Source organism: Actinophytocola sp. (genome assembly GCF_035634895.1).
Lineage (GTDB): Bacteria > Actinomycetota > Actinomycetes > Mycobacteriales > Pseudonocardiaceae > Actinophytocola.
On sequence record NZ_DASQCC010000102.1, the window covers coordinates 1 to 56,286 of the forward strand.

43 protein-coding genes are annotated in these 56,286 nt (G+C 70.3%); 22 read left to right on the forward strand and 21 right to left on the reverse strand.

What is annotated here, in order from left to right; all coding sequences use genetic code 11:
- From ptsP to VET29_RS14140, 4 genes are all read left to right on the forward strand, one after another.
- Nucleotides 1-1,422 (forward strand): phosphoenolpyruvate--protein phosphotransferase (gene ptsP / locus VET29_RS14125; RefSeq protein ID WP_324919996.1); only part of this gene is annotated, 1,422 nt, incomplete at its 5' end.
- Nucleotides 1,423-2,052: 630 nt separating this feature from the next.
- Nucleotides 2,053-3,186 carry a multicopper oxidase domain-containing protein gene (locus VET29_RS14130; RefSeq protein WP_324919998.1) on the forward strand — a complete coding sequence of 378 codons (1,134 nt, stop codon included), beginning with the start codon at nucleotides 2,053-2,055 and terminating at the stop codon, nucleotides 3,184-3,186.
- Between the two features lie 40 nt (nucleotides 3,187-3,226).
- Nucleotides 3,227-7,240: a ThuA domain-containing protein gene (locus VET29_RS14135; protein ID WP_414636498.1), complete on the forward strand. Its 4,014-nt coding sequence runs from the start codon at nucleotides 3,227-3,229 to the stop codon at nucleotides 7,238-7,240.
- A gap of 55 nt (nucleotides 7,241-7,295) precedes the next feature.
- Nucleotides 7,296-9,413, forward strand: a complete 2,118-nt coding sequence (locus VET29_RS14140) for an OmpL47-type beta-barrel domain-containing protein (RefSeq protein ID WP_324920003.1) — start codon at nucleotides 7,296-7,298, stop codon at nucleotides 9,411-9,413.
- Between the two features lie 67 nt (nucleotides 9,414-9,480).
- On the opposite strand, the gene VET29_RS14145 is transcribed toward VET29_RS14140, so the two are convergent.
- From VET29_RS14145 to VET29_RS14165, 5 genes are read right to left on the reverse strand one after another with little or no spacing between them, the layout of a single operon-like run.
- Nucleotides 9,481-10,686 carry a cytochrome P450 gene (locus VET29_RS14145; RefSeq protein WP_324920004.1) on the reverse strand — a complete coding sequence of 402 codons (1,206 nt, stop codon included), beginning with the start codon at nucleotides 10,684-10,686 and terminating at the stop codon, nucleotides 9,481-9,483.
- A gap of 44 nt (nucleotides 10,687-10,730) precedes the next feature.
- The gene (locus VET29_RS14150) at nucleotides 10,731-11,324 is read right to left on the reverse strand and encodes a GTP-binding protein (RefSeq protein WP_324920006.1); all 594 of its coding nucleotides are present in this window, start codon (nucleotides 11,322-11,324) and stop codon (nucleotides 10,731-10,733) included.
- Entirely contained in the window at nucleotides 11,305-11,649 is a 345-nt protein-coding gene (locus VET29_RS14155; RefSeq protein ID WP_324920007.1) for a DUF742 domain-containing protein, read from the reverse strand. Before VET29_RS14155 ends, VET29_RS14150 begins: the two co-directional genes overlap by 20 nt.
- Nucleotides 11,650-11,656: 7 nt before the next feature.
- Nucleotides 11,657-12,064, reverse strand: a complete 408-nt coding sequence (locus VET29_RS14160; RefSeq protein ID WP_324920009.1) for a roadblock/LC7 domain-containing protein — start codon at nucleotides 12,062-12,064, stop codon at nucleotides 11,657-11,659.
- Nucleotides 12,061-13,554 carry an ATP-binding protein gene (locus VET29_RS14165; RefSeq protein ID WP_324920011.1) on the reverse strand — a complete coding sequence of 498 codons (1,494 nt, stop codon included), beginning with the start codon at nucleotides 13,552-13,554 and terminating at the stop codon, nucleotides 12,061-12,063. Before VET29_RS14165 ends, VET29_RS14160 begins: the two co-directional genes overlap by 4 nt.
- A gap of 700 nt (nucleotides 13,555-14,254) precedes the next feature.
- Between VET29_RS14165 and VET29_RS14170 the strand changes: the two genes are divergently transcribed.
- The 3 genes from VET29_RS14170 to VET29_RS14180 all read left to right on the forward strand — a co-directional run bounded on the left by VET29_RS14170 (nucleotide 14,255) and on the right by VET29_RS14180 (nucleotide 17,520).
- Nucleotides 14,255-14,536 (forward strand): DUF3311 domain-containing protein, encoded by a 282-nt coding sequence (locus VET29_RS14170; protein WP_324920013.1) that lies wholly within the window; start codon nucleotides 14,255-14,257, stop codon nucleotides 14,534-14,536.
- The gene (mctP, locus tag VET29_RS14175; protein ID WP_324920015.1) at nucleotides 14,536-16,179 is read left to right on the forward strand and encodes a monocarboxylate uptake permease MctP; all 1,644 of its coding nucleotides are present in this window, start codon (nucleotides 14,536-14,538) and stop codon (nucleotides 16,177-16,179) included. Before VET29_RS14170 ends, mctP begins: the two co-directional genes overlap by 1 nt.
- A gap of 249 nt (nucleotides 16,180-16,428) precedes the next feature.
- On the forward strand, nucleotides 16,429-17,520 hold the full coding sequence (locus VET29_RS14180) for an L-histidine N(alpha)-methyltransferase (protein ID WP_324920017.1): 1,092 nt from the start codon (nucleotides 16,429-16,431) through the stop codon (nucleotides 17,518-17,520).
- Here the strand turns inward: VET29_RS14180 and VET29_RS14185 are convergent.
- On the reverse strand, nucleotides 17,517-18,131 hold the full coding sequence (locus VET29_RS14185; protein ID WP_324920019.1) for a TetR/AcrR family transcriptional regulator: 615 nt from the start codon (nucleotides 18,129-18,131) through the stop codon (nucleotides 17,517-17,519). The genes VET29_RS14180 and VET29_RS14185 overlap by 4 nt on opposite strands.
- Nucleotides 18,132-18,239: 108 nt before the next feature.
- On the opposite strand from VET29_RS14185, the gene VET29_RS14190 reads away from it, so the two are divergent.
- Both VET29_RS14190 and VET29_RS14195 read left to right on the forward strand, forming a co-directional pair.
- A complete protein-coding gene (locus tag VET29_RS14190) occupies nucleotides 18,240-19,970 on the forward strand; it encodes an ABC transporter ATP-binding protein (protein ID WP_324920021.1) in 1,731 nt (576 codons plus the stop codon).
- A gap of 234 nt (nucleotides 19,971-20,204) precedes the next feature.
- On the forward strand, nucleotides 20,205-22,070 hold the full coding sequence (locus tag VET29_RS14195; protein WP_414636499.1) for an ABC transporter ATP-binding protein: 1,866 nt from the start codon (nucleotides 20,205-20,207) through the stop codon (nucleotides 22,068-22,070).
- A gap of 341 nt (nucleotides 22,071-22,411) precedes the next feature.
- Here VET29_RS14195 and VET29_RS14200 read toward each other — a convergent pair whose 3' ends face one another.
- Nucleotides 22,412-23,467 (reverse strand): saccharopine dehydrogenase NADP-binding domain-containing protein, encoded by a 1,056-nt coding sequence (locus VET29_RS14200; protein ID WP_324920023.1) that lies wholly within the window; start codon nucleotides 23,465-23,467, stop codon nucleotides 22,412-22,414.
- Between the two features lie 82 nt (nucleotides 23,468-23,549).
- Here VET29_RS14200 and VET29_RS14205 point away from each other — a divergent pair, with 82 nt between their 5' ends.
- The 3 genes from VET29_RS14205 to VET29_RS14215 all read left to right on the forward strand — a co-directional run bounded on the left by VET29_RS14205 (nucleotide 23,550) and on the right by VET29_RS14215 (nucleotide 27,262).
- Nucleotides 23,550-24,128 (forward strand): helix-turn-helix domain-containing protein, encoded by a 579-nt coding sequence (locus VET29_RS14205; protein WP_324920026.1) that lies wholly within the window; start codon nucleotides 23,550-23,552, stop codon nucleotides 24,126-24,128.
- A gap of 144 nt (nucleotides 24,129-24,272) precedes the next feature.
- Nucleotides 24,273-25,856 carry an ATP-binding cassette domain-containing protein gene (locus VET29_RS14210; RefSeq protein ID WP_324920028.1) on the forward strand — a complete coding sequence of 528 codons (1,584 nt, stop codon included), beginning with the start codon at nucleotides 24,273-24,275 and terminating at the stop codon, nucleotides 25,854-25,856.
- Nucleotides 25,853-27,262, forward strand: coding sequence for an aminotransferase class V-fold PLP-dependent enzyme (locus tag VET29_RS14215; RefSeq protein ID WP_324920030.1), 1,410 nt, complete (start codon nucleotides 25,853-25,855; stop codon nucleotides 27,260-27,262). The genes VET29_RS14210 and VET29_RS14215 overlap by 4 nt, the downstream gene beginning before the upstream one ends.
- A gap of 357 nt (nucleotides 27,263-27,619) precedes the next feature.
- On the opposite strand, the gene VET29_RS14220 is transcribed toward VET29_RS14215, so the two are convergent.
- The 4 genes from VET29_RS14220 to VET29_RS14235 all read right to left on the reverse strand — a co-directional run bounded on the left by VET29_RS14220 (nucleotide 27,620) and on the right by VET29_RS14235 (nucleotide 33,932).
- Entirely contained in the window at nucleotides 27,620-29,791 is a 2,172-nt protein-coding gene (locus tag VET29_RS14220) for an MMPL family transporter (protein ID WP_324920031.1), read from the reverse strand.
- Between the two features lie 89 nt (nucleotides 29,792-29,880).
- On the reverse strand, nucleotides 29,881-31,632 hold the full coding sequence (locus tag VET29_RS14225; RefSeq protein WP_324920033.1) for an EAL domain-containing protein: 1,752 nt from the start codon (nucleotides 31,630-31,632) through the stop codon (nucleotides 29,881-29,883).
- A complete protein-coding gene (locus VET29_RS14230) occupies nucleotides 31,629-32,612 on the reverse strand; it encodes an alpha/beta hydrolase (RefSeq protein ID WP_324920035.1) in 984 nt (327 codons plus the stop codon). Before VET29_RS14230 ends, VET29_RS14225 begins: the two co-directional genes overlap by 4 nt.
- A 9-nt stretch (nucleotides 32,613-32,621) precedes the next feature.
- Complete coding sequence (locus VET29_RS14235) at nucleotides 32,622-33,932, reverse strand: cytochrome P450 (protein WP_324920037.1); 1,311 nt, start codon at nucleotides 33,930-33,932, stop codon at nucleotides 32,622-32,624.
- A gap of 110 nt (nucleotides 33,933-34,042) precedes the next feature.
- Here VET29_RS14235 and VET29_RS14240 point away from each other — a divergent pair, with 110 nt between their 5' ends.
- Entirely contained in the window at nucleotides 34,043-34,846 is an 804-nt protein-coding gene (locus VET29_RS14240; protein ID WP_324920039.1) for an SAM-dependent methyltransferase, read from the forward strand.
- Nucleotides 34,847-34,893: 47 nt separating this feature from the next.
- Nucleotides 34,894-35,559, forward strand: a complete 666-nt coding sequence (locus VET29_RS14245; protein ID WP_324920042.1) for an HNH endonuclease family protein — start codon at nucleotides 34,894-34,896, stop codon at nucleotides 35,557-35,559.
- 70 nt (nucleotides 35,560-35,629) lie between these two features.
- Here VET29_RS14245 and VET29_RS14250 read toward each other — a convergent pair whose 3' ends face one another.
- Nucleotides 35,630-37,090, reverse strand: coding sequence for a hypothetical protein (locus VET29_RS14250; protein WP_324920044.1), 1,461 nt, complete (start codon nucleotides 37,088-37,090; stop codon nucleotides 35,630-35,632).
- 997 nt (nucleotides 37,091-38,087) lie between these two features.
- On the opposite strand from VET29_RS14250, the gene VET29_RS14255 reads away from it, so the two are divergent.
- Both VET29_RS14255 and VET29_RS14260 read left to right on the forward strand, forming a co-directional pair.
- The gene (locus tag VET29_RS14255; RefSeq protein ID WP_324920045.1) at nucleotides 38,088-38,510 is read left to right on the forward strand and encodes a hypothetical protein; all 423 of its coding nucleotides are present in this window, start codon (nucleotides 38,088-38,090) and stop codon (nucleotides 38,508-38,510) included.
- Between the two features lie 3 nt (nucleotides 38,511-38,513).
- Nucleotides 38,514-38,933 (forward strand): SRPBCC family protein, encoded by a 420-nt coding sequence (locus tag VET29_RS14260; RefSeq protein ID WP_324920048.1) that lies wholly within the window; start codon nucleotides 38,514-38,516, stop codon nucleotides 38,931-38,933.
- On the opposite strand, the gene VET29_RS14265 is transcribed toward VET29_RS14260, so the two are convergent.
- The 4 genes from VET29_RS14265 to VET29_RS14280 all read right to left on the reverse strand — a co-directional run bounded on the left by VET29_RS14265 (nucleotide 38,928) and on the right by VET29_RS14280 (nucleotide 43,137).
- Nucleotides 38,928-40,037 carry a serine hydrolase domain-containing protein gene (locus tag VET29_RS14265; protein WP_324920050.1) on the reverse strand — a complete coding sequence of 370 codons (1,110 nt, stop codon included), beginning with the start codon at nucleotides 40,035-40,037 and terminating at the stop codon, nucleotides 38,928-38,930. The genes VET29_RS14260 and VET29_RS14265 overlap by 6 nt on opposite strands.
- A gap of 11 nt (nucleotides 40,038-40,048) precedes the next feature.
- Nucleotides 40,049-41,164, reverse strand: a complete 1,116-nt coding sequence (locus VET29_RS14270) for a serine hydrolase domain-containing protein (protein ID WP_324920052.1) — start codon at nucleotides 41,162-41,164, stop codon at nucleotides 40,049-40,051.
- A gap of 99 nt (nucleotides 41,165-41,263) precedes the next feature.
- Nucleotides 41,264-41,914 (reverse strand): response regulator transcription factor, encoded by a 651-nt coding sequence (locus tag VET29_RS14275; RefSeq protein WP_324920053.1) that lies wholly within the window; start codon nucleotides 41,912-41,914, stop codon nucleotides 41,264-41,266.
- Nucleotides 41,902-43,137, reverse strand: coding sequence for a sensor histidine kinase (locus tag VET29_RS14280; RefSeq protein ID WP_324920055.1), 1,236 nt, complete (start codon nucleotides 43,135-43,137; stop codon nucleotides 41,902-41,904). Before VET29_RS14280 ends, VET29_RS14275 begins: the two co-directional genes overlap by 13 nt.
- Nucleotides 43,138-43,265: 128 nt before the next feature.
- Between VET29_RS14280 and VET29_RS14285 the strand changes: the two genes are divergently transcribed.
- The 3 genes from VET29_RS14285 (at nucleotide 43,266) to VET29_RS14295 (ending at nucleotide 44,852) form a co-directional block, all read left to right on the forward strand.
- Nucleotides 43,266-43,454: a hypothetical protein gene (locus VET29_RS14285; RefSeq protein ID WP_324920057.1), complete on the forward strand. Its 189-nt coding sequence runs from the start codon at nucleotides 43,266-43,268 to the stop codon at nucleotides 43,452-43,454.
- Between the two features lie 64 nt (nucleotides 43,455-43,518).
- Nucleotides 43,519-44,010: a SigE family RNA polymerase sigma factor gene (locus tag VET29_RS14290; RefSeq protein WP_324920059.1), complete on the forward strand. Its 492-nt coding sequence runs from the start codon at nucleotides 43,519-43,521 to the stop codon at nucleotides 44,008-44,010.
- Nucleotides 44,011-44,024: 14 nt separating this feature from the next.
- Nucleotides 44,025-44,852 (forward strand): hypothetical protein, encoded by an 828-nt coding sequence (locus VET29_RS14295; protein WP_324920061.1) that lies wholly within the window; start codon nucleotides 44,025-44,027, stop codon nucleotides 44,850-44,852.
- Nucleotides 44,853-44,868: 16 nt separating this feature from the next.
- On the opposite strand, the gene VET29_RS14300 is transcribed toward VET29_RS14295, so the two are convergent.
- Entirely contained in the window at nucleotides 44,869-45,369 is a 501-nt protein-coding gene (locus VET29_RS14300) for a GNAT family N-acetyltransferase (protein ID WP_324920063.1), read from the reverse strand.
- Between the two features lie 20 nt (nucleotides 45,370-45,389).
- Nucleotides 45,390-46,286: an NAD-dependent epimerase/dehydratase family protein gene (locus VET29_RS14305; protein ID WP_324920065.1), complete on the reverse strand. Its 897-nt coding sequence runs from the start codon at nucleotides 46,284-46,286 to the stop codon at nucleotides 45,390-45,392.
- A 113-nt stretch (nucleotides 46,287-46,399) separates the two neighbouring features.
- Between VET29_RS14305 and VET29_RS14310 the strand changes: the two genes are divergently transcribed.
- The gene (locus VET29_RS14310) at nucleotides 46,400-47,134 is read left to right on the forward strand and encodes a TetR/AcrR family transcriptional regulator (RefSeq protein ID WP_324920067.1); all 735 of its coding nucleotides are present in this window, start codon (nucleotides 46,400-46,402) and stop codon (nucleotides 47,132-47,134) included.
- A gap of 252 nt (nucleotides 47,135-47,386) precedes the next feature.
- Nucleotides 47,387-47,992: a response regulator transcription factor gene (locus VET29_RS14315; RefSeq protein ID WP_324920069.1), complete on the forward strand. Its 606-nt coding sequence runs from the start codon at nucleotides 47,387-47,389 to the stop codon at nucleotides 47,990-47,992.
- Nucleotides 47,993-48,019: 27 nt separating this feature from the next.
- Here the strand turns inward: VET29_RS14315 and VET29_RS14320 are convergent, their stop codons facing one another.
- The 3 genes from VET29_RS14320 to VET29_RS14330 all read right to left on the reverse strand — a co-directional run bounded on the left by VET29_RS14320 (nucleotide 48,020) and on the right by VET29_RS14330 (nucleotide 55,442).
- Nucleotides 48,020-51,133: a BTAD domain-containing putative transcriptional regulator gene (locus VET29_RS14320; RefSeq protein ID WP_324920071.1), complete on the reverse strand. Its 3,114-nt coding sequence runs from the start codon at nucleotides 51,131-51,133 to the stop codon at nucleotides 48,020-48,022.
- 393 nt (nucleotides 51,134-51,526) lie between these two features.
- On the reverse strand, nucleotides 51,527-54,628 hold the full coding sequence (locus VET29_RS14325; RefSeq protein ID WP_324920072.1) for a BTAD domain-containing putative transcriptional regulator: 3,102 nt from the start codon (nucleotides 54,626-54,628) through the stop codon (nucleotides 51,527-51,529).
- 229 nt (nucleotides 54,629-54,857) lie between these two features.
- Entirely contained in the window at nucleotides 54,858-55,442 is a 585-nt protein-coding gene (locus VET29_RS14330) for an ATP-binding protein (protein ID WP_324920075.1), read from the reverse strand.
- A 160-nt stretch (nucleotides 55,443-55,602) separates the two neighbouring features.
- Here VET29_RS14330 and VET29_RS14335 point away from each other — a divergent pair, with 160 nt between their 5' ends.
- Nucleotides 55,603-56,214 (forward strand): response regulator transcription factor, encoded by a 612-nt coding sequence (locus tag VET29_RS14335; RefSeq protein WP_324920076.1) that lies wholly within the window; start codon nucleotides 55,603-55,605, stop codon nucleotides 56,212-56,214.
- Nucleotides 56,215-56,286 lie beyond the last annotated feature (72 nt).

Here is a 56,286-nt window from a genome sequence, read left to right on the forward strand (position 1 = left end):
GCCACCCAGGCGATGATGGCCGCCGACCCGACCCTGGCCGACGCGGTCGCGGCGAAGGTCGCCGAGGGCCGCCCGGCCGCGTGGGCCATCACGGACGCGATCGGTGACCAGCAGGAGCAGTTCCGGTCCCTCGGCGGCTACTTCGCCGAGCGGGCCGCGGACCTCGCGGACCTGCGGGACCGGGCCGTGGCGTGGCTGCTGGACGTCGCCATGCCCGGCCTGCCGCGGCCGGGCGTCCCGTTCGTGCTGGCCGCCGACGACCTGTCGCCGGCGGACACCGCGTTGCTGGACTCGTCCGTCCTCGCGATCGTCACCAGCCGGGGCGGCCCGACGAGCCACACGGCCATTCTGGCGCGCTCGCGGGGTCTGCCCGCGGTGGTGAGCTGTCACGGGATCCTGGCGCTCCCCGACGGCACCCCGGTCTCCGTGGACGGCACCACCGGCGTGGTGGCGCCGGTGTCCGCCGCCGAGGCCGACGAGGTCCGTGAGTCGGGCCGCGCCGAGAAGGAGCGCGACGCCGCGTTCACCGGCCCGGGAGGCACGTCCGACGGACACGCGGTGCCGCTGCTGCTGAACGTCGGCGGTGCGGCGGACATGACGCCCGACGCCGAGGGCGTCGGGCTGTTCCGGACCGAGTTCCTGTTCCTGGGGCGCACGGCCGCCCCGCCGGTCGCCGAGCAGGAGACCGCCTACCGGGCGCTGTTCGAGGCGGCCGGCGATGGCAAGAAGGTCGTCGTGCGCACGCTGGACGCGGGGGCGGACAAGCCGCTGCCGTTCCTGGGACTGGCCGAGGAGGAGAACCCCGCGCTGGGTGTCCGCGGCCTGCGTACGGCCCGCGTGCGGCCCACCGTGCTGACCGAACAGCTGGAGGCGGTCGCCAGGGCCGTGTCCGGCACCGGCGCCGAGGCGTGGGTGATGGCCCCGATGGTGGCCACGGCCGCGGAGGCGGCCGAGTTCGCATCGCTCGTGTACAAGGCCGGGCTGCCCACGGCGGGCGTCATGATCGAGGTGCCGGCGGCGGCGCTGCATGCCCGCCAGATCCTCGCGTCGGTCGACTTCGTGTCGATCGGGACGAACGACCTGAGCCAGTACACGATGGCCGCGGACCGGATGAACGGTGAGCTGGCGGACCTGCTGGACCCGTGGCAGCCGGCGGTGCTCCAGCTGGTGGCGACGGTCGCGGCGGCGGGCGAGGACCTGAACAAGCCGGTGGGCATCTGCGGGGAGGCGGCGGGAGACCCGTTGCTGGCCCTGGTGTTCACCGGGATGGGCATCACGACCCTGTCGATGTCGGCGCCGTCGGTCCCCGCCGTCCGCGCCGCCCTGGCCACCCACACCCTGGCCGACTGCCGCCGCCTGGCCGACCTGGCCCTCAACGCGGCCGACGCCCAGTCCGCCCGCAAGGCGGTGGCGGGACGGTAGGCCGGTCGGGACGGTAGGTCGCCGGGACGTGGAGGACCCCTTCGGAACGCCAACGCGCCGAAGGGGTCCTTGGCGACCGGCCGCACGCGAACCGCGGTGCCCTCCTGCCCTTGGCCTGTCCTGCTCGTCGGGCAACGCCAGCGCATACACGCGGGACTCGATGTGCGCCAACGCGGGACTCGGTGTGTGTGAACGCGGGACTCGCGGTGGTGAGTCGTTGGGCGCTTGGGCGCTTGGGCGCGTTTGCGGTGGTCGTGGGCATGGGGTGCCGGGTGTGACCGGGTGGGTCACGAGGGTCAAATTCGTACAACCAGCGTACTAACGGGCCGGGTTCGCTAACGCTTGCGCGTTCAACCACACGCAAAGCGTCCCTCGTTACGCCGTTTGGAGCCTTAACTTTCGTCGACAGTCGACATAAGTTCAGCTTGTTTGGTCAGAAGCGACCGAGCGGCTATGTCCACGCCAGCGAGGGACGCCCCGGACAGCCACCCCGGGGACGAAGGCGAGGCAGCGTGACAACGGATGTCACCCCGTGTGCCACCCATGTTCCGTCGCGCCTCCACACAGAAATCCGAGCGGCTGAAGCCCCAGCCGCTCTTCTCCCGTGCCTCGGAACGGAGATCAAGAGAAATGGCAGAACAAAGCCGGCCGACGCTCTCGCGTCGATCGATGCTCGCCGGCGCGGCGGCGGCAGGGGTGCTCGCTCCAGCCGTGGCGGCGAGCGGAGTAGCCGCGTTCTCCGCGGCGGCCGGCGCCGAGGCCGCGAGTGCCGCGGCCGGTGCGCTCAGACAGATCACCCTCTACGCCGAACAACTCAAGAACTCGAACCTCGTCGGCTACGCCCTCGAACCGGGCAAGCCGACGATCCCCGGACCGCTCATCGAGATCTACGAGGGCGACACGGTGGAGATCGAGCTGGTCAACACCACCAACCAGCGCCTCTCCATCCACCCGCACGGCGTCAACTACGACACGGCGTCCGACGGCGCGCCGCTCAACGGCTCCTTCAACAACCCCGGCGAGACCCGCGTCTACCGGTGGCGCACACAGGCCGCCTACCAGCGTGACGGCGTCTACATGCCGGGCAGCGCCGGCTACTGGCACTACCACGACCACGCCCTGGGCACCGACCACGGCACGGGCGGTCTCGCGCGCGGTCTGTACGGCGGCCTGATCGTGCGCAGGAAGGGTGACCTGCTGCCCGACCGGCAGTACACGGTGGTCTTCAACGAGCAGTCCATCAACAACCTCGTCGCCCCGAACACCCCCCAGCTCGAGGCGAACCAGGGCGACCGGGTCGAGTTCGTCTGCATCGGCCACGGCACCCTGCCGCACACCTTCCACCTGCACGCCCACCGCTGGGCGGACAACCGCACGGGGCATCTCAGCGGGCCGGACGACAACACGCAGGTGGTCGACAACAGGAACCTCGACCCCGGCAGCTCCTTCGGCTTCCAGGTGATCGCGGGCGAGGTCGTCGGCCCTGGCGCGTGGATGTACCACTGCCACGTCCAGTCCCACTCGGACGCCGGCATGTCGGGCATCTTCCTGGTCCGCAACCCGGACGGCACCATGCCGGACGGCGCACAGCGGGACATCGACGCCTTCCACGGCATGCCCATGACCGGCATGGACATGAAGGCCATGGGCGCCACGGAGGTCCCCACGGGCTCCCACAGCGGCATCGCGCCGCTGGCCCCCGGCAACCCGTCGGCGAAGAAGTCCAAGAGCACGCCACCCACCGCCGGCCACGGCCACAAGTAACCACCCGACTCAACCTGCAGAGAGAGGGAGAGGCCCAAACATGGGGCGAAGAGGCTCGATGAGCTGGTTCCGCCGCCGAACCACCAGGACACTGGCGGCCGGGGCGGCACTTCTGCTGAGTGCGCCACTGGCGATGACCCAACCAGCCGCGGCAGTACCGGCACCTGCCGCGACTGCGGCTCCGGCAGCGGTCACCGCCACGGCACCCGTCAATGTCCTGATCTTCCACGGTCCGGCCGCTGACCAGCTCGACCCGGTGAACCGGGCGTCCGACGCGATCTCCAGCCTGGCGTCGGCCAACGGGATCACCCCGACCGTGTCCACCGACCCGGCCGTGTTCTCCTCGGCCAACCTGGAGAAGTACCGGGGCATCGTCTTCCTGTCCGCCAACGGGGTCACGCTGACCCGGGAGCAGGAGACCGCGCTCCAGACCTACATCCAGGCGGGCAACGGCTTCCTCGGCGTGTCCGACGCGGCCCGCGCGCAGTCGGACTCCACCTGGTTCACCGGCCTGATCGGCACCCGCCCGGTCGGCAGCCGGCTGGACCCGGAGGCCGTCGCGGCCGTCACGGCCAGCGCCGACAACCCGCCGAACGAGACCAAGGAGAAGGCGGCCGACAACAACCCCCAGACCAAGTGGCTGACGTTCGCGAACACCGGCTGGCTGGCCTACAAGATGGCCGCGCCGGTCGCGATCGGCAGCTACGCCATGGTCTCGGCGAACGACTTCCCCGGCCGCAACCCGCAGGACTGGACGTTGGAGGGCTCCAACGACGGCTCGAACTGGACCGTCCTGGACACCCAGACCAACCAGGCGTGGGACGAGCCGTTCCAGCCCAGGAGGTTCCAGTTCACCAACCACACGGCCTACGCCAACTACCGGCTCAACATCACGAAGAACGCCGGTGAGCCCCTGATCCAGCTGGCGGACCTCAACCTGTTCAAGGACGGCGCGACCGCGCCGCCGCCGCCCGACCCGGCGGTGCAGTCGGCGACGATCGACGTCGTCGACCGGCAACACCCGGCCAACGCGGGCTTCGGCTACAACTGGACGCACAGCGACCGGTACCTGAACTGGGACCCGAACCCGGTCGGCACCGTCCACACGGTCCTGCAGGTCGAGGAGCGGACCTACCAGGCGGGCAACGGCTCGAACGGCGCGTTCCACCCGGTCTCCTGGTGCCGTGACTACGACGGCGGCCGCTCCTTCTACACCGGGCTGGGCCGCACCGACGGGAGCTACGGCGAGGACACCTTCCGCGCCCACCTCCTCGGCGCGCTGAGGTGGACCACCGGCATGGTGCGTGGTGACTGCAAGGCCACCATCGCCTCGAACTACAAGATCGAGCGGCTGACCGCGCGCAACGCCACCGGGCAGCTCGACCAGATCGGTGAGCCGCACGGGCTCACGATCGCGCCGAACGGCCAGATCTTCTACATCGGCAAGGCCGCCTGTGCGGGCAACACCGTTCCCCAGCCGAACGACTGGACCAACCCGAACATCGGTCTCGGCTGCGGCACGATCCACCTGTACGACCCGGCGACCAAGAAGATCAAGCTGCTGACGACCCTGCCCGTGATGGGCAACCGCGGCAGCGGCGACGAGCTCGTCAAGAACGAGGAGGGCCTGGTCGGCATCACGCTGGACCCGAAGTTCAGCGAGAACGGCTGGCTCTACGCCTACTGGATGCCGCACGACTCGATCAACCGGGACACCCGGATCGGTCAGCGCACCGTCTCGCGGTTCACCTACAACGCGACCGCGCAGACGATCGACCTGTCGAGCCGCAAGGACCTGCTGCACTGGGACGCGCAGATCCACAGCTGCTGCCACGTCGGTGGCGGGATGGCGTTCGACAAGGACGGCAACCTGTACATCGGCTCGGGCGACAACAACTCGTCCGAGGGCAGCAACGGCTACTCCGGCAACAACTGGACCAAGGACTACAAGGGTGTCTCCTTCCAGGACGCCCGCCGTACGGCCGGTAACTCCAACGACCTGAACGGCAAGATCCTGCGGATCCACCCGGAGGCGGACGGCACCGCCACGATCCCCAGCGGGAACCTGTTCCCCGAGGCGAACGACCCCGGCAACAAGACCCGGCCGGAGATCTACGTGATGGGTGTCCGCAACATCGCGCGGCTCGCGATCGACCCGGAGACCAACTGGCTGACCGCCGGCTGGGTCGGGCCGGACGCCCAGTCGCCGAGCCCCGAACTGGGCCCGGCCAAGTACGAGACCGCGACGATCATCACCTCGGCCGGCAACCAGGGTTGGCCGTACTGCATGGGCAACAAGCAGCCCTACCGTGACCGCAGCAGCAGCGACGCGGCCGTGCTCACGGGCTGGTACGACTGTGACAACCCGATCAACACCTCGCCACGCAACACCGGCCTGGTGAACCTGCCGCCGATCCGCAAGAACATGATCTGGTATTCGCCGGACGGTGGCGGCCCGGTGTTCCCGAACCGGCCGAACAGCAACATCCCCACCTATGTCGCGGCGGACGCCAACTACACCCAGCCGTACCTGCGCGGTGGCAGCCAGGCGATCATGTCGGGTCCGACCTACCACTACGACCGCGTGAAGCAGGACAGTGGCGTCGCGTGGCCGAAGTACTGGGACGACAAGTGGTTCATCGGTGACGAGTCCACCGCGACCAACCGCGTCGCGGTGACGGTGGACCCGGCCGGCGTGCCGACGCAGCAGCCGCCGGTGTTCGCGGAGACGCTCACCAAGATCATCCCGATCGGCGGCGGCGACAACAAGCTGCAGAACTGGATGGACGCCAAGTTCGGTCCGGACGGCGCGCTGTACATGCTGGACTACGGCAGCGGCTTCTTCTCGCTGGACAGCAACCAGAAGCTGATCAAGATCAGCTACACCGGCGGGGCGGCGACCCCGACCCCGGCGGCGACCAACGTCGCCGTGCAGAACAAGCCGCTGACCTACCAGTTCAACGGCTCCAAGGGCGGCGGCGTCGCCTGGAAGTGGGAGTTCGGCGACGGGACGACCTCGACGCAGGCCAACCCGAAGCACACCTACACCCGCACGGGTCCGTTCACCGCGAAGCTGACCACCACCTACGCCGACGGCGAGGTCGTGACGACGCGGACCGCGGTGACCGTGGGCTGTGTGACCGCCGACCCGAACACGACGGTCAAGTTCGGCCCCGACGACGCGATCGACACCACGGTGGCGAACAAGAACGTCGGCGGTGGCTGCAAGGTCGACGACCTGATCGACGACGAGAGCACCTGGCCGTCGCACGCCGCGTTCACGTTCCACGTGGAGACGGTGGCCGACAACCTGCTCGACCTCGGCATCCTCAACACCAACCAGCACGACAAGCTGATCGATGCCGCGGAGTCGTCCAACATCGGCAACGCGGGTGTGTTCGGGTACGACGCGCTGTACGACGGCACGGCGGACTCGTTCAGGAACTGGCTACAGGCTCCGGACGGGAAGTTCACGATCCAGCCGGACGGGACGATCAGGTCCGCCGGCGGGCTCGGCATGCTCTGGTATGCCAAGCAACCGTTCAAGAACTACTCGCTGAAGCTCCAGTTCAGGGACGCGGCGCCGGACGGCTTCCGTGCCAACAGCGGTGTGTTCATCCGGTTCCCGGATCCACGCACCCCACTGGCCCAGCGGCCGGCGGGCAGCTGTGGCACGGTCGGCTCGGCGCGTACGTCGCAGGCGTGGGTCGCGATCTACTGTGGTCACGAGATCCAGATCTACGACGGTGACACCGGTGAACCGCAGAAGACGGGGTCGGTCTACAACTTCGACCCGATGAACCTCGACCAGGCGAAGATCACGCCGAAGGGTCAGTGGAACGACTACGAGATCAAGGTCGTCGGACAGCACTACACGATCATCCGCAACGGCGTGGTGATCAACGAGTTCGACAACGTGCCTGGTATCCAGTCGTCCCGCGCCGGTGACCCGCCGACGGATCTGCGGCAGTTCACCGAGGGCTACATCGGGTTGCAGAACCACAGTGACAACGACCTGATCGACTTCCGCAACATCAGGATCAAGCCCCTGTAGCAACCTTGTGGCCGGGCGGCCCCCCGGGCTGCCCGGCCACCCTTTGGAGGACCTTGTGTCACGACGATTCCTAGCCGCGTTCGGCGCGGCGGTCGCCGTACTGGGGCTGGTCGCGTTACCCGCCGCCTCGGCCGGCGCGGCACCGGCGCCGGCCCCCGCCGCGGCGGCGGCGCAAACCCTGACCTGGACCGCGAACAACAGCACCACGGCCTACGCCTCGGCCCCGACCTCCGCGGTGGCGGGGGCGACGACGATCGTCTTCGAGACGAGCGAGGCGACCGGCAACACGACCGGCATGTCACACACGCTGAACTTCGACACCTCGAGCCCCGGCTACAACCACGACGTCAACGTGGCCATCACGGCGAACCCGTTCGACGCGGACAACGGTCATCACGAGCAGGCCGTCACGCTGACGCCGGGCAGGTACCGCTACTTCTGCACGATCCCCGGTCACAGCACGATGACCGGGGAGTTCACGGTGTCCGGCGGCAACGGCGACACCACCGCGCCGACCGTCGCCGCGACGGTCACCGGCACCCAGGACACCGCCGGCAACTACGTCGGCTCGGCGACCGTCACGGTCTCCGCGTCCGACGCGGGTTCCGGTGTGTCCACAGTGGAGTACCAGCTGGACGGCGGCACCTACCAGACCTACACCGCGCCCGTCCAGGTGAGCACCGTCGGCTCGCACACCGTGAAGTACCGCGCGACGGACAACGCCGGCAACACGTCCACCGAGGGCACCAAGACGTTCAACGTGGTCTCCGGCGGCGGCAACGACACGACGCCGCCGACGGTGTCCGGCTCGGTCGCGGGCGCCCAGGACTCGTCCGGCAACTACGTCGGCTCGGCGACCGTGACGGTCACCGCCGCCGACTCGGGCTCCGGCGTGTCGTCCATCGAGTACCAGGTGAACGACCTGGGCTGGAACCCTTACACGCAACCGTTCCAGGTCACGACCCCGAGCCAGTACACCGTGCTGCTGCGGGCGACCGACGCGGCGGGCAACGTGGGCAACGGACAGGTGGCGTTCACCGTGGTGGAGGCGCCGTCCGACACGACGCCGCCCGCGGTGGACGCGGAGGTGTCGGGCTCGCAGGACTCGTCCGGCAACTACCTCGACTCGGCGACCGTGACCATCTCGGCCACGGACACCGGAACCGGTGTGGCGTCGATCGAGTACAAGCTGGACAGTGGTGCGTGGACCGCGTACCGGGCACCGGTGGTGGTGAACACGCCGGGGCAGCACATGGTGAGTTACCGCGCGACGGATGTGGCCGGCAACGTGTCCGACGAGGGCATGGCCATGTTCACGGTCGTGCAGCGGGACACGACCGCGCCGGTGGCGAGCGGCCAGGTGGCGGGCCAGCAGGACCAGAACGGGGCCTACGTCGGCTCCGCGGTGGTCACGCTGACGGCCACGGACGCCGGTTCGGGTGTGGCGTCGATCGAGTACAAGCTGGACAGTGGTGCGTGGACCGTGTACGCGTCCCCGGTCCAGGTGTCCACGCTGGGCGCGCACACACTGCAGTACCGGGCGACCGACGTGGCGGGCAACGTGTCCACGGTCGGCACCCTGACGTTCACGGTGGCGTCCGGTGGCACGGACACGACGGCGCCGTCGGTGTCGGCGGTGGTGTCGGGCAACCAGAACTCGAACTGGCAGTACGTCGACGGGGCGACGATCACGTTGTCCGCGCTGGACACCGGTTCGGGCGTGGCATCGATCGAGTACGCGCTGGACGGTGGCGCATGGACCGTCTACACGACCCCGGTGACGGTGGACAGCGAGGGCGCCCACACGTTCAGGTACCGGGCGACTGACAGGGCCGGGAACGTGTCCCCGGAACTGTCGGGCTCGTTCACGATCGTCGAGGAAGGCCCCGGGCCGGCACCGGACGCGTGCCCGAGCTCGGACGTCCGCGACACGGTCATCATCGGTGAGGCCGACAGCCAGGTGCCGAACGTGGACACCGGAAACGGCTGCACGATCAACGACCTCATCGATGAGGACGGTGAGTGGGCCTCGGCGAACGACTTCATCCGGTACGTGAAGTCGGTGACGAGGGAGTTGGTACAGAACGGAGTCATCGACTCCGACGCCCGCGCCCGCATCGTCGCGGCGGCCATCGACTCGGGGGTTGGCGGCGACAGCGCCGCCCGCGTCTGAGCACTGGTAGAGCTGGGTCCCCCCGGTCAGTCACCGCCTGACCGGGGGGACCTTCTCAGTGCCGCTCCTACGAGCGTTGAACAGGCGGCGTGAAGCGGACCGGCAGGCTCGCGGGGCACCGTGTCCACGGTGACGGCAGCAGCTCGATCTCCCCGGCCGGGATCGCCAGCGTCACGTCGTGCAGCCGGTGCAGCGCGGTGTCGACCGCGATGCGGGTGATCATTCGGCCCGGCCGCTGCGCGGGGCACGCGTGCGGGCCGGCGCTCCACGACAGGTGCGACCGGTTCCCGACCTCCAGCCACGGGTCGTCCGTGTGCACGCGGGGATCGTTGTTCGCCGCGTGGAAACCCATCACCAGCGCGTCGCCGCGCTGGATGTGGGCGCCACCCAGCTCGCAGTCCACCAGGGCGTAGCGGGCCGGCATGTTCGCCATCGGCGGGTCGCGCCACAGGACCTCGTCCAGCGCGTCGTCGATCCCCAGCCGGCCGCCGCGCAGCCGGCCCGCGAACCGGGGGTCGGTCAGCATCAGCCGCAGTGTCTGGGCGATCCACGTCGTCGTGCTCTCGTAGCCCGAGCTGATCATCAGCACGATCGACTGCTGGATCTCGAAGTCGTCGCGCAGGTTCGGGTGCCGCAGGAACGCCGTGGTCAGGTCGTCCGCCGGCATCTTGCGCCGCGCGTTCATCACGCCGGTCAGGATCCGCTCGAGGTTGTACGCCTCCGCCTGGGAGTCCTCGGCCGAGCTGAACAACGCCATCAGCGCCGCGCGCAGCTCGTGTCCCTGCTCGGGACCGATGCCGAAGAAGCCGGCCACCGTCAGCATCGGCACCACGGCGGCGTAGTCGGTCACCAGGTCCGCGCTGCCCTGGTGCTCCACCTCGCGGATCAGGTCGACGCACATGGCCCGGATGAACCGCGCCATCCGGTGCTCGTCCAGGCTCTCCAGGCCGTCGTCGAGCGGGCCGCGCAGCCTGCGGTGCTTGTCCCCGTCGGAGAAGTACGCGTTGTCCCGCGGGAACATCATGGGCCCGAGACCCGAGTCCGGCGAGACGATGCCCTCCGAGAACAGCCGCCAGTTGTTGGGGTCACGGGAGAACAGCTGCTCGTTGCGCACCACCTGGCAGATCTCGTGGTGCCCCATCACCAGCCACGCCGGGATGCCCGGCTCCAGCTCCACCGGCGCGACCACGCCCCAGCGCTCCTGCAGGTCGCGGTACACGGCCTGCGGGTCGGCGGCGCCGGTGGTCGCCGTCAGCGGCGTCAGGCCGGTCATGTCGGTGAGTCTCTGGCGGTGCCGGCGTGTCGCGGGGGGCATCATCAGGTGAGTGCCTTCGTGTTGTCGAGAGCGTGTTCAACGAGCGTGATCAGCGCCTGGGCCGATGACTCCCGATGGCGGGCGTCGCACATGACGATGGGCGTCTCCGGCAACAGGTCCAGCGCCTCGCGCAGCTGCTCGGGGGCGTAGCGCGGGGCGTCCGAGAACTCGTTGACGGCCACCGCGAACGGGATCCCGGTGCGCATCTCCAGCTGGTCGAACACCTCGAAGCTGTCCTCGATGCGCCGGGTGTCGATCAGCACCAGCGCCCCGACCGCGCCCTCGGCCAGGCCCTCCCACAGGTCCCAGAACCGTCTCTGGCCCGGCGTGCCGAACAGGTACAGCACCACCTCGGGCGTCACGGTGATGCGGCCGAAGTCCATCGCGACCGTCGTGGTCGCCTTGTCGTCCAGGCCGGCCAGGGAGTCGACGCCGACGCTCGCGGACGTCATCGTCTCCTCGGTACGCAGCGGCGCGATCTCGGAGACCGAGCCGATCAGCGTCGTCTTGCCGACCCCGAACGCGCCGACGACGAGGATCTTCACCGACTGGGCGACCGTCGACGCGACGTAGCGCTCAGAGCTTGCGGAGACCATCGAGAACCTTCTCAAGGAGTTCAACGGGGGGTGGGGTGTAGCGCGGTGCGGCACGGATCTGCAGGTGGCCCGTGTCGACGAGGTCCGACGCGATCACCACCACGAGGCTCACCGGCAGCCGCAGGTGGGCGGCCGCCTCGGCGAGCGAGAGCATCCCGCCGCACAGCTCCAACAAGGCCTTCTGCTGGCTCGTCGGCGCGATCGGACGGGGCGCGTCCGGGTCGACGACCAGCAGGGTCTCGGGTCTTATCGTGTTTCGGGACGGGTGCGCCCGGCCCGAGGTCAGAACGTACTGGCGCACGGGGTGATCGCGATAGTCGTCCATAGGCCCCTCAGCCGCTGCGGGTCGGCGTCGACAGTGTGCGTTCGCCGATCATCAACACCTGTGCCTGCATCTGCTGCGCGATGAGCGCCGGGTCGATGACCGGCTCGGTCACCACCGCGAGTCGTGAACCGTCGCCCGCGCCGCGGACGAACAGGTAGCCGCCGTCGAACTCCACCATCACCTGCCGGGGGCCTGCGCCCGTGCCGAACTCCTTGCTGATGCCCTGACCCAGCGCGGACAGCCCGGCGCACGCCGCCGCCAGCTTGTCGGCCGTGTCCGTCGGCGTGTGGTCCGTGCGGACCTTCAGCAGGCCGTCGGCGGTGAGCACGACGACATGGCGCACACCCCGTACCGACCGGATCAGCTCCAGCATCCAGCTGTTGTCGACGGGGTGGCCGGCGCCAACGCCGCTCATCTGTGGTCCTCCGAGGTGGTGTTCTCTGTGTTGTAGTGCAACGTGTCCGGGTCGTCGTCGTACTCGTCGTCGTACGCGTTGTCGTTGTGGGCGTTGTCGTTGTGGGCGTTGTCGTTGTGGGCGTTGCCGTGGTCCTGGCCGTTCGCGGCCGCGGCGCCGGAGAGGAAGGCGTTCATCCACTGGCCGGCCTGCTCCGGGTCGTCCACGACGTCGCGCTCGGCCGGCCAGTCCACGGTCGGCTGCGGCTGCGGGACGGCGTGGCCGCGGCGCGAGCGACGTCGCGGGAGTACGGGAAGCTCGTCGCCGCCGGTCGGGATGAGCGGCGGGAGCGGCTCGTCGACCTTGCCGGTGTGCGGCTCCATGTCCCAGTCGTCCGGCTCCGGCTCGCGTGGCGCGGGGGCGGCCAGGGCGTGGCGCTCGGGCCTTCTCGCGAGGGCGTGCGCGCCGGCGGCGATCATGCCGGACGGCGCGACGGCCTCGGTCAGCTCCGTCGGGACCAGGATGATCGCACGCAGCCCGCCGTACACGGACTCGGTGATGTCGACGCGGAACCCGTGCCGCCGGACGTACGCGCCGACCACGGGTAGGCCGGTCTGCGGGATCTCGCCGAGGTCCACGATGCCGATCGGCCGGCGGCCGGACGCGATCTCACGCACCTGCTCCAGGCGCTTGTCGTCCAGGCCGACACCGCCGTCGTCGATCTCGATGACCGCGCCGCGCTGCACCTGCCGCAGGGTGACGAGCACCTGTGTGGTGGGCGGGGAGGACTGGGTCGCGTTCGCGAGCAGCTCGGCGACGAGGTGGACCAGCGGCTCGACCACACGGGCGGACACGGCCACCGCGGGGTCGCCGGACACCTCGACGCGCTGGTAGGCGGTGATCCGGCCGGCCGCGCCGCGGACGACGTCCGCGACCGGCAGCGCCTCGTGCCACTGCTGGCCGGGCCACTCGCCGCAGAGGGCGGACAGGGTCTGCGCGTTGCGTGCCTGCTGGGCGGCCGCGTGGTCGACACGCATGCTGCTGTGCAGGACGTCCGGATCGGTGGGGTGGGCCACCACCATCCGCGCCGCCTCCTCCTGGATGCGGTGCGCGGAGGACTGGACCTTGCGGCCGAGCGCGACAACCGCCGCGGCCACGGCGTCGTTGCGGGCCAGCTGGTCCTCGCGCACCCGGCCGAGGTGCATGGCGGCCTGGCCGACCAGGTGCGCGGCGATGTCGTCGTTCGGGAGGTCCGGCAGTGGCGGCGGTACCGCGCCGTTGACGATCGCGGGGAGTTGTTGCTCGGCAAGGGCCTCGAGGGCCACGTGTCTCGCCTCGGCGAGGGCGGCGAGGTTGGCGTTCTCGTCGTCGAGCCGGCGCAGCTCCTCGAGGTGCTCCCGGCCGGCACGCGTGGTCCGGTAGGCGCCGGCGGCCACGATGCCGATGGCGACCGCCCCGGCCGCGAGCCAGACCACGATCCAGACCGGCGAGCCGAGCTTCTGAAAGATCAACGGGGAGACCGCAACGTAACCAGTGACACCGGCGATACAGGTCCAGGGGCCCGAGTGCCGTGGCGATGACGACACGGACGATGAGGCAGTCATGATCACCTTATTGTCGATCTTCGGGGGGACCGGACCGCCCACTCGCAGCGGTAACACCCCTAACCACCGCGGCACGTCGTAGGCAGCGAGATCCGAGATTATCCCAACGGTCAAGCTGCGGCGTTGCTCAGATCGGTTGAATCAGGGCGCGGCAACGGAAAATCTCCGTTACCCAACTTTCGGCAGACGGCCGTACCGACATACGGCCGCCTGGTCGTACTGGCGCTTCTGCTTGGTACACAAGTGAATCAGCCGGTTGGGCTAGCTGTCGGCGGTGCGAGGGTGTCCTTGATCACTGCGGTGCGTGGCGTTCGCCGCTCGGCGTGAGCCGATACCGGCGCCATGATTACAACGAGCCGTGCCCGGTGGGGATACGCCCGCGCGCCGAATGGCGGAGAAAGTCGGGAAGAAGGGGCACCGGGTCGTTCCCGCACCGGTGATGCCGCGGCGTGGGTGGCGCTGGTTCGCGGCGGCGCCGGGACCCGCTTGGTAACACTGCGGACACACATTCTAGCCCGCGGTGATCATCGGATCTATCGTAACCGGCACTGTCTCTCGACCCCTCTGACAAACCGTCGGTCAAGCCAAACAACGAGGTAGGGCTCCTATGTCGGCCAACAAGCCAGGCGGCCGGGCCAGCGGGCTGGTGTTCAACCCGTGGAACCTGGTCCTGCTGATCCCGTTCATCGTCCTACTGACGCCGATCTACAACCGGCAGTCGCCGGAGCTCTTCGGGATGCCGTTCTTCTACTGGTTCCAGTTCCTGGTGATCATCGTCGGGGTGGCGTCCACGATCACCGTGTACCGGATGACGAAGAAGGCGCCGGTCACCCGCGCGCAGAGCGAAACTTCCGACGTCGACACGCTGGATGAAGGGAGCGCGGAGTAATGCAGTGGACCGAACTGATCATCTTCGTCCTGCTGTTCGGCCTCGTCACCGTCCTCGGGTTCGTCGCCGCGCGGTGGCGGGCGGCCGAGTCGCTCGACCACCTCGACGAGTGGGGCCTCGGCGGCCGCAAGTTCGGGTCGTGGATCACCTGGTTCCTCGTCGGCGGTGACCTCTACACGGCGTACACGTTCGTCGCCGTGCCCGCGCTGCTGTTCGGCGCCGGTGCGACCGGGTTCTTCGCCCTGCCGTACACGATCATCGCCTACCCGCTGGTGTTCCTGCCGGTGCTGCGCATGTGGTCGGTCAGCAGGGCCAAGGGCTACGTGACCCCGGCCGACTTCGTGCGCGGCCGGTACGGCTCCTCGCTGCTCGCGCTGCTGATCGCCATCACCGGGATCGTCGCGACCATGCCGTACATCGCGCTGCAGCTGGTGGGGCTGGAGGCCGTGCTGCGGTCGATGGGCTTCAACGCGTCCGGCTTCCTCGGCCACCTGCCGCTGCTCATCGCGTTCGTGATCCTGGCGGTCTACACCTACCAGTCCGGCCTGCGCGCGCCCGCGCTGATCGCGTTCGTCAAGGACATCCTGATCTATCTGGTGATCCTGGTGGCCGTGATCTACCTGCCGATCAAGCTCGGCGGCTGGGGCCAGATCTTCAGTGACGCCCAGACGCACCTGACCAGCACGAACCCGGCGACGGGCAAGCCGTTCGGGAGCACCCTGCTGAACTCGAACAACCAGCTGCAGTACGTGACGCTGGCGTTCGGCTCGGCGCTGGCGCTGTTCCTGTACCCGCACTCGGTCACCGGCGTCCTGGCCTCCCGGGGCCGGGACGTGCTGAAGCGCAACATGTCGGCCCTGCCGGCGTACTCGCTGCTGCTCGGCCTGCTCGCGCTGCTCGGCTACGTCGCGATCGCCGCGGGGACCACGCCGCTGGTCAACAACGCCACCGGGCGCAAGGACACCAACACGGTGATCCCCGAGCTGTTCAACGGGCAGTTCCCGTCCTGGTTCGCGGGGATCGCCTTCGCGGCCATCGGCATCGGCGCACTGGTGCCGGCCGCGATCATGTCGATCGCCGCGGCGAACCTGTGGACCCGCAACGTCTACAAGGAGTACATCCGCAAGGGCGCGACCCCGCGTGACGAGGCGAAGCAGGCGAAGCTCGCGTCGCTCGTGGTCAAGTTCGGCGCCGTGCTGTTCATCGTCCTGATCGACCCGCAGTACGCCATCGACCTGCAGCTGATCGGCGGCGTGATCATCCTGCAGACGCTGCCGGCGGTCGCGATCGCCCTGTACACGCGGTGGCTGCACCGGTGGGCGCTGGTGGCCGGCTGGGCGGTCGGCCTCGGCTGGGGCCTGATCCTGCTGTACCAGATCCCGAACCCGGCTACGAAGCGTGCGCACTTCGGCGGCTCGGCCCTGGCGCTCGACAAGCTGAACATCCTCGGGTGGCAGCCGTTCGAGGGCTCGCAGGTCCAGATCTACGTCGGTTTCGTGGCGCTGTTCGCGAACCTGCTCGTCGCGGTGGTCGTCTCGCTGATCATCCGCGGGCGGGCGTCCAACGGCACCGACGAGACGGCCGACTCGGATTACCACGTCGACGAGCACGACGAGAACCTGCGGCCCATCGCCGCCCACTAGTGGTGCTTCGTCGCGTCGCGCGGGTCACGGCCTCGGGTCCGGAGTCCGCTCCGCGTCCGGCCCGGCTCGCCCACCGACCTGACGAAGCGGTGGCTGGCGCCTGGTTGAAAGGCTCTTTCTGAACAGACCTCTGTTCAGAAAGAGCCTTTCTGCATTTTCTGCATATTTCGTAATGCAGGTGGGTTGTGCAGATGCACGTGCAGATGCAGAATCTTCACGTTGCGCTGCCATCGGCGAGGGGAGACTGCGATGGCCGTTGGAGAGATCGAGGTAACGAGCCGGCCTGCCGGCCTTCGGGTGCCCGCGCCACCAGCACTTGAGTGGCTCGAGCTGGCTGAAAGTGATCGAACGGCACGTTTCGTCGGACTCATCAGCGATCTCAGCCGTGCCTTCGACGCGTCGGGGGACGGCAAGCGCATCACCTCCGCCCACGCGTGCGCCGGGATGGGAGCGGCGCTCGCGTGGGCGGCGGTTTGTCGGGATCCTCTTGGCGTCGTCCCGAGGACGAGCGTCGAGACGTTCGCGGCACGTTGGCGGGAGCTGTGTGGGAGCGCTCCCGCCGCGCCGTGCCACTACGTCAGTCTCGGCCCGGGCGACGGCCGGAAGGACGAGGTGCTGCTCGGGGACCTGTCGAGCGCCAACCCCGACCTGTGCTACCTGCCGGTCGACGCCGGCGAGGAGTTGCTGCACCTGGCTGTGCGGGGGGTGATCCGGCGTCTCGGCCTGCCGGCCGACCGGGTCATGTCGCTGCCGTGGGACTTCTCGCAGCGGGAGACCGCGGCGGCCCTGCGGCGCCTGCTCGACGAGCTGTCCGGGTCGACGCCTGTGCTGTTCTCGTTGCTGGGCAACACGATCGCCGGCTTCGACGCCGACGCGTCGGTGCTCGGGCTGGTCGCGTCCCTGCTCCGCCCGGACGACCGGCTGCTGCTGGAGGTCGAGGTCACGGGGGAGCTGACGGATCGTCTGGCCGTACTGGCGGCGGACGAGCAGGCGCGGAGCCCGGCGTTCGGCGAGTACGCCGCGGCGGCGGTGCGCGAGCACACGGACCTGGACGTGAGGTGGGACGACGCGGAGGTCATCGGCACGGTCGAGGCCGACCGCGCGCTGCTGGTGAAGACCGTCTGCCGAGCGGACGACGACCTGCGGCTGACCCTGCCGAACCGTGCCACGGTCCCGTTCCGCTTCGACGACACGGTGCGGGTGGCACTGTCCCGCAAGTACTCGGCGTCCGGCCTGGCCACCATGGTCGAGGACGCGGGCCTGACCATCACCGGCGACGTGTGCGTCGGCACGGGCGGCCCGTTCGGCCTGGCCCTGCTGATGCTCGCGCGGGCGGCCTAGTCGGCGAGGCCCCTCAGCAGGGGCAGGTACACGTCGTCCACGAGGCTTTCGATGGTCTCCTCCGGGATCGGGGCGCCGCTCAGGATGGCCTCGGCGCGGAGCAGGTCCACCGGGAGCCGCAGCGCGCGCGGCGGCATGTGCACGGGCTTCAGCTCACCACGCGCGACCGCGTTGTCGACGACCGTCCACATCGACTTCGTGATGGGTGCGGCGTCCATCCGCTCGCGCAGCCACGCCTGGACCTCCGGATGCTTGAACGTGTCCGCCATGACGCCGGCGATGGCCTGGCTCATCATCGCGTCCATCCGGTTCGCGATCCGGCCGAACAGCCAGACGATGTCCGCCCGTAGCGAACCAAGGTCGGGGGCGGTCGTGGTCATCGGCTGCCTGCGGGCCCACGCGGCGATGACGAGGGCCGCCCGGCTCTGCCATCGGCGGTAGATGACGGGTTTGCTCGTCCCTGCCCGTTTTGCCACCGCCTCTATCGTGAGAGCCGTGTAACCGACCTCGTTCAACTCGGCCCAGGCGGCGTCGAGGATCGCCTGCTCGAGCTCGGCGCCACGCCGGCGAGTGAGCTTGGCAGCCGTAAAAACGGTCGCGTCGTCGTCCACCTGACCCCTAAACTCTGGACCGGACCCCTAAGATACGTTGAGTTTCTTAACGGTCTGGTCTACCTTGTCCAATATTAGACACGGTTCGTTTCTTCACAGGGGGAACTGTTGCTGAACCGCCTGCTGTTCCACTACCTGCGCCCGTACCGCAGGGAGCTGACGGCCATCCTCGCCCTACAGCTCGTCGGCACGATCGCGTCGCTGTACCTGCCCAGCCTCAACGCGGACATCATCGACAACGGTGTCGCGCGCGGCGACAACGGCTACATCCTCCAGACGGGCACCTGGATGCTGGGCGTGTCGCTGTTGCAGATCGTCTGCTCGGTCATCGCCGTCCTGCTCGGCGCGCGCATGGCGATGGCGTTCGGGCGGGACGTCCGGTCCGGGATCTTCCACCAGGTCGGCCGGTTCTCCGCGCGCGAGGTCGCCGGTTTCGGCGCGCCGTCGCTGATCACCCGCACCACCAACGACGTGCAGCAGGTCCAGTTGCTGGTCGTCATGATGGCGACGATGTTCGTCGCCGCGCCGATCATGTGCGTGGCGGGCGTGATCATGGCGCTGCAGGAGGACGTCGGCCTCTCGTGGCTGCTGCTGGTGTGCGTGCCGGCGCTGGTCATCTGCATCGGCCTGATCGTGTCGCGCATGGTGCCGCAGTTCCGGCTGATGCAGGAGCGCATCGACCAGGTCAACCGCGTGCTGCGTGAGCAGCTGTCCGGCATCCGCGTGGTCCGCGCGTTCGTCCGCGAGAAGGCCGAGACCGAGCGGTTCCGGGACGCGAACCAGCAGCTCACCGACACCGCGCTGCGGGTCGGCAGGCTGCAGGCGATGATCTTCCCCACCGTCATGCTGATCCTGAACGTGTCCAGCGTCGCGGTCCTGTGGTTCGGCGCCCACCGTGTCGACGCCGGTGAGATGCAGGTCGGCGCGCTCACCGCGTTCCTGTCCTACCTGCTGCAGATCCTGATGTCGGTCATGATGGCCACGTTCATCTCGATGATGATCCCGCGCGCGGCCGTCTGCGCCGAGCGGATCATGGAGGTGATCGACACCGACTCGTCCGTGAAGTCGCCGGAGTCGCCGGTCGTCGAACTGCCCTCACGTGCCGAGGTCGAGTTCGCCGGCGTCGAGTTCCGGTACCCGGGCGCGGTCGACCCGGTGCTGCGGGACATCTCCTTCCGCGCCGAGGCCGGTCAGACCACGGCCATCATCGGCAGCACCGGCGCCGGCAAGACCACGCTGGTCAACCTGATCCCCCGGCTGATCGACGTGACCGGCGGCGAGATCAGGGTCAACGGCACGGACGTCCGGCTGCTGGAGCCGGACGTGCTGCGTAGCCGGATCGGGCTCGTGCCGCAGATCGCGTACCTGTTCACCGGCACCGTGCGGTCCAACCTCCGGTACGGCAACCCGGACGCGTCGGACGAGCAGCTGTGGGAGGCGCTGGAGATCGCGCAGGCCAAGGACTTCGTGACCGACATGGGCGGCCTGGACGCGGCCATCGCGCAGGGCGGCACGAACGTGTCCGGCGGCCAGCGGCAGCGGCTGTCGATCGCGCGGGCGCTGGTCCGCAAGCCGGAGATCTACCTGTTCGACGACGCGTTCTCCGCGCTGGACCTCGCGACCGACGCGGCGCTGCGCTCCGCGCTGCGCCCGCACACCGAGCACGCCGCGGTGATCGTGGTGGCCCAGCGGGTGTCCACGATCCTCGACGCGGACCGCATCGTGGTGCTGGAGAACGGCGAGATCGTCGGCTCCGGCAGCCATCGTGAGCTGATGTCCAGCTGTCCAACCTACCTCGAGATCGTCGAGTCCCAGCTGACCCCGGAGCAGGCGGCATGAGCGGAGCTTGCGGAGTGAATCATGGATATTCGGGCCGGCAGGGAGCCCGCGGAGGGCGTCGGTGTAGCGGAGCTTGCGGAGCGTTCCGGCGCCGTGGAGCGGGGGAGGTGACGGCGTGAGCGGAGCTTGCGGAGTGATTCATGGATATTCGGGCCGGCAGGGAGCCCGCGGAGGGCGTCGGTGTAGCGGAGCTTGCGGAGCGTTCCGGCGCCGTGGAGCGGGGGAGCTGACGGCATGACTACTCCCACTGCAACTCGTCGTCCGATGCCGGCCGGTCCCATCGGCAGGGGTTTTCCCGGCATGCAAGGGCCGCCCAGCAAGGCGGACGACTTCGGCACGTCCGCGAAACGGCTGCTCGCCAGGATGCGTCCCGAGCGTGCCCCGATCGCGGCCGTCGTCGCGCTCGGCGCGCTCGCCGTCGGGTTCAACGTCGCGGGGCCGAAGGTCCTCGGGCACGCGACGGACATCATCTTCAACGGCATCATCGCGCGGTTCCGCGGCGTTCCCGGCGCCGGCATCGACTTCGGCGCGCTCGGCTCGGTGCTCGCCTGGGTGCTGGGGCTGTACCTGACGTCGTCGCTGTTCTCGCTGGCGCAGGGGTGGCTGCTGAACAACGTGGTGCAGCGCCTGGTGCTCACGCTGCGCGAGGACGTCGAGGCCAAGCTGCACCGGCTGCCGCTGCGGTACTTCGACGGCCAGCCGCGTGGTGAGTTGCTTTCCCGGGTCACCAACGACATCGACAACATCTCGACGACGTTGCAGCAGACGATGAGCCAGCTGCTGACCTCCGTGCTCACCGTGGTCGGCGTCATGATCATGATGTTCACGATCTCGCCGCTGCTCGCGGTGATCGCGCTGCTGATCATCCCGGCGTCGGTGTTCGTGACGAGGGCGGTCGGCAAGCGGGCGCAGAAGCTGTTCATCGCGCAGTGGAAGCACACCGGCGCGTTGAACGCGCACATCGAGGAGTCGTTCACCGGGCACCAGCTGGTGAAGGTGTTCGGCCGGCAACAGGAGTCGGAGGAGGAGTTCCGCAAGCGCAACGAGGAGCTGTACCAGGCCTCGTCGGGTGCGCAGTTCGTGTCCGGCCTGATCATGCCGTCGATGATGTTCCTGTCGAACATCAGCTACGTGCTGGTCGCGGTGGTCGGCGGCCTGCGGATCACGTCCGGCACGATGACGCTGGGCGAGGTGACGGCGTTCATCCAGTACTCGCGGCAGTTCACCCAGCCGCTGACGCAGGTGGCGTCGATGGCGAACCTGCTGCAGTCCGGCGTGGCGTCGGCGGAGCGCGTGTTCGAGCTGCTCGACGCCGAGGAGCAGGAGCCCGACCCGGCCGACGCGTCGCTGCCGGCGGAGCGCCGCGGCCGCGTGGCGTTCGAGGGCGTGTCGTTCTCGTACCGGCCGGAGCAGCCGCTGATCGAGGACCTGTCGCTGGTGGCGGAACCGGGCCAGACGGTCGCGATCGTGGGCCCGACCGGTGCGGGGAAGACGACGCTGGTCAACCTGATCATGCGCTTCTACGAGCTGGACGCCGGCCGGATCACCCTGGACGGTGTGGACATCACGGCGCTCCGCCGCGAGGACCTTCGCTCCCAGGTGGGCATGGTCCTCCAGGACACCTGGCTGTTCGGCGGCACGATCCGCGACAACATCGCCTACGGCAAGCCGGGGGCGACCGAAGAGGAGATCATCAACGCCGCCCAGGCGACGTACGTGGACCGTTTCGTCCGCACCCTTCCCGACGGCTACGACACGGTCATCGACGAGGAGGCGTCGAACGTGTCGGCGGGCGAGAAGCAGCTGCTGACGATCGCGAGGGCCTTCCTGGCCAGCCCGTCACTGCTGATCCTCGACGAGGCGACCAGCTCGGTCGACACCCGCACGGAGTCACTGGTACAGCACGCGATGGCGGCACTGCGTTCGTCCAGGACGAGCTTCGTGATCGCCCACCGGCTGTCCACGATCCGCGACGCGGACCTGATCCTGGTGATGGAGTCCGGCCGCATCGTGGAACAGGGCAACCACGAGGAACTACTGGAACAGCGCGGCGCCTACCACCGCCTGTACGCGGCCCAGTTCGCGGCGCCGGTCGAGTAGCCGCCCGCCCTCGCCCTGCCGGCCGCTGGCCGGCGGGGGCAGGGCAGGGCAACGCAGGGCAGGGCAGGGCAGGGCAACGCAGGGCAACGCAGGGCAACGCAGGACAAGGCGAGGCCGGGCAGGGCGAGGCAAGGCAGGGCCGAGCGGGGCGAGGCGGGGCGGGGAGGGCAAGGCAAGGTCGGGGCCGGGCAAGGCAGGGCCGGGCAAGGGCGCAGGCGGGCGAGGGCAGGCGCAGGCGGAGGCGAGGTGGGCGAAAGGCGGGCGCAGGCGCAGGCCGGGCGGAGGAACGCTTCGTGGCGGTCGTCGCCGAGCGTTCCGGTGGACGCGTGGGTCGGGAGTGTTCAGTCTCCGGCCATGAACTCGGCGCCGGCGGCCAGTGCCACCTCAGGGCCGAAGAGCCTGGCCGGGGTGAACGTGCCCGGACGGCCTTCGCCCCTGGCCAGGCGCTGGGCGACCTCGGTGACGGCGTCGACGGTGAACGTCATGCCTTCACCGGTGCGCAGCCAGCCCTCGCGCACGCGACCGGACTCCCATTCGACTCGGGCGCGGCCCCAGGACGATCGGCGCGGGCGTTCCTTGGCCGTGGTCGTGGTGATGCGGGCGAGCCGCCGGGTGGCGAAGCCGGCCAGGCCAGGTAGCCGCAACACGCCACCGATCACCGGCAGGGCCGCTCGGACGACCGGGTTTGCCGGGGCGAGAGCCGAGGCGCCGATCACCGACGGGGCTCCGCTGGCCCGCCATGCCGCGAAGAGTTCGCCGCTGCCCAGGGCGGCGGTGGTGACGACGTCGCCGTCGGGGGTGGTCAGTCGCTCGGCGGCACCCCCTGCCCGGGCACGGGTCAGCCGGCCCTGACGCACCTCGCGGCCACCATCGAGCAGCGCGTGCACGATGGTGGCCGCCAGGGCTTCGCCGAGGGCGCCGGGTTCGATCGCGACGGACGCGATGGCGTCGACGCGTACTCGCGAGGGCTTCTCCTCGCCCGCCAGCAGGTGCAGCAGGATGCTCTCGGTCGCGAGCACGCCGAAGCCCGCGCCGCAGACCAGTGTGCGGCCGGTCGCCGCCGCCTCCCGGTCCATGTCGTGGAGCAGTTCGAAGGCGCTCAGCTCGGCGCCGACGTCGACGTAGTGGGTGCCTGGCGGGCAGGCCCGCGCGACCCGCGGCGCGGTGACCGTGAACGGGCCCACCGTGTTGATCACGACGGCCGGCGCCTCGGTGGTCAGACGCGCGCAGACCTCGTCGAGCGAGCCGGTCACCGCCCGTGCGTCCGGACTCACCTGGGCCAGCCGCTCCCGGCTGCGGCCGGCGACCACCACCTCGGCCCCGGCCTTCCGCAGCCGTGCCACCGCCTCCTGGCCGACCCGTCCGGTCGCGCCGAGTACCCAGATCTCACCCGTCATGGTCGCCTCCATCGGTCATGGCACGTCGTGTCATCACTATGGCATATTACGACACGACGTGTCATCACCTAGGATCTGGGACATGGGTCGATGGCAGCCGGGTGCGCGTGAGCGGCTCGAACAGGCCGCGCTCGATCTCTTCATCGAGCAGGGCTTCACCGAGACGACCGTGCCGCAGATCACGGCGCGGGCCGGGCTCACGACCCGTACGTTCTTCCGGCATTTCGCCGACAAGCGCGAGGTGCTGTTCGCCGGCGAGGAGCTGGTGCCCGAGCGGGTGGCCCGCTTCATGGCCGAGGCCCCACCGGCGCTCGGCCCGATGGAACTGATCGCCGAGGGCCTCGCCCCCGCCGCGGCCGAGATCTTCACCGGCCGCGGCCTCGACTACCTGCTCCGCCGGCGGGCCGCGATCGACGCCGAACCCGCCCTGCGCGAGCGCGAGCTGCGCAAGTTCTCGCTGCTGTCGCAGGCCCTGGAGCAGGGCTTCCGCGACCGCGGCGTCGACGCCCTGACCGCCGTGTTGGCCGCCGAGCTCGCCGTGACCACGTTCCGGATAGCGGTGACCCGCTGGCTCGACCAGCACGGCGACCCCGACCTCCCGGCCACCGTCGACCAGACCCTCGCGGCGATGAGGCACCTGACGAACACGCCACCGGCATAGGTGGTCGCGCGGATCGGGGTGGCGATCCCGCCGGCGTGACCAGCACCGTTGCCTCTTCGGCTTCCGAAGGGGAAGGTTTCCGCGCTGAGCGGTGCACACCCGCCGACGGTGGTCATACTCTGGCACTAAGCCAGGGGAGGCCGCATGCCCGTCACCAGCACGGTTTCCCGCGTCCAGGCGCTCGCCGCGTCCTGGCGCGCGGACGACTTCACGCTCGAGCCCGTCACCGCGGAGATCGGCGCCGGGCGGCTCATCGCGATCATCGGGCCGAGCGGGGCGGGAAAGACCACGTTGCTCGAACTGCTCGCCGGCGTCCGGACGCCCACCCGCGGCCAGGTCACGCAGCCGCCCGAGGTCGGGTTCGTGCCACAGGACGACATCGTGCACACGCATCTGCCCCTGCGCCGGACACTGTCCTATGCGGCCCGCCTGCGTGGCGAGTACGACGCCGCGGTCGTCGGTGAGGTGCTCGACACCCTCGGGCTCACCCCGCGCGCCGGCGCCACCGTCGCCACGCTCAGCGGTGGTGAGCGCAAGCGGGCGAGCATCGCCGTCGAGCTGCTCGCCAAGCCGGACGTGCTGTTCCTCGACGAGCCGACCAGCGGGCTCGACCCCGCGACCGGGCGGGACCTGTTGCGGCACCTGCGATCCCTCGTGGACGCCGGCAACACGGTGGTACTGACCACACACACGCCGAGCGACATCGGCCTGTGTGACGAGGTTTTCGTGCTCGCCGGCGGCCGGCTGGTGTTCGCCGGCGCGCCGGACGCCGTGCTCGAGCACTTCGGCGCCACGACCGCCGAGGAGGTCTACGACCGGCTCGCGGGCGACCTGCCGGAGTGGTCACCCGGCGCGGTCGTGTTCGAGCCGCCGCGACCGGTGCCGGAGCGGAAGCGGCCCGCCGGCCCTCGGCAGTGGTGGTTGCTGACCGCGCGGTCGGTGGAACTGCTGGCCCGCAACAGGTTGACGCTCGCGATCCTCATGGGGTCACCGGTCGTGATCGCGTTGATGTTCCTCATGCTGTTCCGTCCGGGGGCGTTCGACCCCGCGCGTCCCAGCCCCAGCACGACCGCGATGATCCTGTTCTGGATCGCGTTCGGCGGGTTCTTCTTCGGCCTCACCTACGGCCTCTCGCAGATCTGCGACGAGTTCGCCATCCTGCGCAGGGAACGCCGGGCCGGCCTTGCGCTCCTGCCCTACCTGCTGTCCAAGGTGGCCGCGCTGCTTCCCTTGCTGTGCCTGGTGGACGCGCTGCTGCTCGGCCTGCTCGCGGTGACCGACCGACTGCCGGCGCTCGACGCGGCCGGTAACGCGCGGTTGTTCGGCACGGTCGCACTGGCGTCGCTGTGTGCGTTGACGCTCGGCCTGCTGTGCGCGTCGGCGGTCAACAACCCGTCGCAGGCCGCGTTGACGCTGCCGATGCTGTGCTTCCCACAGGTCCTGTTCGTCGGCGCGTTCCTGCCGGTGCCGGTGATGGCGGACGTGGGCAGGTGGGCGAGCTACGCGATGTCCAACCGCTGGGCGTTCGAGGCGCTCGGCCACACGGCCGGCCTGCCGGGCCTGTGGCGTGACGGCGGTTCCCAGCTCGGGCCGCCGCTGCTGGCGTCCTACGGCGACAGCTTCGACCATCCACTGTGGGCCAGCTGGACCATCCTGGCCGGCTTCGCCGTGCTGTTCGCGGCGCTGGCCGTGCTCGTGCTGAGGCGCAAGGCCGGTCCGGCTCGATGAGCGAGTTCCTGGCCGAGTTCCCGGAGTACCGCGACACGGTGAAGCTCGATGCCCTGCGCGACACCGAGTACGGCTACCTCGACGAGCAGGGGCACCTGTACCTCGACTACACCGGCGCGGGATTGGCCGCGCGGGCGCAGTACCGGGCGCACACGGAACGGTTGACCGGCAAGCTCTACGGCAACCCGCACTCGGTCAACCCGACGAGCGAGGCGTCGACCGAGCTCGTGGAGCGGACCCGGGCGCGGGTGCTGGCGCACTTCAACGCCTCGCCGGACGAGTACACCGCCGTGTTCACCCCGAACGCGACCGGCGCGGCCCGGCTCGTCGGGGAGGCGTACCCGTTCACCCGGCGTACCCGGCTCGTGCTCACGTTCGACAACCACAACTCCGTCAACGGGCTTCGGGAGTTCGCGCTCCGCGGGCGCGCCAGAACCGTCTACGTGCCGACGCGGGCGCCGGAGCTGCGGGTCGACACGAGCGCGCTGACCGACGTCCTCATGCACGGCAGGCGCGGACTGTTCGCGTACCCGGCGCAGAGCAACTTCAGCGGCGTGCGGCACCCGCTGGACTGGATCGGCCTCGCACAGGGGCTGGGTTACGACGTGCTGCTGGACGCGGCCGCGTACCTGCCGACGGGCACGCTGGACCTGAGCGTGGTGCGGCCGGAGTTCGTGATGGTCAGCTGGTACAAGCTGTTCGGCTACCCGACGGGCGTCGGCTGCCTGGTCGCGCGCCGCGACGCACTGGCGAGGCTGGTGCGGCCGTGGTTCTCCGGTGGCACGATCCAGGCGGTGAGCGTCGGCATGCCGTGGCACACGATGGCACCGGACGAGTCCGCCTTCGAGGACGGGACGGTGAACTTCCTGACGATCCCCGACGTCCACTTCGGACTCGACTGGCTGACCGGCATCGGCGTGGACGTGATCGGCACCCGGGTGCGATGCCTGACGGGCTGGCTACTGGAGCGGCTGAGCCTGCTGCGGCACAGCGACGGCACGCCGATGGTCCGGGTGTACGGCCCGGTGGACACGAAGGATCGCGGCGGCACGGTGGCGTTCAACTTCCTGGACCCGAACGGCCACGTGGTCGACGAACGCCTGGTGGCGAACGAAAGCACCGCGGCGGGTATCTCCCTGCGGACAGGGTGCTTCTGCAACCCGGGGGTGGGCGAGGGCGCGTTCGACGTGGACCAGCGTGCCCTGAAACCGTTGCGTGACGCGAAGATCAGCTCGATGGACGAGTACATCCACCTGATCGGCCTGCCGACCGCCGGCGCGATCCGGGTGTCGCTGGGCCTGGTGTCCACGGTGGACGACGTGGCACGCTTCATGGCCTTCGCGGAGGAGACCTACCGCGACCGCGTCCCCGACACGACCGGCCTCCCGCCCCGCGACCGCTGCTAGTGCCCACTCCACCTGGACGGGGCACTAGTGTCCCGCGCCGGAGATCAGGCAGCTAATTCGGCGGCCCAGCTTTCTGCTGGCGGCGTTGCCGGTTCGCCCAAGTACGACCCAGTACGAGGACGAACCGGTGTCTTGCCAGCAGAAACCCGGATCCACCGACTTGATCACCGCATTTCCGGCGCGGGACACTAGCGCGCCTCCGGGTGGCGAACGTCACGAGAAGAAGAGGAGGAACCCGACGTGACACCGCGATGTGCACGAAACCGTAACTCGGTGTGGGTGAACGCGGGACTCGGTATGTCTGAACGCGGGACTCGCGGGGTGGGGGCCGGGGCCTCAGCGGCCCCGGCCCTTCGCTCACCCGACGGGTTCGAGGACCCTCGTCTCCTCGTTCGCGTTGACCTCCCCGCGCTTGCGGAGGAAGCGGGGTGTCCACCAGTTCGCCTTGCCCAGGACGGTCATCAGGGCCGGCAGCAGCACCGCGCGGATCAGGGTCGCGTCGATGAGAATCGCGGTCGCGAGGCCGACGCCCATCTGCTTCATGTCGATCGTGCTCAGGGTCGCGAAGATCGAGAACACGCCGATCATGACCGCGGCCGCGCTCGTCACCACGCCGGCCGACCGGGTGATGCCCGCCGCCACCGCGTCGCGGGTCGGCATCACCGCCGACGCCTCGCGGATTCGGCTCACCACGAACACGTGGTAGTCCATCGACAGGCCGAACAGGGTCACGAACAGGATCACCGGTAGCCAGGCCGTGATGCCGCCGGTGGACGTGAAGCCGAGCAGCCCCTCCGCCCACGTGTGCTGGAACACCAGCACCAGCACGCCGTACGCCGCCCCCGCCGACAGCAGGTTCAGCCCGATCGCGCTCAACGCGATTACCGGCGCACGGAACGCCCACAGCATCACCAGGAACGTCAGCAGCAGCACGAACCCGATCACCCACGGCAGCGCGTCGTTCATGCTCGCGACGAAGTCGTTCTCGCCGGCGGTCTGGCCGCTCACCGCGAACTCGGCACCCCGCACCTGGCCGACGGTGGCCGGCAGCAGGGAGGTCCGCAGCTTCGCGAGCGACTCGTCGGCCTGCGGCGACGTGCCGTCGTACGGGATGCCGGCGGAGATCAGGTAGATCCGTCCGCCGGACGCGGCGGTCACCCTCGGCGGCTGGTCGTGCGCGAAACCGGGCTCCTTGGCCAGCCGTGCCAGCAGGTCGGTCACCGCGGCCTTGCCGGCGCCGGTCTGCGAAGCCGGCACCCGCACGGCGATCTGGTGGGTCGCGCCGGTGCTCGGGAACGCGTCGGTCATCCGGTCGTACGAGCGCATGATCGGGATGCTGCGCGGCAGGTCCGACGACGACGGCGAGTTCAGTGTCATGCCGAACGCCGGCACAGCCAGCGCCACGAGCACGCCACCGGAGATGATCATCGTGGTCCTCGGCGCCCGCAGGCTCGGCTTGAGCACCGCCCGCCAGAACCGCGGATTGTCCGAGTTACGCATGGAGAACCGCCACAGCACCGGGATGCGCGGCTTGTCCACGAACCGGCCCAGCTTCGCCAGCAGCGCGGGCAGCACGGTGATCGAGCCGATCATCGCGGCCAGCACCACCAGGATCGTCCCCACGGCGATCGACGAGAACACGATGTCGTCGACCACGAACATGCCCGCCATCGCGACGGTCACGGCGATGCCGGACACCACGATCGCGTGCCCCGACGTGGCCGCCGCGATCTCCACCGCGTCCACGTGCCCGGCCCCCTTCGCGCGTTCCTCCCGGTCGCGCCGCACGTAGAACAGCGAGTAGTCCACCCCGACCGCCATGCCGATCAGCAGGATCATGCTGGACGTGTTGTCCGTCGCCGGAATCAGCTGCGAGGCCACCGCGGACAGCCCGAGCGCCGCGCCCACCGCGGACATCGCCAGCAGCACCGGCACCCCCGCCGCGATCAACGCGCCGAACACCACGAGCATGATCAGCAGCGTCACCGGGATGCTGATCAGCTCCGCCTTCTGGAAGTCGTCGCCCAGGGTCGCCGAGAGCGCCTTGTCCAGCGACGCGCCGCCGACCTGCTCGATCAGCAGGTCCGGGTACTGCTTCTGCACGGCCGCGGTCGTGGCCAGGAGCTTGTCGACGCGTTCGTCCGCGGTCTCGGGGTCGCCGGCCAACTCGACGTTGACCAGCATCGCCTTGCCCTTCGGCGACGACACCGGCTCGCTGACCTTGCCGACCTCGCGCAGCGAGCCCATCCCGGTCCGCACCTCGTTGGCCGCCGCCAGCGCGTGGTCGCGGTCGAGGGCCCCGTCGCGGGCCGAGATCAGCACGTTCTCCGTGGCCGGGCGGGTGAAACCGGCCTCGTCGACGATGCTCTGGTAGGTCGCGAGCTCACCCTTCGGGTGGTCGTCGAAGTCCGCGCTCCGGGTGCCGGTGACCTGGCCGGCGCCGATGCAGACGGCCACGAACAGCAGCCACGCGCCGATCGCCCGCCACGGGTGCTCCGCGCTCCATCTCGCGATTCGCACGGTTAACATCGGCTTTCCCATCGGGAGCCCCCTTGAGCTGTCTGGGTCGGGATGACGCAGACAAGGCTCCAACAAGCCGGCCGCCGGAAACTCCGGGCTTACCCGGGAGATCCCTCAGGGTTGACCCTGAAGATGGGTCCGCCGGCGATGTCCGCGCCGACGCCGCGCCACCAGTCGATCTCCGGCTCGGTGCGCAGGTCGTCCACCGAGACCGTGGCGCCGGCCTGGTGGACCAGTGTGGTGAGGCTCACCATCGCCTGTGACACAAGGGCTTTGGCGCGCATCGAGCGGGCCTGGGCGACCAGGCGGGGCGAGAGCGACACCGTGCGCACCGGCAGGTTCGGCAGCTGCACCACCTCCGACGGCGAGCCGTGGAAGTCGTGCACCGCGACCCGCACGCCCGCCTTCACCAGCGTGGTCAGGTTGTCGAGCGCCTGCGATCGCCCGTCGAACACCTCCATCGCCGGCAGCGCGAGCCCCAACCGGTCCGGTGGCATCGACACGTCGTGCAGCGTGCCGAGGACCGACTCGACGAGGTCCGCCGCCGCGGCCTGGTTCGGCGACAGGTTCACCGACAGCGGCAGGTCCTTGCGCCAGCTGCGGACGTCCTCGCCGGCCGTCCGCAGCAGCCACCGCCCGACCCGCGGGCTCAGTCCGGTCTGCTCGGCCAGCGCGACACAGCGGTGCCCGGACAGCCCGGCCTCCTCCCACCACGGGTACGCCTCGACGGCGACGGGCTGCAGGCCGGCCAGGCCGACCCGCAGGCGGTAGCCGACCGTGAGCCGGCCGGACTCGACCGCGCCCGGCATGATCGCCGACAGCTGGGACAGCTTCCTGGCCGGCTTGTGCTCGTCCTGGCCGAGCAGCCGCCAGTGCCCCGGACCGTCCCGCTGGGCGGTCCGGAGCGCGATGTCCGCCGCCCGCAACAGCTCGACCGGGCTCGCGCCGTGCGGCGGGCTCTGCACCACGCCGATGTTGGCGGTCAGCGCGAGGCCGATGTCGTCCAGGTACTTGACCTCGGCCAGCGCCTCGGACAGGCGGCCGACGAGCTCGGCCGGCGGCGCCGACGGGCGGTGCTCATGCAACACGGCGAAGCCGGACCGGTCTAGGTGTGCGACCATCGCGTCCCGGCCGGCCGCCACGTTCCGCAGCCTGGCCGCGACGTCGATCAGCAGCGCGTCCGTGCACGGACCGCCGAGACCGTCGTTGACCGCGGCGAGCCCGTTCAGCTCGAGCCGGTACAGCGTGGTCGGGGTGCCTGAGTTGAGCACCTCCTCCAGCCGCGTCGTGAAGAACTGCCGGTTCGGCAGGCCGGTCAGCGCGTCGTGCAGCAGCTGGTGGGACAGTTGGCGGCGCAGCAGCGAAAGCTCGGTCGACACGGCGTCCCGCTCGGCCTGGTACTCCTTCGCCGCCCGCGCCGCCTTCGTGGCGACCTGCTTCACCGCGGTGATCATGGCCTCCTGCTGGCTGGTCGCGCGTTCCCGCAGCGCCTCGGCATAACCGGCGGACAACGCGCCCAACAGCCGGGCCACCCGCTCCGGCTGTGCGCCGGTGGCGAGCAGGGGCCCGGCCATCACGTCCACGGTGATCTGCAGGCTCGTGCGGTCGACGCAGTGCAGCTCGACCAGCCGGGCGCCGACCTGCGTCGCCCGGTCCGGCTGGTCGGATCGCACCGCGTCGAACAGCGCGTCGACCATCTGGCGGAGCGGCTGGTGGAGCTCCGACTGCATGAGCGGCACGTACGTCGTGGTACAGAGCAGGTACGCCCACTTCCTGGTGGCCTTGTCCCGCTCCTTGTCCCGCTTCTTGTCGTGGTTCGACGGTTGTGGCGCGGGTAGGGCGCTCGTCATCCGCCGACCTTCCGGTTGGCCCAGGCGATGACCGCGGCGTAGAGGTCCGGCGCGTTGGGCGCGAAGTTGAACGCGTGGCCGTAGCCGCGCAGGACATACGTCCGTAGCTGGGCGGCCGGGCCGTAGAACGGCGCCTCCGCGGCCTGGTAGCTCGCCGCCGAGGAGCAGTCGGTGGCGAGCGGTCCGCAGAACGTCGGGTCACCGCTCGCGATCGCGGACAGCACCGGGACGTTGATCCGCCTGGTGTACCGGGTCACGGTGCCGAGCAGCGCGGCGTCGACCAGCTCACCCGGCGCCGCGACGTCCTTCGTCGCCTCGTCCAGCGCGACCACCGCCCGCACGTTCGGGCCCGGTCGGTGCATCGAGTAACGCATGCCGGCCAGCGTGGTCAGGTAGCCGGGATCGAGTGCGCGGCCGCGGAACCTCGGGTCGAGGACGGCGGGCACGAAGGTGGCGGCGATCGGCGTGATGCCGAGCGCGTTGAGGTGGTGGCCCATGGCGGTGACTACCACGCCGTCCACGTCGTGGTAGGTGCCCGCCTCGATGACCGAGATGGCGGAGCCCAGGGAGTGCCCGGCCAGTAACACCTTCGTGAACCGTGGACGCATCGCCCGAACCACCTGGTGCACCGCGTCCGCGTCGACGACCGCGGTCGGCATGGCACTCACCGGCCGGGAGCTGGCGCCGGCGCCGAGCCGGTCGACCGCGAGGGTGGCGTACCCGGCGTCGTTCATGGCGCGGCGGTAGGAGCGGGACGGGAGCGCGATGTCCCAGTACGAGCGGTTGTAGAAGCCGCCGGGCACGAGGATCTGGAGGGTGCGGGCGCCGGCCGGGACGCAGAGCGTGCCGGCCATGGTCTGGTGGATCCTCAGGACGGTCACTCCGAAGACGACCGGGTCACAGGACGTCTCGGCCTGGGCAGGGGTCGGTGTCAGCACGCCACCGGCGACGAGTAGCGCTGCGGCGAACCGCTGGAACATGGTGTCCTTTCAGCGAAGCTCGGCCCTCATGGACAGGCGAGTCGGGTAGGCGGTCGAGGTGTAGGCCACCTTCAGGGGGCGCGCGAGCGCCAGCCGCCAGCGACTCGTGATCGTGGCCGCGGCCACGACCATCTCCAGCAGGGCGAAGGTGTTGCCGACGCACTGGCGGTTGCCGGCGCCGAAGGGGAGGTACGCACCGCGCGGGATCTCCCCGACCCTCTCCGGTGCCCAGCGGTCGGGGTCGAAGCGGGTCGGGTCGGGGAAGTAACGCGGGTCGAGATGCAGGGCGTGCGGGCTGACCGTGACCTCGGCGTTCCGCGGGAGGGGCACGCCACCCAGTTCGACGGGTTCGAGCGTGCGGCGCATGAGGATCCAGATCGGGTACAGCCGCAGGGTCTCGTTGACGACCTGTCGCAGGTAGGTCAGCTTCGGGTAGTCGTCGAACGTGACGCGGCGGCCGGCGAGGACCCGGTCGACCTCGTCGTGCACGCGGCGTTCGACGTCGGGGTGCCGGGCGATCTCGTGGAACAGCCAGGCCAGCGCGAGCGCGGTGGTCTCGATGCCGGCGCTGAGCAGGGTGACGACCTCGTCGTAGACCTGCTCGTCGGTCATCGGCGTGCCGTCCTCGTCGTGGGCGAGGAGCAGCAGGGAGAGCAGGTCGCCGCGGTCGCGGCCCTCGACGCGCCAGCCCGCGATCAGGTCGTGCACGACGGCACGCATCCGCGAGACGGCCTGGTCGAACCGGTGGTTCCCGCGCACCAGGAGCCGGCCCACCGGTTCGGGTGAAAGGGCACGGATCATGCCGTGCCGGATCACGACCGGAATCGATCTTCTGGCCTCCTCGATCGCCGATCTACCCAGCTCGGTGCCGAATAGCGCCTCGCCGACAATGGTCACCGCGAGCGCCTGCATATCCTCGTTGATCTCGCGGATCTCACCCGGTTTCCACGACTCGGACAGTGTGGTAACCGCGATTTCCATAGTCTCGGTGTAGCGCGCGACCCGTTCGGCGTGGAACGCCGGCTGGATCAACCTCCGTTGTCGCAGGTGAAACGGGCCGCCGGAATTTACGAGTCCGTTCCCGACGAATGGTCGAAACTTGTCGAACATAGCTCCTTTTTCGAAGTTCGCTGACTTGGTGACCAGGACGTGGTGGGTCAACTCGGCGCTCGTGACGAAGTACATCGGCATGCCGCCGAGGTAGGTCCGCACGAGGTCGCCGTAGTCGCGAAGTCCGTCCGTGAAGGCGAAACGGTGGCGTAAAAGGGCTGGCGTATGGCCAAGCACCGGCCACCGCCCAGGCGCTACCGGCACCGTCACAGCGGACTCCCACGTGTCGAGGGTTGGATCACAGTAGGACCAGTGCCGTTACTCCAGAAGCGCCCATTCGGGTGCGATTGGTGTGCCCGTTAGTGAATTAAGGTGTGCGGATGGACTGGGTACCGTCAATCGTTGACACGTCCGCGCCGAGTGGCGCCCGGACATATGACTACCTGTTGGGTGGCAGCCATAACTTCGAGGCTGATCGCATCATGGCTGACCAGGTGGAACGGGCCGTTCCCGGAATCCGCGCGGCGGCTCGGATTAATCGCGCCTTCCTGGCCAGGGCGGTCCGTTTCATGATCGACCAGGGCGTGCGCCAGTTTCTCGATATCGGGTCCGGCATCCCTACGGTCGGCAATGTTCACGAGATCGCCCAACTCGCGGATTCATCCTGTCGGGTGGTTTACGTGGACAAGGACCCCATTGCGGTCGCTCACAGTGAGCTGATGCTCGTCGGCGACGAGCGCACCGACGTGGTGGAGGCGGACATGCGCGAGCCGTCGACCGTCCTGGACCACCCGTCGACCCGGCGCCTGCTGAACTTCGACGAGCCCGTAGGCCTGCTGTTCCTGTTGGTCCTCCACTGGATCCCGGACGAGGACGACGTGCCGGCGCTGGTGTCCACGTACCGGGACCGGTTGGTGGCCGGCAGCCACCTGGCCATCACACACATGACGGACGACATGCAGGCCGACAAGATCGACGCCGTGGCGGGCATCGTCCGCGGGAGCCGGGGCGCCGGGCAGGTCCACCCCCGCACCCGCAAGGAGATCGCGGAGTTGTTCGGCGACTTCGGACTGCTGCCGCCGGGGGTCGTGCCGACGGGGACGTGGCGGCCGAGCGGCATCGGCGACATCGCCGAGGACCCCGAGATGAACGAGCTGTCGTTCGCGGGCATAGCAAGGAAGTAGCTCTTACCACATCGACAGGAGGGTGGCGGGTAAGCGATGATCGCGGGGTGCCCCGCCGTCCCCTGCTTGTGCTGTTGTCCCTGCTTGCCCTGACCGCCTGCCAACCGCTGGAGTTGTCCGGCCCGAGCTCTACCGCCCCACCGCCGCCGCCCCCGGCGGTGCCCGCGGGGGCGCTGGCCGACCAGCTGGCCGCGCTGCAGATAGCGCCGGAGGACACCGGTGCCCACTACAGTCGCGAGGACTGGCTGCCGGACTGGGCCCGCTCCGGCGAGTGCACGACGAGGGAGACGGTCCTGCGGCAACAGGGTAGGAACGTGGTCGTCAACGCCAAGTGCGCGGCGACATCCGGCGAGTGGGTGAGCTCGTACGACGGCGTGGCCGTGACGGACCCGAGCAAGCTGGACATCGACCACGTGGTGCCACTGGCGGAGGTGGCCCGCTCCGGCCCGGTGGTCGACGGCCGTCGTCAGCGCCCGGGGGAGTGGCCGGTGGAGCAACGTCACGCGTACGCCAACGACATCGAGGGTCTGGTGGCGGTAACGGCCTCCAGCAACAGGAGCAAGGGCGACGACGACCCGGCCAGATGGCTGCCGGACCAGAACCGCTGCCCGTACATAGCGTCATGGCTACACATGAAGAACAAGTACAAGCTGTCGATGGACCAGCTGGAACACGACGCGATCGCGTCGGTGGCGAGCACCTGCCCGGCCTGAGGCGCCGGGTCACGCCTCAGGCCGGGCAGCTCGGCCGCCGAGCACCCCTCCGGTCCGGTCCTGTCCGCGATCAGGGGTTGATCAGCGGCGAGAAGCCGGCGTGGACGTCCGGGTCGGCCGGGGTGACGTACACCTCCGACGGCGGCCCGAAGTCGGCGTAGCCGGTGGTTTGGTACTCGAGTACCGCCGGGCAGGTCGCGCCGCCGATCTCGACGCGGGTGTCGACGACGAGCTTGCCGGTCTTCACCTCGTAGACCTTCACGGGGATCGAGACCTTCTTGAAGGTGACGTCGGTGTAGCCGAGCGGGCTGAGCGTGGCCTCGTACGGGCAGGTCCGGACCGGCGCGCCCATCTCGGCGGCGCCGGCGCAGACGATGACCACGGCGTCGGCGGCGTCGGTGGCCTTCCACTCAGGCGGGAGGCGGTCGGTGTACTCGGCGTTGCCGAAGAAGAGTGCGCGGTTGGGACTGGCCGCGCCGTAGGGAACGGCGGCGCTGTAGGGGGCGGGGGTGCTGCAGTAGGCGGGCTGCCCGCCCGCGGTGGAGCTGAGGAGCTGACGGACGTTGGCCAACTCGATGGCCTGGGTGGCCAGGGTGACGCCCTTCTGTGCCCGCGGGGCGAGGTCGTGTTTCGGGTACTCGTCGATGAGCTGCTGGTAACGCTCACGGGCGAGGGTCCAGTTGTTGGCGGCCATGAGGTCGTCACCGCACTCGACGATCGCCTTGGGAGCGATGCGCGGAACGACGGCCCCGGCCCGGTCGAGAACTGTCCTGTTAGGATGGTCCCGGCCCAGCCAGTCGGTGATCACCTTGGTGTCACAGGGATCGTCGGTGGGAAGGCGGTGGAGGAACCGGTCGAGGGTGTTGCCGACCATCTTCTCGTGTCCGGGCAGGTCGTTGAGGACCGTGCGAAGGCCGGCGATACCCGCGCGGAGCTTGGCGGCGTCCCCGTCGAGCGCGGCGTCGAGGTCGGTGGTGGCCCGGCGGAGGAGATCGCAGGCACGAGCGGTGTCGTCCTGCTCGGCGGAGAGCGGCGCGTTGGCGATGCGGTGGCCGAGCCAGCGACCGTCGAGGGCGTGGGTGGCCTTGCCACAGTCGCCGTCACGGCGGGCGTCGGCGACGTCCTGCTCGATCCGGGCCGAGTCGAACCGGAGGAGGCCGACGATCAGGAGCACGGGAAGGCTGACGGCGAGCCCGAAGAGCCGCTGCTTCTTTACGGCGCCGGGAAGTGTGGGCTTGGCAAGCTTGCCGGCGAGGTACCACCCGTGCGCGACGACGGCCACCCACCAGACCAGCACGACGATCTCGAGCCAGAGTTCGCGGAAGACGGCGACAAGCAGAACGACCAGCGTCACGGTGACGACCGCCGCGGCCGCGGCGAGCAGGCGCTTGCCGAGCATCCCGTACCCGACACCGAGAATCGACCCGTTCGCGAGCGCGACGGCGGCGGGGTCGCGGGGTGGGCTGGGCTTCTTGGGTTTCTTGGGCTTGGTGAGCGGGATGGTCTGGAACTCGAAGCCCGGCGGAGGCATGACCCCATCGGCCGGCGATGCTGCCCCGTCGGGCGGCGATGCGGCCCCGTCGGGCGGCGGCGCGGCCCCGAACTGTGGAAACGGCCCGGACGGCGGCCCGGACTGGAAGTCGGGTTGATACGCGGTCTGAAACGCGGGCACCGGCTCGGAGGGGAGTCCGGCTTCGCCACCCGGCTGCGGCTCGACGGAGGTCCCGGTCGTGGGCTGCGCGGCGGGTTCGGCCGGCGGTTTCGGCTCAGCCGGGGAAGTCCCGGCCTCCGCGGAAGTCGGTGTTGGTTCTGGTTGTGTGGCCGCTTGGGCATCAGGTGGTGGCAGAGCGGATGGGTCGGTGGTGGCCTGCGCGGCGGTTTCGGCCGCCGGGTTCGGCACGGCCGGGGAAGTCTCTGCCTCTGCGGAAGTCGCTGTTGGTTCTGGTTGGCTGGCGGCGTCAGGTTGCGGCAGTTCGGATGCGTCGGTGGCGGGTTGTGGGGTGGGTTCGGCTGGAAGGCTGGGTTCCGCCGGGGATGCCTCGGCGTTCGTGGAAGTCGGTGCTGGTTCTGGTTGGGTGGCGGCGTCAGGTTGCGGCAGTTCGGATGCGTCGGTGGTTGGCTGCCCGGCGGGTTCGGCTGGAGGGTTCGGATCCGCCGGGGAAGTCTCGGCCTCTGTGGAAGCCGGTGTTGGTTGAGGCGTGGGCTCGGAGGTTGAGCCCGAGGGGAGGTCGGGCTGCGCCTCGGCAGGCGCCTCTTCCGTGCTGGGCTTGCGGCTTGGCTCCGGCGCAGCTTGTGTCGGGTCGTCCATCGGGTCCCTTTCTGAGGGAAGCTGGCGGAGGTCGGACCACATTGTCGGGTATCGCACCCGGGCGCCGTCCCCAGTTGCGGAAATATCCGCGAAAACGGGACATCCCCGGGACCATGCCCGAAGGGGCCACTACGCGCGGCCGTGGCCATGGCAGGGTGAACCACCAGCGCCCGACCGCGTCCCGATGACCACAGGCACCAGGCAAAGGAAGCACAACACCATGCGGATCGCCCTGCTGGCACCCGTCGCGCTGATCCTCGTCGCGACCGCGTGTGCGGCACAGCCCGAACAGCGGCAGAAGCAACCCCAGGTCGTCGAGATGGCCGCCGACGTCGAGATCTCCAGCAACGAGACGGTCACCTGGGTCGAGGGCAAGGTCGACGACTCCGGCGAGTTCGAGTCCGTCGTCGTGCCGGTCGCCAACGCCGAACGCACGTCCGCCAGGTTCGCCGCGGAGGTCGAGCTCCTCACCCCCCAGGGCTGCCAGGAACCGTTCGTCGACCTGAAGATCGACGACGACGCCCTCGGCCAGGTTCGCTGCACCTTCGACGGCTACCGCCGGCTTGGCGAGCACCACGCCCCCAAGATCTGGCTCGACGCCGACGGTCGTATCACGAAGATGGCCGACCGCTACCATCCCTGACCCATGGAATGGCGTGCTTCCATCGACATCGACGCCGCGCCCGACACCGTCTGGCGGGTGCTCAGCGACGTCGAGGACTGGCCGGCCTGGACGCCCTCCGTCCGCCGGATCACCCGGCTCGACCCCGGGCCGCTGCACGTCGGCCAGCGTCTGCGGATCAGCCAACCCCGGTTTCCCACCACCGTCTGGCGGCTGACCGAACTCGTCGACGGGCGCTCCGTCGTCTGGCGCGCCGGCGGGCGGGGGGCGCGGGTCACCGCCACCCACGCCCTCGAACCCCGCGCCGCCGGCACCCGCGTCACCCTCAGCCTCGCCCTGCTGGGCCCGCTCGGTCTCCTCGTCGGCGTCCTCACCGGCGGACTCACCCGCCGCTACCTCGAACTGGAGACCACCGGGCTCAAACGAGCCAGCGAAAGGTCATGAACACAACGCCGTGTCCACGGCCTTCTCGACGTGTTCCGCCGCGGGCAACGACATCGCCGGCCCGGTGACCACGACCGTCGCCACCCGGCCGTCGTCGGTGATCGCGTTGCGGGTGATGTAGCCGGGCGCGTTGCCCCCGTGGTTCCACGCCACGCCGCCGCACGACAGGTCGAACGTCGCGAGGCCGAGGCCGTAGCGCGCGGTCCCCGTCGTGTCGAAGTCCGGGGCGTCCACCAGGGTCTTCATCGCCGACATCTGGGCCCTGCGCAACAGCTTTCCGCCCAGCAGGGCCGTCATGAAGGCGTTCAGGTCACGAGGTGTGCTGATCAGCTGCCCCGCCGCCCAGCCCATCGACGGCTCCATCTCCGTCACGTCGACCGGCCTGCCCTCGGCGTCCGGCCAGTAGCCGTGCGGGTGCGCGCGCCGGATGTCCTGCGCCACCGGCCAGTACGTCTCCCGCAGCCCCAGCCGGTCGATGATCCGGCGGGTGATCTCCTCGCCTATCGGCCGGCCCGTCACCTGCTGCACGATCAGCCCGGCCAGCACGTAGTTCGTGTTGGCGTACGACCAACCCGCGCCAGGCGCGAACAGCGGCGGCCTGGTCAGCGCCGCGTCCACCAGCTGCCTCGGCTCGTAGAACGTGTGCTGCACCTTGAAGTAGTCCGTGATCAGCACGTCGTCGTAGTCCGGCAGGCCACTCGTCTGCTGCAACAGCTGCCGCACGGTGATCCCGTGGACGATCCCGGGCAGGTACTTCTCGACGGAATCGTCCAGTCCGATCTTCCCCTCGCCCACCAGCTGCAGCACCACCGTCGATGTGAACATCTTGGTGTTGCTGGCGATCCGGACCTGGCCGTTCACCGGCACGCGGGCACCGGTCGCCAGGTCGCCGACGCCCGCGGTGTAGTCGCGGGTCCGGCCGCCCGGCTCCCGCACCGCCGCCAGCGCGCCGGGGAAGTGGTCGTCGCGGACCAGGGCGTCCAGGGCCTGCTGGACCGGATCCTGCCGTTGCGTCGCGGCGTCGATCCGTTGTGGCGTGGCGGTTGCCGTGCCACACGCGGTCAACACGCCCGCCACCAGCAGTACGCTCAGCTTCTTCAACATCGGGAACTCCTTCACTGGCACAGGGCGGTGTCGAGGACGGCGTCGGCCAGCAACCGTGGCGCCTGCTCCGGTGTCGGCAGCGCGGTGACCGCGACCGTGGCCGCACGGCCGTCCTCGGTGATCGCGTCGCGGGTCTCGTAGCCGTCGATGTCGCCACCGTGGCCCCACGCGACCTCGCCGCAGCTCAGCTCAATCCGCATCAGGCCGAGCCCGTACCGGAGGTTCGGCGGGAACCCGGGCGCCGCGACGGTCCTGCGCATCTCCGCGAGCTGCGCCGGCGCCAGCAACCGGCCACCGACCAGTGCCGCCAGGAACCTGTTGAGGTCACCAGGAGTCGCGATCATCTGCCCGGCCGCCCAGCCCCACGACGGGTCCAGCTCGGTGAGGTCGAACCGCCTTCCATCCGAAGTGGACGGTGTGTAGTAGCCGTGCGCGTGCTTCTCGCGGATGGTCTGTTCGCCGACGCCCGGCCAGTACGTGTGCCGCAACCCGAGCGGCTCGACGATCCGGCGCGTGATCTCCTCACCGACCGGACGGCCGGTGACCCGCTGCACGATCAGGCCCACCAGCACGTAGTTCGTGTTGCTGTAGCGCCAGCTCGTGCCCGGCGCGAACACCGCGGGCATCGCCAGCGCCCGGTCCACCAGCTCCCGCGGTTCGACGTACCGGTGCTGAACGTCCTTGTAGTCGACGGTGAAGTACTCCGGCAGGCCGCTGGTGTGCTGGAGCAGCTGCCGAACGGTGATGTCGCGGCCGTCGATGCCCTCGCCACGCACCAGACCCGGGACGTAGGTCTCGATCGGCTCGTCCAGGCCGATCTTTCCCTCGCCGACCAGCTGCAGCACGACCGTCGACGTGAACATCTTGGTGTTGCTCGCGATCCGGACCTGCCCGTCGACGGGCACCGGCTCGCCGGTCCGCACGTCGCCGACGCCGGCGGAGTAGAAACGGCCGCGGCCGTTCGGCTCCCGCACCGACGCCATGGCGGCCGGGAAGTCGTGTTCCCTGACCAGACTGTTCAGGCCCTGTTGCACGGCGCCCGGCCCGGCCTCCGACGAAGCGGCCGGTACGGCGACGGTGAGCCCGGTCAGCACGGCCAGTGCGGCCGCACCGAACGATCGAAACATGGGATCCCCTTTGCTCAGGCGGTCTTCTCACCAGGAAGACTGCCGAAGTGAAGGGACCCGGACGATCCTGTGTGCTGGCCAACCGGGGTACAGCTGGCTCTACCGCCGGCCCTCCAGGTAGTGCAGCACCGCGGTCACCCGCCGGTCCGCGCGGTCGTCCGGCGCCAGGTCGAGCTTGGCGAAGATGCTGCGGATGTGCTTGCTCACCGCGCCTTCCGTGACGAACAGCCGCTCGGCGAGCGCGGTGTTCCCCAGTCCCTCGGCCATCAGCGCCAGCACGTCGCGCTCACGCGGGGTGAGCCGCTCCAGCTTGTTGTCCGGCCGGTTCCTGGCCAGCAGCTGCGCGACGACCTCCGGGTCGATGGCCGTGCCGCCGCCCGCCACACGCAGCAGCGCGTCCATGAACTCCTCGACCCGCCCGACGCGTTCCTTCAGCAGGTAGCCGAGTCGCGCGCCGCCGCTCGCCAGCAGGTCGGTGGCGAACGCCTGCTCCACGTACGCCGACAGCACCAGCACGGCCAGCCCGGGCTGGCGGCGCCGTGCCTCCACGGCCGCGACGATGCCCTCGTCGGTGTGCGTCGGTGGCATCCGGACGTCCACAATGGCCACCTCGGGCTCGTGCTTGCCCACGGCCGTCAGGAAGTCCGTCGGGTTGTCCGCCGTGGCCACGACGTCGAGGCCCTCCGCGCGCAGCAGCAGCGCGAGCCCCTCGCGGAGCAGGGAGTCGTCCTCGGCGATCACAATCCGCATGGCAGGGTCACCTTCAGGGTCGTCGGGCCGCCGACGGGGCTCGTCAGCGCGAAGGTTCCGTCGTGTGCCTCGACTCTGCGGCGGATCCCGGCGAGCCCGGAGCCCTTGTCCTCGCTCGCCCCGCCGCCGCCGTCGTCGGCGATCTCCACGAAGAACCGTTCCTCGTTGCGCCGCAACAGGACGAACGCCTGCCGCGCGCCACTGTGCTTGGCGATGTTGGTGAGTGTCTCGGCGACGACGAAGTAGACCGTCGCCTCCGCGGACGCGGCGGACCGCCCGGGCACGTCGGCGTCGATGCGGCAGGGCACCGGGCACGTCGTCGCCAGGGAGGCGAGCGCGTCGGGAAGGCTGCGGTCGGTCAGCACTGGCGGAAGGATAGTGCGAACCACCCCGCGTAGCTCGGTGAGAGCCTGCTCGGCGGCATCCTGCGCGTTGCCGAGGATCGCGTCGGCGGTCGCCGGGTCCCGCACCAGCGCCCGGCGCGCGGCGCCGAGCAGCACGTTGACCGCGACGAGCCGGTTCTGCGTGCCGTCGTGCAGCGACCGTTCGATCCGCCGCAGCTCGGTGGTGTGGGCGTCGAGGGCACCCGCGCGGGTCGCGGTCAGGTGCGCCACCCGCAGCGCGAGGTCGGTGCCCGCGTCCGGCGCCAGGAGCCGGCGGCCCGGCCACGCCTGCACCCACGCGGTGGCCGGGAGGAGGGCCGTGTCGATCACGAGCCAACCCAGGCCCAACAGGCTCACCAGGAGCGCGTCGCCGAGATCGCGAACCTGTACCAGGTAGAGCGAGTCCATGGCCTGCTCGGGGGGCACCAGGTACCACCACAGCGGGAAGGTCGTGTTGGTGACCGCGTAGAACGCCACCGTCAGCCCGAACCCGACGATGCCCGCGCCCACGGTCGCGTGCCATGCCACCCAGCCCAGCTCCCGTCGCACCGCCGGATCCCGGATGGCGGCACGGAAGTCCGCCGGCACCGGCTCCGCGCCGATGATCTCAGGGCCCCAGCGGGACAGCCGCCCGCGTTCCCGGTCGGCCGCCGCGCGCAGCACCCGCGGGATGGTGGGCAGCAGCGGCACGCCGACGCCGACGAGGCAGGTCAGCGCGACGGCGACCGTCCAGAGCAGCGCGGCCATCGACAGCAGAGTCGTGACCATGCCACCGACGATGTGCTCCATCGCGTCCACTGTGGCCCGCAGCCGGCCCACCAGATCCCATCGCCTCACCATCGCCGGGACGATATGGCACCGCCGGGCACCCCGGCCAGGCCCGCGGGTGAAAAGTACAGCCAGCTGTACCCCCGGTTCTCCGGCTCGCTGGATCGTGGCGGGCGGCGCCGAATCCTAGTGTTGCCGGCATGACGAACGACACTGAGACGCGTGGAACCCTTCGCCTGGTGCTGTGGCTGGTGCTGGCGGTCAGCGTGGCCGGCAACGTTGCCACGACAGCCTCGTCCGGCATCACGCTCCTGTTCAGCATCGGCCTCGGCATGGTCGCGGTGGCCAGCGGCGTGGCGCTGGTCGTGCTCCACTACCGGCACAGGTAGCCGTGCAACCTTTTCCGGGGGACCCAGCGTGACTACTCCGTGAATTCACGCGGGAAGGGGCTCCATGAACGATCGCGACAAGGAGTTCGCGGCTTACTTCGCCAGCAGGTCGGGTGCCATGCGCGGCACCGCGTACCTGCTGTGCGGTGACTGGCATCGCGCGGAAGACCTCGTGCAGAACGCGTTCGTGAAGCTGTACCGGGCCTGGAACCGGATCGCCGAGCACCACAAGCTGGACGCCTACACCCGGCGCGTCCTGGTGCGCACGTTCCTGGACGAGAACCGGCGCGGCTTCTTCCACCGCGAGCGACCGACCGCGGAGCAGACCGACCGGGCCGCACCGCCTGCCGGCGGCGTCGAGGACCGGATGGTGTTGCTGCGTGCGCTGGCCGACGTGCCACCCCGGCAGCGTGCCGCACTCGTGCTGCGCTTCTGGGAGGACCTGTCCATCGAGGAGACGGCCAAGTCCCTGGGCTGTACGGCCGGCACGGTCAAGAGCCAGGTGGCCCGCGGCCTTGCCGCGATGCGTGACGTGGTGCCCGCCAACACCTTCTGAACACGGAGAGAGCATTGAACGAGCAGGATTTCCGGACCGCGTTGCGTGACACGATGTCCGGTCAGGCGGAGCCGCCACAGATGAGCGACTCGCCGGTGCTGGAGGCCGCCCACCGAGACCTCAAGCGCCGGCGCGCGAAGTGGGCCGGCCTGGGCAGCGCGGCCGCCGTGGTGGCCGTCGCCGCGATGGTCGCGGTCCTCGCGCCGTCGGGGTCGGATGGCGGTGGCATCCAGGCCGGCACCCAGCCGTCCGTGCCCGCGAACGGCTCGGGTGGGAACAACACGGAGAAGTCCTGGCCGAACGGGCAGATCGACCGCACGGCCACCTCCGGCGCGGAACACGACCGTGCCGCCACGCTGGCCGACAAGCTGGCCGAGGTGTCGCCGGCCGGCTACGAACTGCCGGATTCCCTGCCGGGGACCGAGTACCCGGCGAAGGACTACCAGGCGCAGTACGAGGACACCGTCGGCGGCAGGGAGGTGTGGGACTATTCGGCCTACGTGTCGCCGACCAAGGGCGAGGGCGTCGGTGAGCTGCTCGTCGACGTGCTGTCCCCCGGCGGTTCGACCGGCGACGGCTGCGGGATCAAGCCGCCACTCTGGGGCATGACGGGCAACTGCGCCGAGGTCGTGGTCGGCGGCAAGCAGGTCGCCGTGGTCAACATCACCAGCGACGACCGGTTCGGCCAGTGGGCGGGCTACCGCTACGAGGACGGCACGGTGGTGTTCGTCGCGCAGTCCACCACCCACTACGGCACCGGGAAGCCGGCGCTGGAGGCACTGCCGTTCACGTCCGAGCAGCTGGCCGCACTGGCCGCCGACCCCCGGTTCAAGGTGGCCTAGTCAAGGTGGTCCAGCCCTACAGTTCGCGAAGCATGCAGGCCCGCGGCCAGCTGTCCAGGCCGTGGGCCGCTTCCGTCTCGCGGATCGCCCGCAACCCGGGGGTCGTCTCGGACCCGGCGAGGTAGCGGAAGCCGAGGCGCTCGTAGTACGGGCCGTTCCACGGGACCTCGGTGTAGGTGGTCAGGGTGACCGCCGGGAGCCGCCGGGTACGGGCCCACTCGATCATGCGGTCCAGCAGCGCCCTGCCGATGCCACGGCGTGCGTGGTCGGGGTGGACCGACACCTGCTCGAGGTGGGCGTTGCCGTCGACCACCTCGGCGATCAGGTACGCGACCGGCCGGTCGTCCACCGTGTACACCCAGGCGCGGCCGGCGCGGACGTACTTGAGCAGCGTCCGCGCCGGCAGCGGCTCGTCCTCGGCCACGAGCGCCATGCCGATGTCCGCGAAGGCCTTCCCGGCGGCCCGCTCGATGTCCCGCATCGCGGGCACGTCCTCGTCCCTGGCCGGCCTCGTCACGCTGGTCAGCCTACGTTTCTTCAGCCCACGTTCTTCAGCGCGGTGTCGAGCGGCGTCGGGGCGATGCCGAGCGTCCGCTCGGTCGTCGACGAGTCGATGGTGAACGGCCGGGCGAACTGGTACCGGGTCGTGCGCAGCTCGCGGATCATGGGGGAGAACAGGCCCACCGACCACAGCACCCCGTACGGGATCAAGGTGAGCTTCGCCGGCGGGAGGCCGTGGACCTCGGTGAACCGGGCGGCCAGGGCACGCACGGTCAGCGGCGCGTTGGTCGGCACCAGCCACGCCTCGCCCCACGCGCGCTCGTCCGTCGCCGCCGTCACCAGGGTCTGGGCCACGTCGGCGATGGACGTCCAGCTGTGCGACACGTCCAGTGGCGACGGGACGAACGCCCGCTTGCCGGCCCGCAGCGGTGCCGCGAGCGCGATGCTGAAGATCGAGTTCGCCTCGATGTAGTCGCTGGCGCGGACCTCGGTCGCACGGATGCGGCCGGCCTCGTGGCGGGACCGGGCCTCGCGCCACATGTCGGCACGCATCCGCAGCTTCGGGTGGGTCGCGGCCAGCGGCGTGTCGTGGGTGATGGGGCCGTCGACCTCGCCGTAGCCGTACAGGTTGCTGGCGGTCGTGAGCACCGCGCCGCTGCGCTCGGCGGCCGTGAGCAGTGCGGACGCCAGCGGCGGCCAGTCGGTCAGCCAGCGGTGGTACTGCGGGCTCGCGCAGTTGTACAGCGCGACCGCGCCCTCGGTCAGCTCGCTGAGCCGGTCCGCGTCGGTCGCGTCCGCGGCCACCCGCTCGATCGCCGGGTGCTCCGGGCCGCCGCCGCTGCGCGTGATGATCCGGACCCGCTCGCCACGGTCGGCGAGCAGCGAGGCGGTGGCGGAACCGACCGGGCCGGCGCCGACAAGCACGTGAACCATGATGTGACTTCCTCTCTCATTTGAGAGCACCGCTCTCTGTTGAGACCCATGCTCTACCGACAAGCGCTCTCTGTCAAGAGCAGTGCTCTCGAATGTGTGCGACACTCTCGTCCATGACGGAGCGTTCGCGAGGATCGATCAGGGCCCGCGTGCGGGCCGAGTTGGTCGAGGAGATCAAGGTGGTGGCCCGTCGCCAGCTCGCGGCGGATGGCGCGAACCTGTCGCTGCGCGCCATCGCCCGCGAGCTGGGCATGGTCTCCTCGGCCATCTACCGCTACTACGCCAGCCGCGACGACCTGCTGACCGCCCTGATCCTGGACGCCTACAACTCCCTGGGCGAGGCCGCAGAACAGGCCGACGCGATGCGGCAGACCAACGCGACACAGCAGACCGACGCCGTGCACCGGCCCTCGGACTACCGCGCCCGCTGGCTATCCGTCGCACGAAGCATCCGCGACTGGGCAGTGGCGAGCCCACACGAGTACGCCCTGATCTACGGCAGCCCGGTACCCGGTTACGTCGCGCCGCAGGACACCGTCCTGCCGTCGATCCGCCCGGTCGTCGTACTCGGCGGCATCCTCGACGAGGCCTACAAGGCCGGCTGTCTCCCGAAGGACTTCCCACAACCACGCAAGAAACTGCGCCCCCTGCTCGCCCAGGTCGCCCAAGGCGTAGCGCCAAGCGTCAACGAGGCGGTCATGGCCAGAGCGCTGATCGCCTGGACGGAACTCTTCGGCGCCCTCAGCTTCGAACTCTTCGGCCGCTTCAAGAACACCATCACCGACCTGGCAACCTGGTACGAACACCAAGCCGAAGAAATGGCCACCTTCCTAGGCCTCCCCCACTAAACCCCCCGCGAGTCCCGCGTTCGGACACACCGAACTGTCGTTTCGTGCAGATCATGGCCGGGGGCGTGTGCACGAAACCGCAACTCGCTATGGCTGAACGCGGGACTCGCGGTGTTCGAACGCGGGACTCGCGAGGTTGGTGCGGGTGGGCCTTGATGGGGGAGCTAAGCCGTTTGGACGGTCCCGGGATCCGCGAGATGGCGTAGAGGTTCTCTGAAGCCGGATTGAAGACCGGTCCGGCACGCTGTGTAGATGCGAGTGCTGATCCACGCTTCCGACCCGGTCAACCGGGCCGGCGCACGGGCGTTGTTGAGGCCGGCGCGAGAGGTCGAGCTGGTCATCGAGGGGGAGCGCGCCGAGGTCGTCGTGCTTGTCGAGAGCGAGATCACGGGGGCACACCTGGAGGAGCTGGACCGGCTGCGGGCACGGGCGCGGTGCGTCGTCGTGACCGACCGGCTGGCCGAGCGGGACATGATGAGCGCGGCCCGCTGCGGGGTGATGAGCGTGCTGAAGTACGAGACGATCACCGCCGGACGGCTGGTGTCCGCGATTCTCGGTGCGGCGCATGGACGATCGCTGCTGCCGCCGAGACTGCAGGCCGCGCTGCTTCGCCAGCTGGTCGACCTGCGCCGCGACCTGCTCGCACCGAGCGGCCTGACACTGTCCGGTTTGGACGAACGCGAGCTGGACGTCCTCGGCCTGATCGCGGAGGGCTTCCGCACCGACGAGATCGCGTCGAAACTTTCGTACTCGGAGGGAACCGTGAAGAGCGTCCTCCACGGCGCCATGACCCGGCTCGGTCTCGCCAACCGCGCGCACGCGGTCGCCTACGCCCTCCGCGCGGGCGCGCTCACCTGACCGACCGGACCCCTCCGCGAGGGGGTGTCACGACAGCAGGCGGGTCACCGTGATGCCGAACTCCGACAGGCGTTTGTCCGCCTGTTCGAGGTCCCAGCGAGCGGACATCCCCGCGTACACGCCGGTGCACTCGTCGAACGCCGCGCGTGCCTCCTCCAGCCGGCCGGCGCGTGCCAACAGCGCGGCGGCGTCCTCCAGTGCCGAGCCCAGCTCCACCACACGCCCTACCCGCCGGTAGTGCGCCGCCGCCGCCAGCACCGGCTCCGCATCCTCCGCCACCAGCCCGCGACACCACCACGACGCGACCGTCGCGCGGGCCATCACCCGTTCCTTCGCCGCCTCCTCCGCCGCGATCTCCATCGAGCGGGACAGCCGTTCGTCGTCGCCCGCGGCCAGCGCCAGCCGGACCAGCGCCGGCAGCCACTGGTGCCGCAGCATCATCGGTGCGAAGTCCGGGTCCAGCAAGGGATCCATCGTGGACAGTGACGGCAGGCCACGTTGCTCCGCCGCCAACGCCGTGGCCATCAGGAGGAAGTCGACGTTCTCCCGTTCCTCCAGTGTGGACCCGTGCCTGGCGACCGCGTCGAGGTGCGCGGCCGCCTGGATCCCGTCGCCGCGGCGGCCCGAGATCAGTGCCGCCAGACCGTGTCGCAGCAACGCCATCGCCGCCGGGTCGCGCAGTGCGAACGTCGGGTCGTCCGCGTCCAGCTCGACCAGTGCCTCGTTCCACCGGCCGACCCAGTAGTGGTGCACCGCCGCCGGCAGCTCGAAGCCACGCCCCTGTGCCGCCCGCAGTGTCGCCTCCGCCTCGTCGAGGCGGTCGAGGTTGTGACACGTGAACAGCCTGTTGTCCAACAGGTCCAGCTCCAGCTCGGTGCCCGGCTCGATCGAGTCCAGCGCGGCGTCCACATGCGCCAGTGCCGCCTCGTGGTCACGCCGGACGGTCGCCACCAGCCACAGGCTCTGCCGCGCGTGTGCCGTGAGACTCCCGTCGCCCGCCGGCTTCGCCAGTGCCGCGCGGCCGGCGGCCTCGGTGGCGTCCAGGTCGACGACGGCACGCCGGTCGAAGCCCGCGAGCAGATGTTTGTGCCGGTGCCGCCAGATCTCCGGCACCTCGGGATCGTCGGCCGGGGCGGCGAGCACCTCGGCCGCGGCATCGACGTCCCCGCGCCGGATCAGCATGGTCGCGAGCAGCTGGCGCATCTCCGCCGCGTGGTTCGGGTCCGTCGCGAGCGTCAGCGCCTCGGCCGCCTCCCGCTCCGGCTGCCGGTCGAGCCGGAACAGCACCCGCACCCGCGCCACGGCCAATGCCTCCCGGCGCGGATCGTCCGGCAGGCAGAAGGAGAACGCCCGGTCCAGCAGCTCGCCGGCGACCAGTGGCGCGCGGTTCGCGAGCATCTCGTGGTGGTCGGCCAGCCAGGTGAGTCCCCACGCGTCGAGGCCCGCCGAGGCCAGCTGGTCGGCGACCTGTGTGACCGGCGCGCCGGCCCCGGCCAGTGCCTCGGCCGCCGCCCGGTGCCGCTCGCCGCGGGCGCGGACCTCGCCGTAACAGGCCTCCCGCAGCAGCGGGTGCCGGAACGCCAGGTGGTCACCGGCGTCGACGACCACGTTCGCGGCCGCCGCCTCCTCCAGCACGGCCAGCAGGTCCGACGGCCGCTTGCCCGCGACCGCGGCGACACCGGTCACGGTGAACTCCTCGCCGAGCAGGGCCGCCGCCCGCAACGTCTCCCGCGCCTCGCCGGACAGCACGTCCAGCTGACCCCGGGCCGTGTTGATCAGCTGCGCGGGATGCACGGCGGTCGCCAGCTCCGTGATGTACCGGGGGTTGCCGGCCATCTCGAGGATCAGCTCCCGCACGTGCGGGCCGGCCGGCACACCGGACAGCCGAGCGTGCAGCGTCAGAGCCTCCTCTTCGGACAGTGGGTCGAGCGTCAGAACCCCGTCGCGCACGTTCAGCTCGTGACGCAGCCGGGTGACCGCCGGACCGCGTGGCACCGGCCGGGCCGCGGCGACGAGCAGCAGCGGGAGCTGTCGGGCCAGCGCGGTCAGCCGGTGCCACAGCTGCACGCTGGCCTCGTCCGCCCACTGCATGCCGTCCACGACCAGCACGAGAGGGCCGAGCCGGCACCGCTCGGTCACCAGGCCGAGCAGCGCGTCCGGCGAGTCCGACCGCGTGCGCAGGCACTCCCGCAGCACTCCCAGCGGGGTCGACTCCTCCTCCGCGACCGCCCAGCCGAGCTGGTAGCCGCGCTCGGACACGTCCGCGAACGCCCTGGCGAGCAGCGCGGACTTGCCGATGCCGTAGTCACCCTCGACCCAGATGGCGCCGCCGCGGCCCTCGCACACGACGTCGACCAGCGTGCGCAGCCGGCGCAGCTCCGCCTGCCGGCCGACGAACGGCTCGCGGGCCGGCGGTGGGCGCATGACCAGCCGGACGGGCGTCTCGGGGTCGTCGTCGAGGAGCCGGGCGTGCAGGTCGCGCAGTGTGGTGCCGGGCTCGACGCCCAGCTCGGCGGCGAGGACGCGGCGCCCCTCGGCGTACACCTCGAGTGCCTCGGCACGCTGGCCGCCGTGGTGGAGCGCGAGCATGAGCAGCTCACGGAACCGTTCGCGCAGCGGGTACTCCCGGACCAGGGCGGTCAGCTCGGCCCGCAGCTCGTCGTACGCGCCGGCGTCGAGCTGGGCGGACGCCCGGCGTTCGAGGGCGTCGAGCCGCAGCTCGGCGAGCCGGGACCGCTCCCGCTCGGCGAACGGTCCCGGCAGGCCGGACAGCGGGTCGCCCTGCCACATGGCGAGGGCCGTGTCCAGGGCGTCGGTGTGCCGCACGAGCCGTTCGAACTGGAAGGCGTCGACGTCCGGGACGTTCAGCCGGTAGCCGGCCGCGTCGCTCGTCAGCAGCGCGCGGTCCGGTGCGAGCGCCCGGCGCAGGCCGGAGACGTAGGTGTGGATGTTGCCGGCCACGCTCTTGGGCGCGTCCGTGCCCCAGACGGCCGAGACCAGCTCGGTACGGGTCACCGGCCGCCCGGCCCGTAACGCGAGCACGGCGAACACCGCGCGTTGCCGTGCCGGCCCCAACACCAGCTCGACCGGTCCCCGCCACGCCCGAACCGGCCCGAGCACCTCCACCCGAACATCGTTCATTCCCACACACCCCCACCAGACTCACGTCCAGGAGCCGGCAAAACGTTCACCCACGACTGCCCTTATGGCCCCTGTCAGGACGTTCAACGTCACACGGAGGTTGGTTGTAAGGCCACCACAGTCGAGAACCACCCCCAGGAGGCCACGGACCTCCCCAGAAACCCGCTGAACAGCCAAAACACCCACCCAAACACCCACAGGTGATCCTGATCACCACCCCCACCCGCGAGTCCCGCGTTCGCCCACACCGAGTCCCGCGTTCGCGCATATCGAATCCCGCGTTCGCCCACATCGAGTTGCGGTTTCGCGCACACCGAGTCGCGGTTTCGTGTCGATGGACCGGCCCGTGTGCACGAACCCGCAGTTCGGTGTGTCTGAACGCGGGACTCGCGGTTAGACCAGGGCGGGCGGGGACCATACGGCGGCTTCGGCGCGTTGGACGGCGGCTTCGGCGCCGATCGACCGGTAGGCCGCCACCGCGTCGCCGAGTGCGTCCTGGGCGTCGCGGGTCTGGCCGCGGCGGGCGAGCAGCCAGGCCACGTCGGCCAGGGCCTGGGCGCGCATGAGGTCCAGGCCGCCCTTGGTGCGGCAGTACGTGACCATGGCCCGCACCTCGTCGGGGTCCTCGGTGAGGATGCCGTGGCAGTAGGACAGGATCATCCGCGCCTCCGCCGGCAGCGACCGGTCGGCCCGGTCGACCAGCCCGCGCAGCAGGTCGGCCCGTTCCCGGTCACCCACCAGCACCGCCAGCCGGGCGATGTCGGGCAGCCACCGGTACCAGGGCGCCGGCAGCACGTCCACCGCCAGGATCGGCGCCAGCGTGTTGAGTGCCTCCTGCGACTTCCCGGCCAGCTCCGCCAGGGTCGCGCGCGCCGCCAGCATGGCCGCCAGCGGCTGGTCACCGGCCATGCGCGTGTGCCGCCGCGCGACCCGCAACCGCCGCCACGCCGTCGCCCGGTCGGCCTGGTGCGCCGCGATCAACGCGTCCGCGCTCGCCACCGCGGCCGCGACGATCGGCCTGCGCAGCACGTACGACGCCGGGTCCATCTCGTTCGCCGCGATGAGGTCCAGCTCCGCCCGCGCGGCGTCCCACCGCCCGTTCCAGAACTGGTTCATCGCGTTGGTCATGTGCAGCTCGGCCGGCATGGCCCGGTGCACCGCCAGCTGCCACGTCGTCGCCGGCACGGCCGAACCCGCGTGCTCCAGCGCGGCCCGCGTGTCCTCGTCGAGCAGCCGGAACTCGCTCAGCCCGGGCGGACCCGTCGGCGTCGTCTCGTCCAGGGCCGCCAGCAGCAGCTCGTGCCGGGTCCGCCACAGCCCGGTCGCCCCGTCCGACAGGGCCCGGCTCACCTCGTGCCGGGCGTCGCCGGTCCGGTCGTGCCGGCTGTAGCCGTACGCGAGCACCCAGCGCATCTCGGCGATCAGCTCGGGATCGGTGGTACGGGCGATCAGCGACCGCGCCTCGGCCTCGGGCTCCCGGCCCAGCCAGAACAGCAGCCGCGTGAGGATGGCCGTCAGCGTCTCGCGGGTCTCGGGCGGCGCCCAGGTGACCGCCAGCCGCAGCAGGCGCACGGCGATCTCCGGCTCCTCGGCCGCGACCGCGCCGATGTTGGCCGGCAGCCAGCTGCTCACCAGCGGCCCGGTCAGTGTCGACGCCGCCAGCTGCTCGGCCACCCGGACGGGTGGTGCGCCCGAGTCGGCCAGCGCCTCGGCCACCTGCAGGTGCAGCGCCACGCGGATCGCGTTCGGGGTCTTCTCGTACAGGGCCCGCGCCACGAGCGGGTGACGGAACCGGAATCGGTCACCCGCGGCGACGAGCACACCGCCCGTGAGCGCCTCGTCCAGCGGGTCGGCCAGCTCGGCGGGCCGCCGGCCGGCCGCCGCCGCGAGGTCGGTCAGCGTGAACTCCGTGCCCAGCAGCCGTGCCCAGCGCAGCATCGAGCGCGTCGAGCTGGACAGGAAGCCGAGGTGGTCGTCGATCCACGACACGAGCTGCGGCGGGAGGGCGCCGTTCTCGACCGTCGGCATGCCGGTGCCGCCGAGCAGCTCACCGGCCACCGTCGCGACGATCTTCCTGACGTAGTAAGGGTTTCCGGCCGCGTCGTCGAGCCAGTCGCACAGCCGGCCCTCTGGCGGCGCGCCGGTGAGCTTCTCGGCGAGCCGGTAGGAGTCCACGGTGGACAGCGGCGGCAGGGTGAGCGTGCTGCCGGCCAGGTACCGCCGGACCTTCTCGTGCGTCGGCGTGCTCGGCGCCGGGCGGGCACAGCCGATCAGCAGCAGTGGCAACCGGTCGGTGTGCCGGGTGAGCCGCCACCACACGGTCAGGCTGGCCTCGTCCGCCCACTGGAGATCGTCGGCGACCACGACCAGCGGGCCGTCCGCGCAGAGCGCCTCGACGGCGTCGACCGGGTCGCTGACACCGAAGCAGTCCTGGATGAACCGCAGCGGCAGCTCGCTGTCCAGCTCCTGCGCGCTCGCCCACCGCAGCCGCTTCATCGGGATCGGCACGCCGGACAGGGCCTCGGCCACGAGCGCGGACTTCCCGATGCCCGGCTCGCCGTGGATCCACACCACACCGCCGCGCCCGGCCAGCACACCGGACAAGGCAGCCCGCAGTACGGCCAGCTCCTCCTTGTGTCCGACGTGGACGCCCGAGCGGTGCGGCAGCCAGGCCGGGTCGGGCTGGCTCTCGCCGGACAGGAGTTGCTGGTGGAGCCTGCGCAGCTCCGGGCCCGGTTCGATGCCCGAGGCCTCGACCAGCGCCGTGCGCGCGTCGGTGAAGACGTCGAGCGCCTCGGCCGTGCGGCCGCTTCCGTGCAGGGCCCGCATCAGCAGCAACCGCAGCCGCTCGCGCAGCGGGTGCTCCCCGCACAGCGCGGTCAGCTCGGCGACGAGGTCCTCCGGACGGCCGAGGTCGAGCAGCAGCTCGGCCCGGTGCTCCACGGCGGCCAGGCGCAGCTCGGCGAGCTTCGCCCGCTGGGCCTGGGCGAACGGACCGAGGATGCCGGTGAACGCGTCGCCCTGCCAGAGGCCGAGCGCTGTGTCGAGGTCGCGCAGCGCGGCGTGCGGGTCGCGTGTGCTCGCCGCCTGGGCCCGCAGCGTGGTGAACCGATGCACGTCGACGTCCGCGCGGTCGACCCGCAGCGAGTAGCCGGAGCCGACCGAGGCCAGCACGGTGCCGCCGGAGCGCTTCGCACGGCCGGGTTCGAGTGCCTGACGCAGGCCGGAGACGTAGGTGTAGATGCTGCCGCTCGCGCTGGAGGGCGGCTCGTCGCCCCACAGGGCGTCGATCAGCTCGTCGCGGGAGACGGTGTGCCCGGCGGACATGGCGAGCACGGCCAGCACCGCGCGGCGGTGGGCGGAGCCCAGGTCGGCCTCGCGCTCGTCGACCTTGTCGCCGAGCCAGGCCCGCACCGGTCCGAGCAGCTGAAACCGCGGCCCGGTCTCCCCGGCGCCCACGCGTGCCGCTATCGCCGATCCGTCCGTCGTGCCCACCCCTCGTAAGGCCCCTGACGCCTGCGTTATAGCAGGCGGAGGGCGGTGGGAGGCGATGACGCGATGTATCGGCCGGCGCGTTCGAGGTCGGCCCCAGCCGGCGGCGGCCGGTTTCGACAGCCTTGGCTACCTGGTGTTTTTCCGCCCTTCTGTGCTCGTGACCACAGCCGTGCCCGTCTGGGTCCACTCGTGTCCGGCTGTGTTGACCAGTAGGAAATCTCAGGAAACTTTAAGGTTTCTCGGCCCTCGCCCGGACCTTCGGCGGCGCGAGATCGATGATCTGGTCGGCCGTCAGCCGGGTGACGTCCTGGCCCGCCGCGACCACGAGATAGCCCGGCAGACAGGCCGGGCCGAGCGCGGGATGCGGCACGGCGTCGACGTCGTCGGCGACCACCGCGGCCGGGCCCGCGTTGCGTAGTTGGTCGAAGGCCTCGGCGAGCCGTGCGAGCAGCCACGACCGGTCCTGCGACGAGTCGTAGGCACGCTCCGTGCACAGCTCCGCCGCGGCGACGACCGGCCTGGCGAGCGACAGGTCCCCGGTGGCTGTGTAGTACTCACGCAGCGCGTTGATCACCGCACCGGCGCCGAAGATGTCCCACGCCGGGATGTCCTCCCGGAAGCTCAGCGTGAGCACGGTGACGCCGCGTGCCCGCCACCGGTCTGCCGCGGTGGTGAGCAGCCTGGTCTTGCCGGTGCCGGGTCCACCCCGCACCGCGACCATCGTGTGTCGGCGGGCGGACGTGCCGGCCAGCGCGTTGTCCAGTGTGGACAGCTCGGCCACCCTGCCGGGAAGTGTCATGCGTTCCCCCGTCATACCGGTCATCATGCGGCAGCCCCGTGGCCCTGCTGCCCTGTGCGAGGACGCTTGGTGAGGGAAGTTGCCCGAATGTGCCCGGTGTGGAGATGTCGTAGAGACGGTGTGAAGGCGAACGCGGAAGACTCTCTGTCAACAGATCCTCACGGGGGAGGAACCGATGGAGAAGGTCAGGGTGACCGTCCGCTCGCTCGACGCGATCACGTCGGCGGGCCTGACCACCTGCCTGGACTCGTTACCTGACGTGATCGTCACGGACGGCGAGGCGGACGTGGTCATCGCCGGCTTCGACCGCCTGTCCGCGGCCGCGGTCACACTGCTACGCACGGCGGCGGCCGACGTACGCAGACCGATCGTGCTGGTGGTGAACGAGATCAGGGAGGCGGAGCTGCTGCCCGCGGTGGAGTGCCGCGTGGTCTCGATCCTGCCAAGAGCCGCGGCCGGCGACGACCGCCTGGCGAAGGCCGTCCGCACGGCGGCGACCGGCGGCGCGGAACTGCCGCCGAACCTGCTGGGCCAGCTGGTAGGCCACGCCGAGAAGCTGCACAACGAGGTACTCGCGGCACACGGCCTGACCGCGTCCGGCCTGTCCCCCCGCGAGGTGGACGTGCTCCGCCTGATGGCCGACGGTCTCGACACGAACGAGATAGCCAAGAATCTGAGCTACTCGGAACGCACCGTCAAGAACATCATCTACACGATCACCAGCCGCCTGCGCCTGCGGAACCGCCCCCACGCCGTGGCCTACGCGATGCGCGCCGGAATCATCTGAGGCAGCCTGCCCGATCAGGTGGCTGGCCGGAAGGTCGGCCCGCCCCGCCGGCAAAGGCGCCGCAAGCAGGCA

Coding starts and splice junctions, on each gene's coding strand:
- VET29_RS14130 (WP_324919998.1), top strand. CDS start 2,053: ATGGCAGAACAAAGCCGGCCGACGCTCTCGCGTCGATCGATGCTCGCC.
- VET29_RS14135 (WP_414636498.1), top strand. CDS start 3,227: ATGGGGCGAAGAGGCTCGATGAGCTGGTTCCGCCGCCGAACCACCAGG.
- VET29_RS14145 (WP_324920004.1), bottom strand. CDS start 10,686: ATGACCGGCCTGACGCCGCTGACGGCGACCACCGGCGCCGCCGACCCG.
- VET29_RS14150 (WP_324920006.1), bottom strand. CDS start 11,324: ATGGTCTCCGCAAGCTCTGAGCGCTACGTCGCGTCGACGGTCGCCCAG.
- VET29_RS14155 (WP_324920007.1), bottom strand. CDS start 11,649: ATGGACGACTATCGCGATCACCCCGTGCGCCAGTACGTTCTGACCTCG.
- VET29_RS14160 (WP_324920009.1), bottom strand. CDS start 12,064: ATGAGCGGCGTTGGCGCCGGCCACCCCGTCGACAACAGCTGGATGCTG.
- VET29_RS14170 (WP_324920013.1), top strand. CDS start 14,255: ATGTCGGCCAACAAGCCAGGCGGCCGGGCCAGCGGGCTGGTGTTCAAC.
- mctP (WP_324920015.1), top strand. CDS start 14,536: ATGCAGTGGACCGAACTGATCATCTTCGTCCTGCTGTTCGGCCTCGTC.
- VET29_RS14180 (WP_324920017.1), top strand. CDS start 16,429: ATGGCCGTTGGAGAGATCGAGGTAACGAGCCGGCCTGCCGGCCTTCGG.
- VET29_RS14195 (WP_414636499.1), top strand. CDS start 20,205: ATGACTACTCCCACTGCAACTCGTCGTCCGATGCCGGCCGGTCCCATC.
- VET29_RS14200 (WP_324920023.1), bottom strand. CDS start 23,467: ATGACGGGTGAGATCTGGGTACTCGGCGCGACCGGACGGGTCGGCCAG.
- VET29_RS14205 (WP_324920026.1), top strand. CDS start 23,550: ATGGGTCGATGGCAGCCGGGTGCGCGTGAGCGGCTCGAACAGGCCGCG.
- VET29_RS14210 (WP_324920028.1), top strand. CDS start 24,273: ATGCCCGTCACCAGCACGGTTTCCCGCGTCCAGGCGCTCGCCGCGTCC.
- VET29_RS14215 (WP_324920030.1), top strand. CDS start 25,853: ATGAGCGAGTTCCTGGCCGAGTTCCCGGAGTACCGCGACACGGTGAAG.
- VET29_RS14220 (WP_324920031.1), bottom strand. CDS start 29,791: ATGTTAACCGTGCGAATCGCGAGATGGAGCGCGGAGCACCCGTGGCGG.
- VET29_RS14225 (WP_324920033.1), bottom strand. CDS start 31,632: ATGACGAGCGCCCTACCCGCGCCACAACCGTCGAACCACGACAAGAAG.
- VET29_RS14230 (WP_324920035.1), bottom strand. CDS start 32,612: ATGTTCCAGCGGTTCGCCGCAGCGCTACTCGTCGCCGGTGGCGTGCTG.
- VET29_RS14240 (WP_324920039.1), top strand. CDS start 34,043: ATGGACTGGGTACCGTCAATCGTTGACACGTCCGCGCCGAGTGGCGCC.
- VET29_RS14250 (WP_324920044.1), bottom strand. CDS start 37,090: ATGCCTCCGCCGGGCTTCGAGTTCCAGACCATCCCGCTCACCAAGCCC.
- VET29_RS14255 (WP_324920045.1), top strand. CDS start 38,088: ATGCGGATCGCCCTGCTGGCACCCGTCGCGCTGATCCTCGTCGCGACC.
- VET29_RS14260 (WP_324920048.1), top strand. CDS start 38,514: ATGGAATGGCGTGCTTCCATCGACATCGACGCCGCGCCCGACACCGTC.
- VET29_RS14265 (WP_324920050.1), bottom strand. CDS start 40,037: ATGTTGAAGAAGCTGAGCGTACTGCTGGTGGCGGGCGTGTTGACCGCG.
- VET29_RS14270 (WP_324920052.1), bottom strand. CDS start 41,164: ATGTTTCGATCGTTCGGTGCGGCCGCACTGGCCGTGCTGACCGGGCTC.
- VET29_RS14275 (WP_324920053.1), bottom strand. CDS start 41,914: ATGCGGATTGTGATCGCCGAGGACGACTCCCTGCTCCGCGAGGGGCTC.
- VET29_RS14280 (WP_324920055.1), bottom strand. CDS start 43,137: ATGGTGAGGCGATGGGATCTGGTGGGCCGGCTGCGGGCCACAGTGGAC.
- VET29_RS14285 (WP_324920057.1), top strand. CDS start 43,266: ATGACGAACGACACTGAGACGCGTGGAACCCTTCGCCTGGTGCTGTGG.
- VET29_RS14290 (WP_324920059.1), top strand. CDS start 43,519: ATGAACGATCGCGACAAGGAGTTCGCGGCTTACTTCGCCAGCAGGTCG.
- VET29_RS14305 (WP_324920065.1), bottom strand. CDS start 46,286: ATGGTTCACGTGCTTGTCGGCGCCGGCCCGGTCGGTTCCGCCACCGCC.
- VET29_RS14310 (WP_324920067.1), top strand. CDS start 46,400: ATGACGGAGCGTTCGCGAGGATCGATCAGGGCCCGCGTGCGGGCCGAG.
- VET29_RS14315 (WP_324920069.1), top strand. CDS start 47,387: ATGCGAGTGCTGATCCACGCTTCCGACCCGGTCAACCGGGCCGGCGCA.
- VET29_RS14320 (WP_324920071.1), bottom strand. CDS start 51,133: ATGAACGATGTTCGGGTGGAGGTGCTCGGGCCGGTTCGGGCGTGGCGG.
- VET29_RS14330 (WP_324920075.1), bottom strand. CDS start 55,442: ATGACGGGGGAACGCATGACACTTCCCGGCAGGGTGGCCGAGCTGTCC.
- VET29_RS14335 (WP_324920076.1), top strand. CDS start 55,603: ATGGAGAAGGTCAGGGTGACCGTCCGCTCGCTCGACGCGATCACGTCG.